Genomic DNA, 57,140 nt, shown 5'->3' with positions numbered 1-57,140 from the left:
ATGGCATTGCTCACTGGGACATTCCGGCGGATTACCTCTGCCCGCCGGTGCCGGGTCGTGCCGATTACGTGCATTTCCTGGCCGACCTGCTGGCCAGCGTCAACGACGGCGAAATTCCGCGTGGCGCGCCGGTCAAGGTGCTCGATATCGGCATGGGCGCCAACTGCGTCTACCCGTTGATCGGCTACAGCGACTACCGCTGGCACTTCCTCGGCTCGGAAATCGACCCGACGGCCGTGGCTGCCGCCAAAGCCATCGTCCAGTCCAACGGGCTGAACAAGGCCATCCAGTTACGCCAGCAGACTAACCCCAAGCACATTCTGCTGGGCTTGCTCGAACCCGGCGAACGTTTCGACCTGACCATGTGCAACCCGCCGTTCCACGCCTCGATGGACGAAGCGACCAAAGGCAGCGAGCGCAAATGGCGTGCACTGGGCCGCGCCGACCCGAAACGCAAACTGCCGGTGTTGAACTTCGGCGGGCAATCGGCGGAATTGTGGTGTGAAGGCGGCGAAGCGCGTTTTGTGACGCAACTGATCGCCGAGAGCGCGCATTTCCAGCACAAAGTGCTGTGGTTCAGCACCCTGGTCTCGAAAGCCTCGAACCTTCCGGCGATTCAGACGGCGCTTAAAAAGGCCGGCGTGCTGGAAAGCCAGGTCGTGGAAATGTCCCAGGGCCAGAAGCAAAGCCGCTTCGTTGCCTGGACCTTCCAGACCAAATCCGAACAGCAGGTGTGGCGCGAGCGCTGGGCAAAGAAAAGCTGACTGAATATTCCAGCCTTGGGATCTGCGGTGTTTGAAGAATTCAAGGTACAAAAAAGCCGTGCCCGGATCACTCCGGAGCACGGCTTTTTTTTACTGCGTCTTACTTGTTAACAGCGTCGGTCAGGCCTTTGGCCACAACCAGCTTGATAACTTTCTTGGCAGCGATTTCGATGGCAGCGCCAGTCGAAGGGTTGCGGCCGGTACGGGCAGGACGCTCAGTCACTTTCAGTTTGCCGATACCTGGCAGAGTGATTTCGCCGCCGTTTTCCAGCTGATCGGCAACGATTTGGCCCAGTTGGTCCAGAGCGTTACGCGCGGTGGTTTTTGGCGCGTCGATAGCTTCAGCGATGTCGGCGATCAGTTGGTCTTTAGTAAGAGCCATGTAGTGTTCCTTCCCTATCAAATTCATATGGATTGCAGAGTGCAGTGTCAGCCATCGAGCCCGATCTTCTGGATCTGGCACCCTCGGCCAATAACCACGGGATCGGGGTTATAGATACCGAAATCAGGGTTTGGTTCGACCTGACAAATGCTGAATGCACGCTTAACGCAGTGACTTCGCGTAAGACGGGGCAAAACTAGCACAGAGACGGGGAAATATCCGCCTCTAGCTACCCATTTGGTCAGCTTTATTGCTCTAAAACAGGAAAAAAACGCACAAGGCCCACCAGACGACTGCGAATTGTCGTTCGCACCGCGCCAAAACCAGTGGTTGCGGTACACTTGGCACTTTTTCGGGAGCCTGCCCTGCTCTCTCCAACCAGCCGCTTCAAACAGCCGAGAAGCCCATGCCGATCCGTCATTGCATCGTCCACCTGATCGACAAAAAACCCGACGGCACGCCCGCAGTTCTCCACGCTCGTGATTCGGAACTGGCCGAGTCCAGCGCCATCGAGAACATGCTTGCCGACCTCAACGAGAGCTACAACGCCAAGCAAGGCAAGGCCTGGGGTTTTTTCCATGCCGAGTCCGGGGCGCATCCGTTCAGCGGCTGGCTGAAGGAATACCTCGACGGTGGCAAGGATTTCACGGCGTTCAGCCGTGTGGCGGTGGAACACCTGCAAAAGCTGATGGAAGAATCGAACCTCTCTGTGGGCGGCCACGTGCTGTTTGCGCATTACCAGCAGGGCATGACCGATTACCTGGCGATCGCGCTGCTGCACCACAGTGAAGGCGTTGCAGTGACCGATCAGCTGGACGTGACACCGTCCCGCCACCTCGACCTGGGGCAATTGCACCTGGCGGCGCGGATCAACATCTCCGAGTGGCAGAACAACAAGCAGTCCAAGCAGTACATTTCGTTCATCAAAGGCAAGAACGGGAAAAAGGTTTCGGAGTACTTCCGCGACTTCATCGGCTGTCAGGAAGGGGTCGACGGCCCGGGCGAAACCCGCACTCTGCTCAAGGCCTTCAGCGATTTCGTCGAAAGCGAAGACCTGCCGGAAGAGTCCGCCCGCGAGAAAACCAAGACCCTGGTGGACTACGCCAGCAGCCAGGCCAAAATGGGCGAGCCCATGGGCCTCGAAGAGCTGTCGGAGCTGATCGACGAAGAACGCCCGAAGGCTTTCTACGATCACATTCGCAACAAGGACTACGGCCTGTCGCCCGAGATTCCGGCGGATAAACGCACCCTGAACCAGTTCCGCCGCTTCACTGGCCGCGCCGAAGGCTTGTCGATCAGCTTCGAAGCGCACCTGCTGGGCTCGAAGATCGAATACGACGAAGAAGCCGGCACGCTGATCATCAAAGGCCTGCCCACCCAGCTGACTGACCAGCTCAAGCGACGCAACTGATGCTCGGCAGCGTACTGAAGAAATTCCTGCTGATCCTGCTGGTGGTCGTGGTCTATCAGAACTGGGGCAAGATCGAGCGGGTGTTCACCCCCTCGCAGGTGGTATCGGAGCAAACACAGGCAAAGGCCAGTGTCGTGCTCTACGCCACCGAGTGGTGTGGTTACTGCAAACTGACCCGGCGCTTTCTTGACCAGAAAGGTATTCCATACAGGGAGTTCGACATCGAGAAAGATGCCGAGGCGCGCAAGGCTTATGAAGCGCTGGGTGGCGGTGGGATTCCGATCATCGATGTGAACGGGACGTTGATTCGCGGGTATGACCCGGATGCAATCCTGGCAGCCCTCAAATAACCCGACTGCCCTCACCAAATCCCCTGTGGCGAGGGAGCTTGCTCCCTCTCGAGTGCGCAGCGCTTACAAAATAGTTGGGCCTGCTGCGCCGTCCAGCGGGAGCAAGCGCCCTCGCCACAGGTGTGTGTGGTTTATCAGCTTTTTTCGATGCTGAACCCAAACCGCGGAAAGTGCACATGCACCACGCCGCCACGTTCGTCTTCACGACGCAGAATCAATTCTTCCCTGCCCGCAAACAACAACTCCCCGGCCACCGGATCAACGCCATAATCGGTCGCGGCGATGACCACCTGCTGACCCGCCTCAAAACCATTCGGTTCATCAAACTGCTCATCCGGCAACGCGGCCGGTGTCGCATTGCGCGCCACGTCCAGCGCCTCTTCGGACGTCATTTCGCTGGACGCGCCATGACCGAAGCCCATCACCCGTCCCAACCACGCGGAAACCGCCGGATAAGCATCGACCAACGGCGCAGTCACCGGCGTAGCCTTGAGGAACCACAGACAATGAGCCAGGGCAAAGTCGGCAATCGATGGCTCGCCTAGCAGGAAATCACCCTGCTCGCGCTGAAGCTGTTGCTCCAGGCGCCCCATGATCGTCGGCCATTGATGCCGGGCTTGCTCAGCGGACAACCGGGTAGCGCTGCCACCGCTAAACAGACCGGCGCGATCGGCGATGAACGCCTTGATCGCTTCCGGTGGCATATTGCCGAAGCGCACGGCAATCGATTCCGGTTGAAACACCAGGCTGACCGCATGCTGGAACACCACCGAATCGGCCCAGGCGGCGAAGGTCGCCGCGATCATTTCCTGACCTTCCGGGAAGAACGCCGGCAGGGCTTTTTCCTGCTCCAGACGACGGGCGATCAGCGCGGTGTCGCAATAAATATCAGCGCCAATCTGCAACACCGGGGTCTTGCGATAGCCGCCAGTCAGGGCCGTCAGATCAGGCTTCGGCATCACCGGCGAAATGTTCACCGAGCGCCAGGACAACCCCTTGAAGCCCAGCAGCAAGCGGGCCTTTTCGGCGAAAAGGGACGTCGGGTAATGATGAAGAATCAACTCTGACATGCTCGGCTCCGCCGCACGGAAAATGAAGCCGCAGCTTAACGCGCATTCAGCGAGCATCCCACCCATCCGCCTGATGGGAACTTATCACTCAGATTGATAAGCCGGCAGCAAACGTCGCCACCAGGCATTCCTTGGCGCTTTTCTTGAGTTTTTTGATCAGCCGCTCCTGGCGCAGCGCTTCGCTTTTATCGCGACAGACTTCGGTATAGACCAACGCCACGGCCGGACTGGAAAGGAAAAATCGCGCGCCTTTGCCGCTCTGGTGAGTGGCAAAGCGGCGGACGGGATCGTCGCTGATCCCGCAATAGAGCGAACCATTCTCCGCACGAACGAGGTAGACAAACCAGGGTTTGCTGACGGGCAGCGGTTCGGCGGCAAGAACGGAAGATTCGCTCGGGTTGTTCACGTGACGATCAAGGCTTGAAAGGAAACAAGCCGCGATCTTATCAGCGACTGGCCTGAAATGCCTTCAGCCCCTTCAACGCCTGAGCGCGAACGGCGTTTCTCACCAAAGGCGTCCAGCCCAGCAGCAGGCCCTTGAACCCCAGCGCCTGACGCGACCAGGTCCACAGATCGAAACTGTCGTGATGCTCGCAGATCTTGCCGTCGCGAAACACAAAGCGTGCCTGAATGTCATTGACCACGGTGTTGCCGGTCTGGCTGAACAGGTACGTCGCCACCCAATGCGCACCGCCGGTGCGTTCATCGCTGCGCACGTTGTCGAAGGTCAGGGAAAAATCCTTGGCCCGGGTGGTGAGCATGCGCCACATGTCGCCCGCGTCGCGCCCGCGCAATTGGCCGAACGCCGGGTCACTGAACACCACGTCATCGGTGTAGCAGGCGCTCATGGCTTCGGCATCGAGGCGCTGGAAGGCCTCATAGAACCGGGTGATCAAGGCGTTGTGGGCATCACTCATGGGCAAACTCCGGACGTTCAAAAGATGGCCTGCACGATAGTCTGCAAACACTGGGAAGACCATGGGCATTCGTGGCGGGAATACCGGGACTGCCCAATTGCACTGCGAACCTAATGCACCATGCCACTCTCTCGGGCATAGGCAAACAGGTCCACATCCGTAGAAATACCCAGCCGCTGCATGGCCATGCTTTTCTGTTTGCTGATGGTGGAAACGCTGCGTTTGAAGTAGCCGGCGATTTCACTGACGGTCATGCCGCTGGCGAGCATTCTGACCACTTCGTGCTCTTTTGCGGAAAGCACGGCGGAACTCGACTGAGCCAGAGCGTCCGCCTGAAGCAGCGCCGTGCGCAATGACTCGCTGATATAACGGCGCCCTTCACCCACCGATTTGATCGCCAGAGGCAACTCCTTTGCCGACGCGCCTTTGTCGATGATCGCCACCACGCCTTGTGCGAACGCCGCCCTCAGCGTGGTGACGTTGGCAAACATCGTGACCAGAATGATCGGCGTTGTCGGGTAGCCACGTCGCAAGCGGCTCAGCATCTGCAGCCCGTCGGCCTGCAGGTTGCCCGGCATGCAAAAGTCGGTGATCAACAGATCACAAGGCGTCGTGCACAGCAGACTCGACAGACTGTCGGGCCCCTCCGCCTCCCCGACCACCACACATGTTCGGTTCAGATCGACGAGCATCCGCAAGCCGATACGAACGACCGGATGGTCGTCAGCAATGATTACGCGCATTGTCGGATTTATCCTGTTTGGTGACTGGAATGCGCGAAAAATAGCGCCGTCCGGGTCCTACCACAACGCCCTTTTCCGAGCGAAAAGCCACCTCACCCAATGTAACCGGGGGCCTGTTCTTTCTCCTATGAAACAAAAAGAACCGCCCTACATTTGCAAGCTACATCGGCGACACAGAAGGACTACAGACAACGCTACGCAGCAGGGCGATTTTTAACCCGCAGCACTCTTTCATACACCGGCCCCTCCGTTTTCGTATTAGTTGCATTCCGCCTGGCAACCTCGACCGATAGATTGCGCCCTGCCCACTCAGGGCAACTCCAAACCATCGTTCATCAAGGAAGAGCCATATATGAACAAGCGTTTACCCCTTCTGACCGCTGCCTTGCTGCTGACCGTTTCCTCATCCGCCTTTGCTGCCTCCAGCACGGACCTGACCGTGAAAGGTCTGATCACTCCGAATGCATGCACGCCAGTACTGGCCGGGGGCGGCATCGCCGATCACGGCAAGTTTTCCGTACAAGACCTCAATCCCGACAAACACACTTACTTGCCTGAAATAATCATGCAAATGACAGTGAACTGCGATGCGGCTACGCCGTTTGCCATAAACCCGATTGATAACCGTGCAGGCACAAGCACTGCGGGCAATTACTTTGGCCTGGGGCTGATCAATACCCACGAAAAGCTGGGCCACTTTCGCGTTGTTCCGCGCAATGTGATGGCGGACGGCACCCACGCTCAAGCCATTCTCTCCACTGATGGTGGCGAGACCTGGCTTAAGGAAGGGTCTGCGGCATTCTGGGGGGCCAACAACATCTGGAGTGTCGGTGCTCCGGGTGCCGTCATTGCTCCCATCGCGATGAAAGAGTTGAACCTTGATCTCCATGTGCGTACCGGCATCGCCCCCGCCAACAGCCTGACCCTGACCGACGAAGTCACACTCGACGGCTCCGCAACCCTCCAGATCAAGTACCTGTAACCCTCCGTCATCAACGAGCAACGCCTGGCACACAGCGTTGCCCGCTCACTCAAAGGACGACCCATCATGGAAAGATGCTCCCTCGCTCTATTGGTGCCGCTGTTGATCGCCTGCGCCCCCGCGGCCTTCGCCGCCAGCAGCGCCGACCTGAGTGTCACCGGCCTGATCACCCCGAGCGCCTGCACACCCAGCCTGTCCGGCGGAGGCATCGTCAACCACGGCAAAGTCACGGTGAAAGACCTGAGACCGGACCAGCCCACAGCCCTGGACAACGGCACGCTGTACCTGGAGGTGAATTGCGATGGCGCCACGCCGTTTACCCTGACGACGATCGACAACCGCGAAGGCACTTCCGCCATCCACCCCAATAGTCACGGGCTGGGGGCCATCAACGACGACCAGAACCTGGGTAGCGTTGCACTGGGCCTGTTCGATACGGTGGCCGATGGGGTCGCGGTAAAACCCATCATTTCCCTCAACAACGGTGCCACCTGGCGAGTGTCCTCCTACCTGGGGCATGCCGGCCGGACCGGGTTCGCGGCGCTTAGCGACCTGAGCACCCCGATTGCCATCAAGGATTTACGCGCACGGCTTACGGCGTTCACCACCATCGTTCGCGCGAACGACCTGACGCTGACCGACGAAATCCCCATCGACGGGCACGTCACTGTGCAACTGAATTACTGATCGGCCGGTGTTTCCGGCTCCATTTTTTCGAACATTCAACGAGACACGTCATGACGATGTTTTCCAAAGTCACCCGTCATCTGTTCCATTCCGGCCTCGGCGCATTTGCGCTGCTGCTGACCGCACACGCTCAGGCCGACGGCATGGTGCCGAACACCTCGGTGGTTATCGTCAACGAGGCTGACGGCGAAGCGTCCGTGTCCGTGACCAACACCGATGCCAACCTGGCGTTGATGCACGTCACCCTCGAAGACATTGCCGAAGACAGCGAATCGCTGGTGTTCGTGACGCCACCGCTGGCGCGCGTCGAAGCGGGCAAAACTCAATTGGTGCGGTTCATTCTGCAGTCGGAAAAACCTTTGCTGACCCAGCGTTTGAAACGGGTGATCTTCGAAGGCATACCCCAGGGCAAAGCACCCGCCGAGGCGGGTCAGGCGCGGGTCGGCGTGACGGTGCGGCAGAATTTGCCGGTGATCCTGCACCCCAAAGGCCTGGCGCCCAATCGCACGCCATGGACCGACCTGCAATGGTCGCTGAAGGACGGTCAACTGACCGTGCGCAATGACACGCCGTATGTGGTCCGTCTGGGCCAGGAAGTGCAATTGTTGCCGGCGGCGAGCAACGCGATGTTGCCGAAAACCTACGTGCTTCCCGGTGAGCACATCAGCATCAAGGTGCCCGAAGGCGCCGCCACACAAGTGCGTTTTCAACCGGCGACGGTTTATGGCTTCGCGGTGCCGCATTACGAGGCGCTGATCCAGTCCTGACAGCGCCATGAAGAAACCGTAAGCGCCAATGTTTTCAAGGCGACGGCTCAATGGCCGTTGCCCCTGGCGTACCTGTAATCCCGGTACGCCGCAATAACCCAAGTGAACCCGATGACCACAGTATCCATTTACCGTGACGGCGAAGCCGTGCCCGTTATTCGGGGCCGCGCTCGCTCTCATCCATGGCGGCGGACCCCATTGGCGTTGCTGCTGAGCAATGCGCTGATGATGCTCGACGCCTACGGTGAGGTGTCGCTGCCGGCGTCGTTCGACAAAGACACGTTGCTGCAGCGCGGCATCGATCCGGCGCTGGCGACGTTGCTGATGCAGGCGCCGCAGTTCACGGCCGGCCGCCACCCGGTCACGCTCACCGTCAATGGCCAGCGCCATGGCCGGGTCGACGTCACGTTCGATCGCGAAGGTGCGCTGTGTTTCGATCGAACGCTGCTCGATGCGGCGAACCTTACGGTGCCTGCGCTTACGCTGGACGATAGCCAGTGCCACGATTTCCTGGGTAGCGCGCCGCAGACCGTCATCGAACCGGACCCTGCCAACCTTGCCCTGTCGTTGATCGTGCCCACCGACGCGATACGCCCCACTGCCCGGGATTTTTCCGGCTTTCAAACCGGCGGTGTCGCCGGTTTGATCAATTACGACATCACCGGTTTGCACAGCCGGTCTGGCGACAGCACCAACCGCTATGCCTCGGCCAACACCGAACTTGGCTTCAATGCCGGTGACTGGATCGTGCGCAGCCGTCAGGTACAGACCTGGCAGGACGACCTGTCCACAACGACTCATATTGCGGCGTACGCCCAGCGTACTTTCGCCAGCCAGGAAGCGGTGCTGCAGGCGGGTCAGATCAACCTCTACAACCCGGTGCTCGCCGGTGCGCAGATCACCGGTGTGCAAGTGCTGAATGAACAAGCACTGCAAGTCGAAGGGCAAAGCGCGGTCATTGAAGGGATCGCCGACAGTCAGGCCCAGGTCGAGGTCCGCCAGAACGGTTCGCTGATCCATTCCACGGTGGTGCCCGCCGGCCCGTTCGCGCTTACCAACGTGCGGCGGCTCAACACGCGCTCCGACGTGGAAGTCACGATCAAGGAAGACGATGGCAGCGAGCGCAGTTTTACCGTGCCTGCCGTGATGTTGGGGGGCACTTTGCCTGCGCCCGGTTATTCGCTGGGCGCCGGTCAGGTGCGCAGTGTCGGTGACGCGCAGGGTGGCGATCCCTGGGTCATCAGCGGCGGCTGGAGCGGTGCGCTCACCCCGCAAGTGTTGCTCAGCGCGGGCCTGACCGGCGCCGCCGACTATCGCGCAGCGGGTGGCAGCGTCGGCCTGTTGCCCTCGCCCGTCACCCAGGTGCAAGCCACGCTGACCGGCGCGGACGCCGGCGGCAAACAAGCCAGTCAGGGGCTTCAGGCTGACCTGAGCGTGTCGCATCGTTTGAACGATCAGTGGGCGCTGAATGCCGGCAGTTCTTACCGGACCCTGGGCTACCGAGAGCTGGAAGATGCGGTGTTCGCCAACACCTCCGACAACAGCAAATCCCGATACCGCGATCAGCAAAGCGCAGCCCTGTCGTGGTCGCATCCATGGCTCGGCGCCTTCAGCAGCGGCTTCAGCCGGTCCAGTTCGTTCGACGGCCAAAGCAACAGCCGCGCCCTCGCCTCCTGGGGCACCAGCATCGCTGGGGTATCCGTCTCTGCAACCGCCGAATGGCAGGTCAGCGGTTCGAACCGCAACGATGACAGCGTCTACTTGAACCTCAGCATTCCCCTGGGCGAGAACCGCCGGGCGCGCACCTGGGTGCGCAGTTCCGCCGGCGAATACCGCAGCGGCGTCGGCTTGAGTGAGCGGGTCAACGATCAACTGGGTTACCGGGTTGGCGTCGAACACGACACGCGCAACAAACAGGTGCAATCCACGGCCGGCGTTTCGCTGCTGCCGCGCTACACCCAGCTCGACCTCAATTACACCCGCGCCGATGCGGAACGCTCCAGCTATCAGGCCAGCGCTCGCGGCGGCGCGGTATTGCACGGCGGTGGCGTGACGCTATCGCCGTACCCGGTGAGCGACACCTTTGCGCTGCTGTCGGTGGGCGACATGGGTTCGATCAAAGTGTCGACGCCCAGCGGTCCGGTGTGGACCGACTGGCAAGGTCAGGCGGTAATCCCGCAAGTGACGGCTTACGGCAACAGCCCGGTGGAAGTCGACACCAAAACCCTGCCGCGCAACGCCGACATTCATAACGGGCTGGCGGTGATTTCGGCCGGTCGCGGCGCCGTCGACAACGTTGAATTCGGCATCACGCTGACCCGTCGTGCCTTGCTCAAGGCCACCACCGCCAACGGCGCCCCCCTGCCGCGCGGTGCCGCGGTGAACACCGAGGATGGCGAGTTCGTGACCCTGGTGCAGGACGGCGGCCTGGTGTTTTTGCCCAACGCTCTCGACCGCCGCGCACTGTGGATCAGCGCGCCGGGGCTGGAGCGTTGCGAACTGCGCTTTGAACTGCCCACCGACGCCGACGCCAATGCGTACTACGAAACCGCCCCCGCCAAGTGCCGAGCCCTCTGAGGATAATTTCATGAATCTGTCGCGCTATCTGCTGCTGACCCTCGCGCCCCTGGCACTGAGCGGATTAACGCCACTGGCCTCGGCGTCCACCGACGACTGCCAGTTCAACCTGAGCCAGCCGGTGCTTGATTACGGACTGATGAACCGGGCGATACGGCCCGATGCCGCACTGGAGCGCAACCTCGGTGAACGCCGGCTCAGCCTGACCTTGAACTGTGCGCAGCCCATCGACATGAGCCTGTTCTACCGGGCGATGGCCGCGACCGCCGAACGCTTTCACTTTGCCGAACGCGGCAGCTATCAGATGCGTATTCACGATGCCGTGCTCGATGGTCAATCGGTCGAGATCGGGTTGATTGCCGGGGTCGGTCAGCTGCCGACAGAAACGGCGTCGAGCCTGATCTGGCGACCGAAGCACGGGGTTGCCCCGGTGCAGACCGGCGTGCCGGTGCAGGGGCGCAGTTTCTCGGCGCAGCTTGAGCTGACGGCCTGGGTTCAAGAGCAAGGCATGCAAGTGCGTGACGCGGTGACCTGGGAGGCCTTCGGGGCGTTCGACGCCGTCGCCGCCGGACGCACCCGCGAGGTGACCTTGCGCGCCCGCTTCGCTCCCGCGGCCTGCGAGCCGGTGCTGTCCAACGGCGGCTTGGTCGACTTCGGCACCCTGTCGAACAAAGACCTGCACGCCGACAAAGACACACGCCTGCCGCCCAAGTCGTTGACGTTGATGGTCGGCTGCGACGCGCCGGCGTCCTTCGCCTTGATCATGCATGACAACCGCTCGGGGTCAGCGACGCTCGACAGCGAGACCGACTACGGCCTGGGCAAGGACAGCCGCGGCAACAGGATTGGCCGTTTTTCACTGCGCGTGGACCCGGCCAACGCCAATGCCGACGGCTTCGCCCGCCTCTATCGAACCGACTCCAGCACCGCCGGCATGGCCTGGAGCACCGGCAGCGCCAGCCCGGCCGCCATCGGCAAAAGCCGCTACATGGCGTTCACCGACAACACCGGCAGCGGCGCCGGCCCGGTGCTGATCCAGAACCTCAGCACCACGGTGACCGTCGACGCCGTCATCGCCCCCACCAACAGCCTCGACCTGAGCAGCGCCATCAATCTCGATGGCGCAGGAACGATCGAGATTATTTACCTGTAACACCCAACCCGATCCTGCTGGATCCGGGACGCACCTGAGCGTCTCGGGGCAGTCAGGGCACAACCTGAGAAGTGAGTAAACAATGATTAAAAAGTACTTTGCAGCACTCTCCGCCACGGCGCTGATTGGCGTTGCGCCTTATGCGCTGGCGGCTTCGAGCACTGATTTGACTGTCACAGGCCTGATCACGCCGAACGCTTGTACACCTTCGCTTTCCGACGGGGGAATGGTCGATGTCGGCAAGGTGCAGGTAAAAGATCTTAGTCCAACACGGTACACAACAGTCGGCAGTCAGCCGATGCAATTGACGGTTGCGTGTGATGCGCCAACTCCATTTGCAATAAACGCTATAGATAACAAAGCCGGGACATCAGCGTCCGACTTGTATTTCGGATTGGGCCTGACCAGCAATAATGAAAAAATAGGTTACTTCACGCCATTGATCCAAAGCGCTCTTGCGGACGGACAGCCTGCACACTCGATCAGATCAATTGATAACGGTGCGAGTTGGACGCGCATCTATCAGATTATTAAGAATAGCCTCACATCGACAAGCGTTGTCGGCACTCTCATTCCGATCGCCGTAAAGGATCTCACTGTGGAATTGATGGTTCAAACCGTCATTGCCCGCGCCGACAGCCTCACCTTAACCGACGATGTTGCTTTCGACGGTTCAGCCACATTTGAAATGAAGTACCTGTAAGCCGTGCTCCTTGCCCGAGGTCACGCTTCGGGCAAGGACTGATTCCGCTCACCACCCACAGCGAAACCTGTCCCATGAAAAAGATTCCACACGCGCTGACGATGGCGTTCATCGTCCTGACTTCGCCACTCACCTTCGCCTCGTCGACGGACCTGACAGTCACAGGTCTCATCACCCCGAGCGCATGCACACCGACACTGGCCGACGGTGGCAACATCGACATCGGCAAAATTCCCGCGAAGGACCTCCACCCCACACTGAACACGGCGGTTGGCAAACACTACATGCAATTCAACGTAGCCTGCGACGCACCGATCGAATTCGCATTGAAGACACTCGACAACAAACACGGCACGGCCATCGCCTCGCCGCTTTTCTTCGGCGTGGGCCTGACCCCGGCGGACGAAAAGCTGGGTTATTTCTGGCCGTACATTAGCAACCGTCTGGCCGACGGTCAGCCTGTCGACGCTATTCGCTCAAGAGATGGCGGCGCAAGCTGGACCCGCACCGTCACCCTCAATTCGAACGAGCTTCTTTCAGTCAGCACGATCGGCAGCACCACCCCGATTGCGGTAAAGGACCTCTCCATGCGCCTTTACGTCGAAACCTACATCGCTCGCGCCGACAGCCTGACCCTGAACGAGGAAGTGCCCATCGACGGCTCCATGACGCTTGAAATCAAGTACCTCCCCTGAGTCAACGCGCTGAGCCGCTCGAATGCCGGTTTCGGTCAAAAAGACCGGTTCAGCGCCGACGGGTGCCTGACACCGGCTGAACAAAATCAACGAAATGGATTTTCACAATGCAGCATTACTTCGGCGTACTTGCGACAACCCTGCTCATCAGCGCCACGCAACACACCTGGGCCGCGTCCACCGTTGACTTGACCGTCAAAGGCACCATCACCCCGCTCGCCTGCACCCCGATGCTGTCCAACAACGGCCTCGTCAACTACGGAAAAATCTCCCGGCAAGACCTCAGCGTCGACAAGCGCACACGACTGCGCGACCAGATGCTCGACCTCAACATTCAGTGCAATGCGCCCGCGCGTTTTGCCCTGCTGATGCGCGACAACCGCGACGGCTCGGCCCTCGTCAACAGCGAGATTTACTACGGCCTGAACCTCGACCACAGCAACAATAAAATCGGCTTGTATTCGCTGAACTTCGATCCGGCCAGCACGGTGGTGGACGACCTGACGCAGGTCTATCGAACCGACTCGACCACAGGCGGCAAAGCCTGGAGTTCGTCGAACACCCAGGCCATTCCGATTGGCGCGCGAAGCTATCTCGGATTCACCGACATTGCCGGGAGCAGCGCCGGCCCGATTGCCATTCGCAATCTGACCAGCCGGGTGACGGTTGAAACGGTCATCGCGCCCACCTCCGAACTGGACCTGAGCACCGAGGTGCAGCTCGACGGCTCGGCGACCCTGGACGTTGTTTACCTGTAGTCAGACCTTTTCGCTGACCACCTGCACGTACAACGAACGCCCGGCACCGAGGCCGGCAAGGATGGCACCAAGGCCGATTACGCCGAAGATCCAGCCTATGGCGTTCCAGCCGCCGGTCCAGTCATGCACGATGCCGACCGCGAACGGCCCCATGGACGCCAGGGTGTAACCGAAGCCCTGGGCCATGCTCGACAGGTTCGCCGCCACGTGCGAGTCCCGCGAACGCAACACGATCAGGGTCAGCGCCAGGCTGAACGTGCCGCCCTGCCCCAGACCGAGCAGAATCGCCCAGCCCCACAGGCCTTCGATCGGCGCGTAGAGGCAACCGAACAGACCGCCGAGGGTCAGCGCCATGACGATCACGATCGCCAGGCGCTGATCCTTGCCGCGCGTGGCCAGCCACGGTGCCGCCAGTGAACTGGCCAGTTGAATGATCACCGAACCCGACAGCACCAGGCCGGCCTGGGTCGGCGTCAGGCCGCGACCGATCAGGATCGATGGCAACCAGCCGAACACGATGTAGGCAAGGGACGATTGCAGGCCCATGTACAAGGTCACCTGCCAGGCCAACGGGTCACGCAACAGACCGCGCACCCGGTAGGCCACGTTGTGCGCGCCGTGTTTGTGCCCGACTTGCGGCAACCAGAACATCGCCGCGACCAGCGCCGGAATCACCCAGAAGCCGAGGCCCAGCGCCCAGCTTTTGTCGAAGTGCTCGCTCAATGGAACGGTTGCGCCGGCTGCCATTGCCGCGCCCAGGCACAACGCCATGGTGTAGACGCCGGTCATGGTTCCAGCGTGTTTGGCGAAGTCGCGCTTGACGATGCCCGGCAACAGAACGCCGATCACACCGATGCTCGCACCAGCCAGCACGCTGCCGGCAAACAGGCCGATTTCGCCGAATGAACTGCGCAGGATGATCCCACCCGCCAGCGTCAGAAGAATGCCCAACACCACGCGTTCAGCGCCGAAACGCCGCGCCAGGATCGGCGCCAGTGGCGCAAACAAGCCAAGGCAAAGGACCGGCAAGGTCGTCAGCAAACCGGCCTGCGCCGCCGACAGGCCGAGGCTTTTCGACACCTCGCTGAGCATCGGCGCCATGCTCGACAGCGCCGGGCGCAGGTTCAGCGCGACCAGAATCAGGCCCAGTAACAACAGCCACGGACGCCGCAGGATCGGATGACTCTGCTGGACCGCTTCATCATCGGCCTCGGCATCGATCAGCAGCTCTTCGAGCTCCGCCGTGCGTTTGGCTTCGTTGATGTGGCGGTTGCGGCTGGACATGGCGTTCTCGGTTTCAAGGTTCATTGATCAACTGCCTCGACAGGGCTTTGGCGCGTTCCGGGTCGCGTTGCTCGACGGCATCGAGCAGGTCGACATGCAGGTCGAACACTTCCTGACGGCGCGGCGTGATGCTCAAGGTCTGGCGCAATTGCGCGCCGACGACGCTGGAGAAGTAGCGATACAACTCGCTGAGGGTCGGGTTGTGCGCGGCGTCCACCAGGCGACGGTGGAACACCAGGTCGCAAGCGATGTAGCTGTCGAGATCGCCGTGATAATGATCGCCGCTGACGCTGAGCGCCTTGCGTAATTCGATGAGGTCTTCGTCGGTCCTGCGCAGGGCGGCAAGGCCGATGGCCTCGACTTCAAGGATGTGCCGTGTTTCCCGCGCCTGTTCGAGAGAGCAGCGTGACAACGCTTTCAGGGTGTCCAGCGGATCGATCACCGCCCGCAGATAACTGCCGTCACCCTGGCGGATTTCGATCAACCCGGAAAACGCCAACACACGCATGGCCTCGCGCACGGTGTTGCGGCTGATGCCCAGCTCTGCAGACAGCTCGGGTTCGGTGGGCAGACGCTGGCCGACGGTCCAGACACCTTCGGTGATGCGCAGACGCAATTGGTCCAAGGCCTGATCGACCAGGGATCGCTTAATTAATGGAGACATTTCTGACATTGGATTCGCCCTTTCATCCAATCATAGGATGAATTTTCTGACATGTTAGTCAGCTTGGCCCGACAGGACAACTGCGAAGTCGGGGCAAACACAAAAACTGTGGCGAGGGAGCTTGCTCCCGCTCGAGTGCGAAGCACTCAAAATAGTCAATTACTGGCCAACCCCTGGGGGTCGCTGCGCAGCCCAACGGGAGCAAGCTCCCTCGCCACAGGAATGGTGAAATTTCAGGCAAAAAAAACCCGGAACAGAGTCCGGGTTTATTTCACTGCCTGGCTTCGATCAATGCAGGATCTGGCTCAGGAACAGCTTGGTGCGATCGTTCTGCGGGTTGTCGAAGAAGTCGTTCGGCGCAGCCTGTTCGACGATCTCGCCCTTGTCCATGAAGATCACGCGGTTGGCCACGGTGCGGGCGAAGCCCATTTCGTGGGTCACGCAGAGCATGGTCATGCCGTCTTCGGCCAGGCCGATCATGGTGTCGAGAACTTCCTTCACCATCTCCGGGTCGAGCGCTGAAGTCGGTTCGTCGAACAGCATGATTTTCGGTTTCATGCACAGGGCACGGGCAATCGCCACACGCTGCTGCTGACCGCCGGACAGTTGCCCAGGGAATTTATGCGCCTGCTCCGGAATGCGTACGCGCTCCAGGTAATGCATGGCGATTTCTTCGGCCTTGCGCTTGGGCATCTTGCGCACCCACATCGGCGCCAGCGTGCAGTTCTGCAGGATGGTCAGGTGCGGGAACAGGTTGAAGTGCTGGAACACCATGCCGACTTCGCGGCGGACCGTTTCGATCTGCTTGAGGTCGTTGGTCAGTTCCACGCCATCGACCACGATCCGGCCCTGCTGGTGTTCTTCCAGACGGTTGAGGCAACGGATGGTGGTGGATTTGCCGGAACCCGACGGGCCGCACAGAACGATACGCTCGCCCTGCTTGACGTTCAGGTTGATGTCTTTCAACACGTGGAACTGGCCGTACCACTTGTTCACGCCCTGCATCTGAATAATGCCTTCAGGGCTTGCAGGCTGTTTGATCGCTTCACTCATGACAAAACTTCCTAAATTAGGTACGGCTTTTAGCGCTTGTGGCCTGTGTCCAGCTTACGTTCCAAATGCATGGAATAGCGGGACATACCAAAACAGAAAATCCAGAACACCAGGGCCGCGAATACATAGCCTTCAGTGGCCATGCCCAGCCATTTCGGGTCGGCAGCGGCTTGTTTGACGCTGTTGAGCAAGTCGAACAGGCCGATGATGATCACCAGGCTCGTGTCCTTGAACAGCGCAATGAAGGTGTTGACGATGCCCGGGATCACCATCTTCAGGGCTTGCGGCAGAATCACCAGGCCCATGCTGCGCCAGTAACCGAGGCCCATCGCCGCAGCCGCTTCGTACTGACCTTTTGGAATCGCTTGCAGACCGCCCCGCACCACTTCGGCGACGTAGGCCGACTGGAACAGGATCACGCCGATCAGCGCCCGCAGCAGTTTGTCGAAGTTCATGCCTTCAGGCAGGAACAACGGCAGCATCACCGAAGACATGAACAGCACCGTGATCAACGGCACACCGCGCCAGAATTCGATGAAGGTCACGCAGACCACTCGAATCGCCGGCATGTTCGAACGACGGCCCAGGGCCAGGACGATACCCAGCGGCAGAGCGCCGGCGATACCGACGGTGGCGATCACCAGCGTCAGCATCAGGCCGCCCCACTGGCTGGTCGCCACGGTGGTCAGGCCGAACAATCCGCCATGCAGCAGGAAGTAGGCAATGATCGGGTACAGCACCAGGAAGCTCAGCCCGTACACCGCTTTACGCGGGAAGCGCGAGATGAACAACGGTGCCACGCCGATCACCGCCAGCCACACGGTCAGGTCTACGCGCCAGCGCAGGTCCACCGGGTAGTAGCCGTACATGAACTGGCCGAATCGCTGCTGGATGAACACCCAGCAGGCGCCTTCCTTGGTGCAGTCGGCGCGGGTCGTGCCGACCCAGTTGGCGTCGATGATCGCCCATTCCAGAATCGGTGGAACCACCAGGTAAATCAGGTAGAACGCGAACAGGGTCAGCAGGGTGTTGAGCCAGCTGGAGAACATGTTCGCGCGCATCCACGCCATCGGCCCGAAGACTTTGCTTGGTGGCGGCATGTCAGGTTTGAAAATATGAGTACTCATGCGCTTTTCCTTACCGCTCGATCAGCGCAATGCGCTTGTTGTACCAGTTCATCAGCAGGGAAATGCTGATACTGATCGCCAGGTACACGCTCATGGTGATGGCAATGACTTCGATCGCCTGCCCGGTCTGGTTCAGCACCGTACCGGCAAACAACGAGACCATTTCCGGATAACCGATACCGGCCGCCAGCGAGGAGTTCTTCGCCAGGTTCAGGTACTGGCTGGTCAGCGGTGGAATGATCACGCGCAGGGCTTGCGGGATGATCACCTTGCGCAGGGTCGGACCGTTGCGCAGGCCCAGCGAGTGTGCCGCTTCGGTCTGGCCGTGGCTGACCGACTTGATGCCCGAACGCACGATCTCGGCGATGAACGCCGCGGTGTACACGGTCAGGGCCAGGGTCAGCGCCAGCAGTTCCGGGATCAGCACCCAGCCACCGACGAAGTTGAAACCTTGCAGCTTGGGCATTTCCCAGTGCAGTGGGGCACCGAAGATCAACGCGCACAACGCCGGGATCACCAGGAACAACGCCAGGCCGGTCCAGAACTTGTGGAACGGAACGCCGGTGGCTTCGAAACGCTTGTTGGCCCAGCGGCACATCAGCACGATGGCGACGATGGCCACGACGACGCTGACCGCAAACGGCCAGAAACCGTCCGCCGTCAATGCGGCCGGCATGTTCAGGCCGCGGCTGCTGACGAAGAAGGTGTCACCGAAGTTATGGCTGTTGCGTGGCCCTGGCATGGTCAGGAACACCGCGAAGTACCAGAACAGGATTTGCAGCAGCGGCGGAATGTTGCGGAAGACTTCCACATAAACAGTCGCCAGCTTGGCGATGATCCAGTTCTTCGACAGCCGTGACACGCCGACGATGAACCCGAGGATCGTCGCCAGGATCACGCCGATAAAGGTCACCAGCAGCGTGTTGAGCAGGCCGATGACAAACACCCGGGCATAGCTGTCCGATTCGGTGTAGTCGATCAGGGTTTGAGCGATGCCGAAACCGGCACTGCGCTCCAGAAAGCTGAAACCGGAGGTAATGCCCCGGTGTTGAAGGTTGGTCTGCGTGTTGTCGAACAGATACCAGCCCATCGAGACCACCGCCACAATGGTGATGATCTGAAATAGCCACGCACGCACTTTGGGATCGCTGAGGCTGAGCCTCTGCTTTGGTGCGCCGATTGAATTTTGCATGAAGTGCCCCGGATGTAATGGAACAGAACATCACCCGGCGGTTGGCCCACCGGGTGATAGAACCATCAGCGCACTGGTGGTGCGTATTGAATGCCGCCGTTGTTCCACAGAGCGTTCAGCCCGCGGTCAATTTCCAGAGGAGTGCTCTTGCCGAGGTTCTTCTCGAACACTTCGCCATAGTTACCCACTTGCTTGACGATCTGGACGACCCAGTCTTTCTTCACTTTCAGGTCTTTGCCGTATTCACCGTCGGTACCCAGCAGACGTGCAACGTCCGGGTTCTTGGTGCCCTTGGCTTCGGCTTCAACGTTTTTCGAGGTCACGCCTGCTTCTTCAGCGTTGAGCATGGCGTAGCCAACCCAGCGCACGATAGCCAGCCACTCGTCATCGCCGTTACGCACGACCGGGCCCAGCGGTTCCTTGGAAATGGTTTCCGGCAGAACCACGTAGTCCTTCGGCGAAGCCAGCTTGCTGCGCTGGGCAAACAGTTGGGACTTGTCGGAAGTCAGTACGTCGCAACGGCCCGATTCCAGCGACTTGGCGCTTTCATCGGAGGTGTCGAAAGTGATCGGGGTGTATTTCAGACCGTTGCCACGGAAGTAGTCGGAAACGTTCAGCTCGGTGGTGGTACCGGCCTGGATGCAGATGGTCGCGCCGTCCAGTTCCTTGGCGCTCTTGACGCCGAGTTTGTTGTTAACCAGGAAGCCGATGCCGTCGTAGTAAGTGATGAAGCCTGGGAATTTCAGACCCATGCCCGAGTCACGGGAGCTGGTCATGGTGGTGTTGCGCGACAGGATGTCGATTTCGCCGGACTGCAGCGCGGTGAAGCGCTCCTTGGCGTTCAACTGACTGAACTTGACCTTGGTCGCGTCGCCAAAGACGGCAGCGGCAACAGCACGGCAGTAGTCAGCATCGATACCAACGATCTTGCCAGTGGAATCCGGAACCGAAAAACCAGGCAGGCCATCACTGACGCCGCACTGTACGAAACCTTTCTTCTGCACTGCATCCAGGGTTGCACCCGCCTGAGCGAACCCGCTGACACCGAGTACTGCGGCTGCAGTCACGATGGCCAGGGTGGATTTCAACATCTTCATTCAAACCTCCAGTTTTGCTCTTGTTGTGTCGGAGCTTGAGTCCAGTCGCACCCTTATGAGGCGTAGTCGACCCGTGTTGGCTTTTTTTAGGGTCAACCGACGTAGGACCTGCGCTATGAGTCTAGTAGGAGAAAATCCAAATCATGGATCACTCACTTCTCACCAATCGGCCGAACGGGCTGTAGCCCTTTCACGTTCGCGAAGCCCGTAGCGGCCACTGGCGAACATCCATCACCGGATTTTTTGCTATCCCACCACGAACAATGGCCTGATAGTGTTACCGACAGGCGTGGGATTTTCGTACAGGCTTTCCTATAGCAAAGCCCGTACCAGACCGGGCGCTAAAGCGATTCAGCGACAGGTCAATAGCAAAACTTGCACCCTTGCGACATCTTCGTAACTGATCAACCCGATACGCACTCACATCACGCACTCAATGAGAGCGCACGCACACATTTGGAGCAGCCATGACCGAGCCCCTTATCCTTGAACCCGTCAAGCCCGCAGACGCCTGCGTTATCTGGCTGCACGGCCTGGGCGCCGACCGTTACGACTTCCTGCCGGTGGCCGAAGCGTTACAGGAAACCTTGCTGACCACTCGCTTCGTTCTCCCTCAGGCACCGACCTGCGCCGTGACTATCAACGGTGGCTACGAGATGCCGAGCTGGTACGACATATTGGCCATGAGCCCTGCACGCGCGATCAACCGCGAGCAGCTTGAAGAGTCGTCGGACAGGATCATTAAATTGATCGACGTGCAGCGAGCCGCTGGAATAGACGCCTCGCGGATATTCCTGGCAGGCTTTTCCCAGGGCGGCGCCGTGGTGTTCCATACCGCATTCCTGAAATGGCAGGGGCCGTTGGGTGGCGTACTTGCCCTCTCTACTTATGCACCGACTTTCAGTGATGAACTGGAGCTTTGCGCCAGCCAGCAGCGCATTCCGGTGCTGTCGCTGCACGGCCAGTACGATGATGTGGTGCAGAACTCGATGGGACGGACCGCCTACGAGTATTTAAAGCAGCGTGGTGTCACCGTGACATGGCAGGAATACCCAATGGGTCACGAAGTGTTACCCGAGGAGATTCGCGACATCGGCGTCTGGCTCGGCGAGCGCTTGCGTTAACGGCTCAGCTGAAAAACAGCCCATTGATCCATCCCCCTACGCCGCGCCCGATTCTTGCATTACACTGGCCGCCGTATATTCCTTAATCAATTGATGAGATGACCGTGCTCAAAGCACTCAAGAAAATGTTCGGTAAAAGCGAGACTGAGCAGCTCGCGCCAGTCTCCAGCGCTCCGTCTCACACCCCCAGCCACCGCACCGACGGTAATCAGCCTGGCCGGACCGCACCCGTATCGGCACCGAAACACGCGCCGACGCCTGCACCAGCCACCCCCGCTGTCGAAGCCATTGCCGCTGAAGCCCCGTCCGGCGAAGCCGCGAAACCTGCCAGGCCGCGTCGCGAGCCCAAGCCAAAAGCACCGGTCATCCCCTGGAAACTTGAAGATTTCGTCGTAGAACCCCAGGAAGGCAAAACCCGTTTCCACGATTTCAAGCTTGCCCCGGAACTGATGCACGCCATCCAGGATCTCGGCTTTCCGTATTGCACGCCGATTCAGGCCCAGGTGCTGGGCTTCACTCTCGCGGGCAAAGACGCCATCGGTCGCGCCCAGACCGGCACCGGTAAAACCGCTGCATTCCTGATTTCGATCATTACCCAGTTGCTGCAAACCCCACCGCCGAAAGAGCGCTACATGGGCGAGCCTCGGGCGCTGATTATCGCGCCGACCCGAGAACTGGTTGTGCAGATCGCCAAGGACGCCGCCGACCTGACCAAGTACACCGGCCTCAACGTCATGACGTTTGTCGGCGGCATGGACTTCGACAAGCAGCTCAAGCACCTCGAAGCGCGTCATTGCGACATCCTCGTCGCGACGCCGGGCCGCCTGCTCGACTTCAACCAGCGCGGCGACGTGCACCTGGACATGGTCGAAGTCATGGTCCTGGACGAAGCCGACCGCATGCTCGACATGGGTTTCATCCCGCAAGTGCGTCAGATCATTCGCCAGACGCCGCCAAAGAACGAGCGCCAGACGCTGTTGTTCTCCGCGACGTTCACCGAAGACGTGATGAACCTCGCCAAACAATGGACCACCGACCCGTCGATCGTCGAGATCGAGTCGCAGAACGTGGCCAGCGAAAACGTCGAACAGCACATCTACGCGGTGGCCGGTGCCGACAAATACAAACTGCTCTACAACCTGGTCAACGACAACGGTTGGGAGCGGGTGATGGTCTTCGCCAACCGCAAGGATGAAGTGCGGCGCATCGAAGAACGCCTGGTACGCGACGGCGTCAATGCCGCGCAATTGTCCGGCGACGTGCCGCAACACAAGCGCATCAAGACGCTTGAAGGCTTTCGCGAAGGCAAGATCCGCGTGCTGGTGGCCACCGATGTCGCCGGTCGCGGCATTCACATCGACGGCATCAGCCACGTGATCAACTTCACCCTGCCGGAAGTCCCGGACGACTACGTGCACCGTATCGGCCGTACCGGTCGTGCCGGCGCCGACGGTGTGTCCATCAGTTTTGCCGGGGAAGATGATTCCTACCAGCTACCGTCCATCGAAGCGCTGCTGGGTCGCAAGATCAGCTGTGAAACGCCACCGACGCATCTGTTGCGGGCGGTTGAGCGCAAGCGCCCGTAACGCGGGCCTTGCTGAAAGAGGCGCAGCCGGAAACGGACTGCGCTTTTTTTTTGCCCCGGATATTGCTCGCGATAACTAAAAGTCCATAATGGACAAATTAGTTTACTTCCAGCTCCCGGAGCCGACCATGTCCAGCACGCCTTTTGTGATCACCCAACCCCAGGCCCGTGAATTGTTGGCACAGGTCGACGTGCCGCAGATCCTGCGCAAACTGTTCCGCGACCTGGCCACCGGGCAAGCGGTGCAACCGGCGCAGCAACTGGTGGAATTCCCCAAGGGTGCCGGCGACTTCATCAACTACCTGGGCGTACTGGCCGAAGATGGGGTCTATGGGGTCAAGACGTCGCCCTACATCGTGCGCGAACAAGGCCCGCTGGTGACCGCATGGACCTTGCTGATGTCGATGCAGACCGGCCAGCCGCTGTTGCTCTGCGATGCGGGCGAACTGACCACTGCGCGTACCGCCGCAACCACCGCCGTCGCTGTCGACGCCCTTGCCCCGTTGAACGCCCAGCGCCTGGCGATCATCGGCAGTGGCAAGGTTGCCCTGGCGCACCTGCATTACGTCAAAGGTTTGCGCGACTGGCAAAGCATCCACCTTTTCTCGCCAAACCTGAGCGACCTCAGCCCTGAAGCCCTGTCCGAGATCAAAAGCCTCGATCCACGCCTGAAGCTCGTCGACAGTCGCGAAGCGGCCGTTGAGGACGCCGACGTCATCATGCTGTGCACCTCGTCTGCTGGTCCGGTGATCGAGCCGTCCAGCCTGAGCAAACCAGCGCTGATCACCTCCATCAGCACCAACGCTCCACGCGCCCACGAAGTGCCGCCGCAGAGCCTCAACGACATGCAGGTGTTCTGCGACTATCGTCTGACCACTCCGGGCTCGGCGGGCGAAATGCTGATTGCCGGTGAGCAACATGGCTGGGACACGAACGCGATTGTCGGCGACCTGCCGGACTTGATCAGCGAAAAAGTCCAGCGCCCCCGCTACGACCGCCACGTATTCTTCCGCTCCATCGGCCTGGGCCTGGAAGACATCGCGCTGGCCAATGCCATTTACCGCCTACATTCCTGACACCACAAACCCCTGTAGGAGCTGACGAGTGAAACGAGTCAGCTCCTACAGGGGATTTCTACAATTTTGGCATTTGCGCTCGACAGGAGACGTACATGAGCCAGGCAGATTTCATCATCATCGGCGGCGGGATCGCTGGCGCTTCCACCGGTTTCTGGCTGTCGCAGCACGACCGGGTGATTGTGCTCGAACGCGAATCCCATCCGGCCTATCACTCCACCGGACGCTCGGCTGCGCTGTTCACCGCCGCTTATGGAACACCGCAGGTCCGGGCACTGACCCAGGCCAGCCGCGATTTTTTCGACGCCCCACCCGCCGGCTTCTGCGAACACCCGCTGCTGACCCCGCGTGGCGAGATGACCGTGGACTTCACCGGCGACCCGGCCGAATTGAACAATCAATACCTCAGCGCCAAGGCCACGGTGCCCGAGATGCAACTGCTCAGCGCCGACGAAGCCTGTGCACGCCTGCCGATCCTGCGCCGGGAAAAAGTCCACGGTGCGATCTACGACCCGACCGCCAGCGACATCGACACCGATGCCCTGCACCAGGGTTACCTGCGCGGCATCCGGCGCAATAAAGGTGAAGTGCATACCGACACGGAAGTCCTGAGCCTGACCCGCGACGGCGAAGGCGTGTGGCAGGTCCGGACCAACGGCCAGACCTTCAGCGCCCCGGTCATCATCAACGCCGCCGGCGCCTGGGCCGACAAGATCGGCGAACTGGCCGGCGCCAGGCCGCTGGGTCTGCAACCGAAGCGCCGTGCGGCCTTCATCTTCGCCGGACCAGAAGGCGTGGACATCCACCATTGGCCGATGCTGGTCAGCCTCGACGAGTCGTTCTACATGAAGCCCGACGCCGGCATGTTCCTCGGCTCACCGGCCAACGCCGACCCGGTGGAACCGCACGACGTACAGCCCGAAGAACTGGACATCGCCATGGGCATCTACCAGATCGAAGAAGCCACCACCCTGACCATCCGCCGTCCGACCCGCACCTGGGCCGGCTTGCGCAGCTTCGTGGCCGACGGCGACTTGCTGTCCGGTTTCGATCTGCAGGTACCCGGCTTGTTCTGGGTGGCCGCGCAAGGCGGTTACGGCATCCAGACCTCGCCCGCCATGGGCCAGGCCAGCGCCGCACTGGTGCGCGGCGTGCCCTTGCCCGAGCAACTCACGCGCTTCGGCCTGGATGCCGGGATGCTCTCCCCCGCTCGCCTGGGCTGATCCGCGTCCTCAGGTGACGTGTCGACACGATTGCGGCAAACTTCCAGCGCCCTTTTTGCAGGGCGCTGACGCTGCCTGGAGCTCCACTGTATGAACGCACCTTTAAAAGACCCGGCCCTGGACAACTTCCGAGCGATTGCCGATGCCATCGCCACGTTGTTCTTTCCCCACGCCGAGGTGGTGCTGCACGATCTGCGCACACAGAAAGTCGATTACATCGCCAATAACCTGTCGAAGCGGGAAGTCGGTGACGACTCCGCGCTGGAAGACATGCTCAGCGATGACATCAGCGAACGGAACATCGGCCCGTACGAAAAACTCAATTGGGATGGTCAGAAGATTCGCAGCCTGAGCAGCGTGCTGCGCGACAGCAACGGTCATCCACTGGCCGTGCTGTGCATCAATCTGAATATTTCGCTGTTCGAAAATGCCAAGGCCGCGCTGGACCTGTTCCTGTCGCCGAGCAAGTTGATCCCGCAACCGGACTCACTGTTTCGCGATGACTGGCAGGAGAGGATCAACACCTTCCTCCACGGCTGGCTGCGCGAGCGTCAGCTGAGCCTGAACCTGCTGACCCGCGACCATAAACGCGAACTGGTGCTGGCCCTGCACGCCGAAGGCGCCTTCAAGGGCAAAAGCGCCTCCAACTATGTGGCAAACGTGCTGAACATGGGACGGGCGACGGTGTACAAACACCTGAAGGAATTGAAAGGCTGACAAGCAATTGTGGCGAGGGAGCTTGCTCCCGCTGGGTCGCGAAGCGGCCCCAAAAGATGGGCCTGCTACGCAGTCCAGGGGGAGCAAGCTCCCTCGCCACAGGTTCAGCCGCTTTAGCGGTTATTCCAGCGCCGAGGCCGGGCCGAAGAACTCGTAACGGCTTTGCTTCTCAGGCACGCCCAAGGCTTTCAGGTGACGTTTCACCGCCGCCATGAAGCCTTTAGGTCCCAGGAAGTAAGCGTCCAGATCGCGCTGCTGCGGCAGCCACTCGCCCAGTTGTTCCTGGCTCAACAAACCAACCTTGTCCGCCGCCGGGCTGACGCCGTCATCTTCGTCGTAGCAATAGAAGCGCTTGAGTTGCGGGTGACGCTCGGCCAATCCATCAATCCAGTCGCGGAAAGCGTGGACGCTGCCGTTGCGTGCGCAGTGGATAAAGTGCACCGGCCGCTGGGTTTCCAGCGCTGCTTCGAGCATGGCCAGGGTCGGGGTGATGCCGACGCCGCCGCTGATCAGCACCAACGGTTTGTCGCTGTCGGTCAGGGTGAATTCGCCCGATGGCGGAAACAACTGAATGCTGGCGCCTACATGCAATTGATCGTGCAGATGGTTCGAGGCGCGGCCACCGTGTTCACGCTTGACGCTGATGCGGTACTGGCCTTTGTTCGCCAGGGCTGACAGCGAATAGTTACGACGAATCTCTTCTCCATCGAGGATCAGTTTCATGCCGATGTACTGGCCGGGTTCTGCGGCGAGGATCGGACCTTTGTCCGCCGGCTCAAAGTAGAACGAGGTGATTTCCGCGCTTTCCTCGACCTTGGCCGCGACGATGAATGCCCGCGCACCGCGCCAGCCGCCCGGCGCCTGCTCTTTCTGGTCGTAGATGCTGGTTTCAGCGCCGATCAGGATTTCGGCCAGTTGACCGTAAGCGGCGCCCCAGGCACTCATCACTTCCGGCGTGGCGATCTCGTCACCCAGCACCTCGGAAATCGCACGCAACAGGCAAGTGCCGACAATCGGGTAGTGTTCCGGGAGAATTTGCAGGGCCACGTGCTTGTTGATGATCTTGGCCACCAGGTCGCCCAACTGGTCGAGCTGATCGATGTGGCGCGCATACATCAACACGCCGTTGGCCAGGGCGCGGGGCTGATCACCGCTGGCCTGGTGAGCCTGGTTGAACAGCGGGCGGACTTCCGGGTATTCGGAGAGCATCATGCGGTAGAAATGCGTGATCAATGCTTCGCCACCGCTTTCCAGCAACGGCACAGTGGATTTGACGATTGCACGGTCTTGAACGCTAAGCATAAGGTGACTCCTGAGCTACTGGGCTTTCTAATTGACTGCCCTCTCTATATCAGTTTTCGTGCCAGCTATTTAGTTGTTAAAAATCAACTACTTAAAAACATTCTAGTCATAACGACACAGCCTGACTTATAGTCATCTCGACTACATGGAGTCACTATGACTGCAAAATCCCTGCTCACTACGTTGCTTCCCCTGGTCTCGGACCTCTCCCGCGAACTCCCCGAGGGCGAGCGTTATCGGCGTCTGCTCGAAGCCATGCGCGCCCTGCTGCCCTGCGATGCCGCCGCACTGCTGCGCCTCGATGGTGAATGGCTGGTGCCGCTGGCCGTCGACGGCTTGAGCACCGACACCCTCGGCCGGCGCTTCAAAGTCAGCGAACACCCGCGCTTCGAAGCCCTGCTCAGCAGCCCCGGTCCGACCCGTTTTGCCGCCGACAGCGACATGCCCGACCCTTACGACGGCTTGGTCGATGGCCTCCACGAGCATCTGGAAGTCCACGACTGCATGGGCTGCCCGCTGTTTATCGACGAGCGCCCGTGGGGCTTGCTGACCCTCGACGCCCTCGACCCGGAACGTTTCGAACCGATCGAACTGGACGCCCTGCAAGCCTTCGCCAGTCTCGCCGCCGCCACAGTCAACGCCGCCGAGCGCATCCAACGGCTGGCCAATCGTGTCGAGGACGAACATCAGCGTGCCGAGGTTTACCGTCAGGCCAGCGGTCAGCAGAACCGTGAAATGATCGGTCAGAGCAAGGCCCACAAACGGCTGGTGGAAGAAATCAGCCTGGTGGGCGGCAGCGATCTGACCGTGCTGATCACAGGAGAAACCGGGGTCGGCAAGGAGCTGGTGGCCCAGGCGATTCATGCCGCCTCGCCCCGGGCCGACAAGCCGATCATCAGCCTCAACTGCGCCGCGCTGCCAGACACGCTGGTGGAAAGCGAACTGTTCGGCCATGTGCGTGGCGCCTTTACCGGGGCAACCAGCGACCGCCGTGGCAAGTTCGAACTGGCCAATGGTGGCACGCTGTTTCTCGATGAAGTCGGCGAGCTCTCGCTGACTGTGCAGGCCAAGTTGCTGCGGGTGCTGCAAAGCGGTCAGTTGCAGCGGCTGGGTTCAGACAAGGAACATCAGGTCGACGTGCGACTCATCGCCGCGACCAACCGCGACCTCGCCGAAGAAGTGCGCAGTGGCCGTTACCGTGCCGATTTCTATCACCGTTTGAGCGTTTACCCGCTGCTGGTGCCAGCCCTGCGGGATCGCGGGCGGGATGTGCTGCTGCTCAGCGGCTTCTTCCTGGAGCAGAACCGCTCGCGCATGGGCCTCAACAGCTTGCGCCTGAACAGCGACGCCCAGGCCGCGTTGCTCGCGTATGACTGGCCGGGTAATGTGCGGGAGCTGGAGCACTTGATTGGTCGCAGCGCGCTGAAAGCCTTGGGGCACTGCAAGGAGCGGCCGAAGATTCTTAGCTTGAGTGCGGCGGATCTGGAGTTGCCCAGCGGCAGCGTTGAGGTCGCGTCAGAGCAACCGGCTACGACTCCGGCGGCATTGGTGTCGGGGGACCTGCGTGAGGCGACTGAAAATTATCAGCGGCAATTGATCAGCGCTTGCCTGGATCGGCACCACAATAACTGGGCGAGCGCGGCGCGTGAGCTGGGCCTTGATCGGGCGAATCTTGGGCGGATGGCGAAGCGCCTGGGCATGAAGTAGCGAGTTTTTCCTGGCGAGGGAGCTTGCTCCCTCGCCACAGGGTTCACCGTTTGGCCGCCGAAATGCATTTGGCCTAAAGCCTGCCCCCAACAAGTCGATAACCCGGCATCAATAGCTTTTGGCGACTTTCCATTCGCCCATCACCTTTTTCCTCAGAAGGTTTTTATGTCCACCACCAAAGCCCGCGCAGACTCACTTTCGCTTCTGCTGTTTACCTTGCGCAGTGGCAAGCTGATGGCGATCAACCTGCTCAAAGTCAGTGAAATCATTCCCTGCCCGCCGCTGACCAAGCTGCCGGAGTCGCACCCCCACGTCAAAGGCATCGCCACCCTGCGCGGCGCGTCGTTGTCGGTGATCGACCTCAGCCGCGCCATTGGCGAGCGGCCGCTGGAAGACCCGAACGGCGGCTGCCTGATCGTCACTGACGTCAGCCGCTCCAAGCAGGGCCTGCACGTTCAGGCCGTGAGCAAGATCGTCCATTGCCTGACCACCGACATCCGTCCGCCGCCCTTCGGCTCCGGCGGTGTGCGCTCTTACATCACCGGTGTGACGTCGGTCGACGGTACGCTGGTGCAAGTGCTGGACATCGAAAAAGTCATCCACGGCATCGCCCCGGCACAGATCGAAATGGCCCCGACCGAACTGAGCATGGAAGACGCCGAGGTGTTGGGCAACGCGCGCATCCTGGTGGTCGACGACAGCCAGGTCGCCTTGCAGCAGTCGGTGCACACCCTGCGCAACCTCGGCCTGCAATGCCACACCGCGCGCAGCGCCAAGGAAGCCATCGACTGCCTGCTGGACCTGCAAGGCACGGCCCAGCAAATCAACCTGATCGTCTCGGACATCGAAATGTCGGAGATGGACGGCTACGCCTTCACCCGCACCTTGCGCGAAACCCCGGACTTCTCGCACCTGTATGTGCTGCTGCACACCTCCCTGGACAGCGCGATGAACAGTGAAAAGGCACGTCTGGCCGGCGCCAACGCGGTGTTGACCAAGTTCTCCTCGCCGGAGCTGACCAAGTGCCTGATCGAAGCGGCCAAGGCGGTCGCCGAACAGGGTCATTGAGTTTGAACGACGCCTTTTGTTTTCTGATGCGGCGCAACCTGGTGGAGGTGGTGCCCGCCATCACCTGGCCTCCGGGAATCGTCCTGCACAATTACCGCCCCGAACTGGCTGAAGCCGTTCATCGCCTGATGGAACTGGGCTACCTGGAAGGGGGCGGTCGCGTGCCGGCGCTGGATACCTGGCAACAGCGATTCGAGACCGATCCCGAGTACGATCCTTCACTGTGTTTCATCGCCCTGGATGCCGACGGTATCGTTGGCGTGTGCCAGTGCTGGACCAGCGCCTACATCAAGAATCTGGTGGTGCATCCACGCGCGCAGGGCCGGGGGCTGGGTCGGGCATTGCTGTTGAATGCTTTCAACGTGTTTCAGCAGCGTCATGAAGGGTTTGTGGATTTGAAGGTGCTGGAAGACAACGTTCGGGCTCAGCGGTTGTATGAAAGTTGCGGGATGTATGTGGTCCGCCGGGAGCCGGTTCCAGCCTGACACATCGCCATCAGGCATACTCTGCCCACACACGCCCAAGGATGCCTGATCAATGAAAGCCACCACCCTCGCCTTTCTCTGTCTCTCCGCCCTCGCCGCTCAAGCACATGCTTCCACCCCTGAAGCCTGGGCCGCCTTCGACAAAGCGATGCTCGCCAGTTGCATCAAGGCCAGCGGCCTGACAGACGCCTTCCCCGTCGGCAAAGCCGCACAGTTCGATGACCGTGTCGACTACACCGCCATGCTCCTGCAAGGCCGCTACCCGCAAAAACACATGAAAGGCCAGCAAGGCACCGAGCTGTGCCTCTACAACAAGAAAAGCAAAACCGCCTACGTGACCGAATGGGACTCCATCCGCCTGCCGGCCAAATCCAAGTGAATGGCGCATAACTTGCTTCGAAGCAGACCTTCGCGGTGGCATTCTGTCGCCGTTTCGGGCCCAGACAGGCGACTGATCCTTCGATGAATACGACGTTTTCCTGCGTAGGTTGTGGCAAGTGCTGCAATGACCACCACGTTCCCCTGACCCTGACAGAAGCCCGGATGTGGGCGGCCGACGGCGGTCAGGTGATCGTGCTGGTGGAAGGTTTCCTGGGCAATGGCCTGGGCCTGCCGGCGCAGCAACGCGAACATGCCGAACGCCGTTCGGCGGTGGTGCAAAGCGGCGCGTCCGAAGCGTTCGTGGCCATCACCTTTGCGGCTTACAACATTGGTCCCTGCCGGAATCTTGACGAAGACAACCTCTGCCGCATCTACGAACGCCGGCCGCTGGTGTGCCGTATCTATCCGATGGAAATCAATCCGCACATTCCCCTCAACACGTCGATCAAGGAATGCCCGCCCGAATCGTGGGAGCAAGGACCGGATCTGATCGTCGGCGGGGAACTCGTCGATCAGGAACTCGCAGGACTTATCCAGCGCTCGCGTCAGGCGGATCGCGATGACATCCGCACCAAGGATGCGATTTGCGCGTTGCTGGGAATTCGGACTACAGCGCTCAAGGGCGATGGATTCACCGCGTACCTGCCGGACATGAGCGCATTCGCCACGGTTATCGACCAAGTCGCGCAACAACCGCTGACGGACGCGAGCAGTGACTGGCAGTTCCACGTGTCCGGCGACGACATCGCCGGGCAAGTGTTGGCGGCCGGCGCAGAAGTGACCACCGAAACACCGCGCAACTACGCGTTCATTTCGTTGCGCGCGGCTTAACGGCGTTCTCGCCAGAACTCCTGCGCCAACTGCCGCAAATCCCCTGCCAGCCCCGCCACGTCTTCGGAGTTGGCCTGGCTTTGCCGGCCCTCGCTCACCGTGACTTCACAGGCGGAGCGAATGCGGCTGATGTTGCGGTTGATGTCTTCACTGACCGTGCTCTGCTCTTCCACCGCCGAGGCGATTTGCAGACTCATTTCGGTGATCTGATTGACCCGCCGACTGATCGCGTCCAGTGCGTCGGCGGCGCGCCGGGCCTGTTCGACGCTGCTTTCCACCTGTTCACTGCTTTGCTGCATCACCACCACCGCATCCCGCGTGCCGTTTTGCAGGGTGCTGATCATGCGCTGAATCTCGTTGGTCGATTGCTGGGTGCGCTGGGCCAGGCCCCGCACTTCATCGGCCACCACCGCAAAACCGCGCCCGGCATCCCCGGCGCGCGCGGCCTCGATGGCCGCGTTGAGGGCCAGCAGATTGGTTTGCTCGGCGATGCTACGGATCACCTCCAGCACTCCGGTGATTTCGCTGCTGTGTCCTTCCAGCTGATGAATCACATCGGTTGCGTGCGCCAGTTCCTCGGCCAGACGCAAGACGGCGTGGCGACTCTCACTCACCAGTTGATGACCTTCGCGGGTTTCGCTGCCGGCCAGATCGGCCGCCAGCGAGGCTTGCTGCGCATGGCTGGCAACCTGAGCCACGCTGGCGGACATCTGATGAATCGCCGCCGCCACCTGATCGGTTTCAGCCTGTTGATCCAGCGTGCTGCTGTGACTGCTTTGCAAGTGATCGACCAGTTCCGCCGCATGCCCGGCCAGTCGCTGCGACGCATCACCGATGCGCCCCACCACCGCGCCGATCTGCGCTTCGAGCATTTGGAAGGCAAACTCGATCTGGCCGAACTGATCCCGGCGGCCGGTGTAAATGCCCTGGCTCAACGGGTTGTCGGCAATCTGTCGGGCGCGCTCGGCAAGCGCTGTCAGCGGGCGCAACATCCGTCCGGTTCCAAACGCCGCCAACCCGCTGCCCACGACAAACGCCAGCATCCCGAACACGGCTGATGACGGGTTAAGCCACACCTCGATGCCCACTACACAGGCCAGCGTCACACTGAACAATGCCACCACTTTGAGTCCCGGTGCGAACACAGGCAGGCGTTGCAACAGCGGCACCCGACCGTCGCGAAGGTTTGCGTAGGCTTCTTCCGCTGCTTCGATCTGCCGCACCGAGGGCCGGGTCCGGACCGACTGATACTCCACGGCCTGACCGTTCTGCGTCACCGGCGTGGCGTAGGCGCTCACCCAATAGTGATCGCCATTCTTGCAGCGATTCTTCACCAGCCCCATCCACGAACGGCCACTTTTGAGGGTCTGCCACATATGCGCGAAAGCCGCCGCCGGCATGTCCGGGTGACGCAGCAGGTTGTGCGTCGAGCCCTGCAACTCCTCACGGCTGTAGCCGCTGATCCTGATGAAGTCGTCGTTGGCGTAGGTAATCGCGCTGGTCAGATCAGTGGTCGAGAGGATGTTCGCATCAGCCGCAACGTCGACATTACGGCCGGTCACCGGGAGGTTGATCTTCATGGAAAGCGCGCTCGTTGGATGGAAAGAGTCGGCAGGGCTGCTGACTCTAAGCGCACTGATTCCACAAACGTTGATCTGGCTCAGGATATGAGCACTTAGCCATCATCGCGATTGAAAACCGCGGCGGATGACCAATGGCGGAGGGTGGAAACTCAGCGCTTGCCCATCGAACGACGGGTGCCGGGAGGCGCTGCGCCGGGGGTCTTGGTGTGGCCGTTCTTGGCGCCGTTCTTGTACCACGGCTGGCTGGCGGCTTTCGCGGCGGTCAGTTCACCCGGCTTGAACGGGAACTTGAACGCCGGGATCGCGGCTTTGGTTTCGCTGTCTGCGCTGGAGTCGACGCTGTCTGGCAGGTCTGCCTGGTCGTCGCTCAAGGCGTCGGCAACCGGCGGTTGTGTCGGGGAAGTCATGAAAGCTCCGGGTGATGCAATAGAGTCGGGCCCGGTCAGCGAGCCGCGAAAGGCAGCAGTATACCTGTGTCGGGGACGGCAGGCTTTATGCCGCGAGTGAGTCTGTCGGGTTTTATGCTGGCTGGGCTGACGTCATCGCAGGTAGCGGCTGCTATCAGAGTCCGGTAAGCCGCTGTATCACACAGCTCAACAATTGCGATGCGCTATCCAACAACTGAGTCAACAACGCTTCATCCTCATCCACGTAACCTTCGGACTTCGCCAAATTGCGCCGTTCATGGCACAAGGCGAACAATCGAACCTGCACTTTGTTCACCTCGGCGATTGCTCTTCCATAGGTATGAGCCGCTCCATCACGTCACTGTAGTGCAGCCCCTTGCCGATCAAGATCAGATCAATGTCACTGGATGCGTTTGCCTGATCCTTGGCAATGGAACCGTACACAAATACCCAAATGACCTGTTCGGCAAAGGGCTGCAGTGCCTGGCGCAGAGGCTCGGCGATGCCGAAAGTCTTGCGAGTGATACCCGATAGTTCGGCATAAATCGGGCAATCGGGGTTGGCTTGATAATGGGTTTGGTTGCCCTGCCGGGTCATGGCCAATACGCCCGAGCGTTGTAACCGATCCAGCTCACGCATGAGACTGCCTTTCCCTACCTGAGCCCAGCGAGCAATTTCGTTGGCGTAGAAACTTTGGTCAGGTCTGCCAAACAACAAGCCCGGCACTTTTTGCTGCGTGCCCGTAAACAAAGCTTCGCTGAGAGAAAGGTTCTTCACAGTGACGACCAAAGAGTCCCAAAAAGGGAACGACAGGTCCCTTTTTGGGACCTATCAAGGCGAAAGAGCCACAAACCCCAAACTGACAGCGCCGTCAGTTAGCCGTCACCTTCCTGACCGGCGAACAGGTTTATAAAGGGAGGTATAACCCTGACCAGACTCCGTCCCCCCCAGCCCCGGCGCCCCACTCGCATGCGAATTCAGAAAAAACCCGCCTTGATCGCCGCTCTTCTGATTGTCCTGGCAGCGTTGGGCGTGTGGTATGCCACCAAACCTGTGACAGCCAAACTCGCTGCGCCCACGGCGATCCCGGTTAGGGTGGTGAACGTCGCCGAAAAAGACGTCCCTCGCTACGTCAGCGGCATCGGCTCGGTGTTGTCTTTGCACAGCGTGGTAGTGCGCCCGCAGATCGACGGCATCCTCACTAAAATCCTGGTCAAGGAAGGTCAGTTGGTGAAGAAGGGGGACCTGCTGGCCACCATCGACGACCGCTCGATCCGCGCCAGCCTCGACCAGGCCCGCGCACAACTCGGCGAAAGCCAGGCGCAGTTGCAAGTGGCGCTGGTGAACCTCAAACGCTACAAACTGCTTAGCGTCGACGATGGCGTCTCAAAGCAGACCTACGACCAGCAACAAGCGCTGGTCAATCAGCTCAAGGCCACCGCCCAAGGCAATCAGGCTTCGATTGATGCCGCGCAAGTGCAGCTTTCCTACACGCAGATTCGCTCCCCGGTCAGCGGTCGAGTCGGTATTCGCACGGTGGATGAAGGCAACTTCCTGCGCATGACCGACACCCAGGGCTTGTTCACGGTGACCCAGATCGACCCGATCGCCGTGGAGTTTTCCCTGCCGCAGCAAATGCTGCCGACTCTGCAAGGCCTGATCAACGATCCGGAGCACGCTCAAGTGAAGGCCTACATCGGTGCCGACACCGACGGCGAAACCGGCAACCTGCTGGGCGAGGGTCACCTGACCCTGATCGACAACCAGATCAGCGCCAACACCGGGACCATCCGCGCCAAGGCCGAATTCAACAACCCCGGGCAGAAACTCTGGCCGGGCCTGCTGGTGACGGTAAAGATTCAGACAGCATTGGATAAAGATGCCCTGGTGGTGCCGCCCACCGTCGTACAACGCGGGCTCGATCAACACTTCGTGTACCGGGTCAAGGGTGACAAGGTTGAAACCGTCCAGGTTCAGATGGTCTATCAAGGCAGCGGCCAGGACATCATCAAAGGTGTGAAACCGGGCGACGTGCTGGTCAGCGACGGCCAATCGCGGCTCAAACCCGGCTCGACCGTGCAGGTCCTGACCGAGCCACCGCAAGTGGTCCAGTCGGAGTCGAGGCCATGAAGGGCCACGGCTCGGTTTCGGCGTGGTGCATCGATCATCCGGTGGCGACGATCCTGCTGACGTTTGCCCTGGTGTTGCTGGGTGTCATCGCCTTCCCACGCCTGCCGATTGCACCGCTGCCGGAAGCCGAATTCCCGACCATCCAGGTCGCCGCGCAACTCCCCGGCGCCAGCCCGGAAACCATGGCGTCGTCGGTGGCCACGCCGCTTGAAGTGCAATTCAGCGCCATCCCCGGCGTGACCCAGATGACCTCGAGCAGCGCCCTCGGCTCGACCAACCTGACCCTGCAGTTCACCCTCGATAAAAGCATCGACACCGCCGCCCAGGAAGTTCAGGCCGCCATCAATACCGCCGCCGGCAAACTGCCCAAGGACATGCCGAACCTGCCGACGTGGCGCAAGGTCAACCCGGCCGATAGCCCGGTGCTGATTCTCAGCATCAACTCAACCTTGATGCCCGGCACCGAACTCAGCGATCTGGTGGAAACCCTGCTGTCCCGTCAGATCAGTCAGATCGACGGCGTAGGACAGATCAACATCACCGGTCAGCAACGTCCGGCGATTCGCGTGCAGGCCTCGGCGGACAAACTCGCGGCCATCGGCCTGACCCTGGCGGACATTCGCCTGGCGATCCAGAACACCAGCCTCAACCTGGCCAAAGGTGCTTTGTACGGTGAGTCGAGCATTTCCACGCTGTCCACCAACGACCAGTTGTTCCATCCCGAGGAATACAGCCAGCTCATCGTTTCCTACAAGGACGGTGCCCCGGTTCACCTCAAGGATGTTGCCACTGTCGTCAACGGTTCGGAAAATGCCTACGTGCAAGCCTGGGCCGGCGACAAGCCCGGGGTGAACCTGGTGATTTCCCGGCAGCCGGGCGCCAACATCGTTGAGACCGTGGACCGCATCCAGGCTGCCCTGCCCGGCCTCGAAGCGATGTTGCCGGCCTCGGTGCAAGTCAAGGTGCTGGTCGACCGAACCCAGACCATCCGCGCCTCGTTGCATGAAGTGGAGATCACCCTGCTGATCGCGATCATGCTGGTGGTGGCGGTGATGGCGCTGTTCCTGCGCCAATGGTCGGCGACGCTGATCGTGTCGGCGGTACTGGGTGTTTCGCTGGTCGCCAGTTTCGCCCTGATGTACATCATGGGTTTCAGCCTGAACAACCTGACGCTGGTAGCGATCGTGGTGGCCGTGGGGTTCGTGGTCGACGATGCGATTGTGGTGGTGGAAAACATTCACCGACACCTGGAGGCCGGCGATGGCATGCGCGAAGCGGCGATCAAGGGCGCCGGCGAGATTGGCTTCACCGTGGTCTCGATCAGTTTTTCGCTGGTGGCGGCGTTCATTCCGTTGCTGTTCATGGGCGGCGTGGTCGGGCGACTGTTCAAGGAATTCGCCCTGACGGCCACGTCTACGATCATGATTTCAGTGGTGGTGTCGCTGACCCTGGCGCCGACGCTTGCGGCGCTGTTCATGCGCGCCCCGGTGCATCACGCCCACAGCAAACCCACGTTCGGCGAACGGTTGCTGGCGTGGTACGAAAAAGGCCTGCGCCGCGCCCTCGCCCATCAGAAATTGATGATCGGTGTGTTCGGGTTGTCTCTCGGTCTTGCCATTGCCGGCTACATCTTCATTCCGAAAGGTTTCTTCCCGGTCCAGGACACCGGGTTTGTCCTCGGCACCACAGAAGCGGCCGCCGACATTTCCTACCCTGACATGGTGAAAAAACACCTGGCGATGGCGGAAATCGTCGCGGCCGATCCGGCGGTCGCGGCGTTTTCCCACTCGGTTGGCGTTTCGGGCAGCAACCAGACCATCGCCAACGGCCGCTTCTGGATTTCCCTGAAAAAACGCGGTGACCGCGACGTCTCGGCCAGCCAGTTCATCGACCGGATTCGCCCGCAACTGATGAAAGTGCCCGGCATCGTGCTCTATCTGCGCGCTGGCCAGGACATCAACCTGAGCTCCGGCCCGAGCCGCGCACAGTACCAATACGTGCTCAAGAGCAACGACGGCGCGACGCTCAGCACCTGGACCCAGCGCCTGACGGAAAAACTGCGCACCAACCCGGCGTTCCGCGACATTTCCAACGACCTGCAACTGGGCGGCAGCATCACGCACATCAGCATCGACCGCAGCGCCGCCTCGCGTTTCGGCCTGACCGCCAGTGATGTCGACGAAGCGCTGTACGACGCGTTCGGTCAGCGGCAGATCAACGAATTCCAGACCCAGATCAACCAGTACAACGTGATTCTGGAGCTGGACACCCAGCAACGCGGCAAGGCCGAAAGCCTCAACTATTTCTACCTGCGCTCGCCCCTGAGCGGGGAAATGGTGCCGCTGTCGGCGCTGGCGAAATTCGATGCACCGACCGTGGGTCCGTTGTCCATCGCCCATGACGGCATGTTCCCGGCCGCCAACCTGTCGTTCAACCTGGCGCCCGGGGTGGCGTTGGGCGATGCGGTGATCATGCTCAATCAGGCCAAGGCTGAAATCGGCATGCCGGCGGCCATGAGCGGCAACTTTCAGGGCGCGGCCCAGGCGTTCCAGAGTTCACTGGCCAGCCAGCCATGGCTGATTCTGGCGGCGCTGGTGGCGGTGTACATCATTCTTGGCGTGCTCTATGAGAGCTTCGTGCATCCGCTGACTATCATCTCGACGCTGCCCTCGGCGGGGCTCGGGGCGGTGATCATGCTGTGGATTTGCGGCCAGGACTTTTCGATCATGGCGCTGATCGGGTTGGTGCTGCTGATCGGCATCGTGAAGAAAAACGGCATCCTGATGATCGACTTCGCCCTCGAAGCCCAGCGTAAAGGTGGCCTGCCACCGGAAGAAGCGATCTACCAGGCCTGTATCACCCGATTCCGGCCAATCATCATGACCACCCTCGCCGCCCTGCTCGGCGCGCTGCCGCTGATGCTCGGCTATGGCACCGGCGCCGAACTGCGCCAGCCATTGGGGATCGCGGTGGTCGGCGGCTTGCTGGTGAGCCAGGCGCTGACGCTGTTTACCACTCCAGTCATATACTTGTGGCTTGAGCGGCTATTCCATCGGCCCAAACCAGCGCCAGCAACGATGCCGGCGTTGGCGACCACAGACTGAGGCGGGGTCATGCGCGTTCTGATTATCGAAGACGAGGAAAAAACCGCGGACTATCTGCACCGCGGCCTGACGGAACAAGGTTACACCGTGGACCTGGCGCGGGACGGCGTCGAAGGCCTGCACCTGGCGCTGGAAAGCGACTACGCGGTGATCGTCCTCGACGTCATGCTGCCGGGCCTCGACGGCTTCGGCGTGCTACGCGCGTTGCGTGCGCGCAAGCAAACCCCGGTGATCATGCTCACCGCCCGCGAGCGTGTCGAAGACCGGATCAAAGGCCTGCGCGATGGCGCCGACGATTACCTCGGCAAACCGTTTTCCTTCCTTGAACTGGTGGCACGCCTGCAAGCCCTGACCCGTCGCAGCGGCGGCCATGAACCGGTGCAAGTGAGCATCGCCGACCTGTGGATCGATCTGATCAGCCGCAAGGCGACCCGCGCCGGTACGCGACTGGACCTGACCGCCAAGGAGTTCTCGCTGCTCAGCGTGCTGGCCCGCCGACAAGGGGAAATCCTCTCGAAAACGGCGATTGCGGAAATGGTCTGGGACATCAATTTCGACAGCGACGCCAACGTCGTCGAAGTCGCGATCAAACGCCTGCGCGCCAAGCTCGACGGGCCGTTCGACGAAAAACTGCTGCACACGATCCGCGGCATGGGTTATGTGCTGGAGAGCCGTGGTGTCCAGTAATTCGATTGCGCTGCGTCTGAGCGGGATGTTTACGCTGGTAGCGCTTCTGGTGTTTCTGTTGATCGGCTGGGCGCTTTATCAACAGGTCGACAAGGGCCTGGGCCTGCTGCCCGAAGCCGAGCTGGACGCGCGTTACAGCGTGCTCGAATCCACCGTCGGCCGTTACGGTACGCCGGAGCATTGGGTGAAGATCAACAACAAGCTCAAGCTGTTGGGTGAAGAAGACAAACGCATCAGTTTCTGGATCATCAGCGGCGATCCGCACTACGAATACGGCAACCTGACGCCGCAGATCCGCGACTTCGCCGATGGGCCGCTGGGCATGCGGGATCTGCAGTTGCCGGATCAGCCTTATCCGCTGAAAGTGCTGGTCAGCCAGTTTCCGGCCAAGGATCAACGACCGCCATTGCGCTTCATGATCGGCATCGACACAGAGACGTTTTTCCAGACCCAGCATCATCTGCTGGTTGCCCTGATCAGCCTCGCGATTGTCGGTGTGCTGTTGGCCTCGGCACTCGGTTATTGGGTGGCACGGATCGGTCTGAAACCGTTGATCAAGCTGTCCCAGGAAGCCCAGCGACTGGCGCCGCCGTTGCGTTCCGGGCGCTTGCGCCTGTCGTCGCTGCCACCGGAACTGAATCAGTTCGTCAACTCGTTCAACTCCACGCTGGAGCGGGTCGAACAGGCCTACTCGCGGCTTGAGTCGTTCAATGCCGATGTCGCCCACGAATTGCGCTCGCCGCTGACCAACCTGATCGGCCAGACCCAAGTGGCGCTGACGCGCGGGCGCTCGGCCGAACACTACTTCGAAGTGCTGCAATCGAACCTCGAAGAGCTGGAGCGGCTGCGCTCGATCATCAACGACATGCTGTTCCTCGCCAGTGCCGATCAGGGCAGCAAGGCGACCAAACTGACATCCACCTCACTGGCCGATGAAGTGGCGACGACGCTGGAGTATCTGGATTTCATTCTTGAAGATGCGCAGGTCCAGGTGCAGGTCAGTGGCGATGCGCAGGTGCGGATCGAGATTGCGCATCTGCGGCGGGCGCTGATCAATTTGCTCAGCAACGCAGTGCAACACACCGAGCCCGGCCAGGTGATTCAGGTACGCATCGAGGTCGAGGAGCATCAGGTCAGCATCGGCGTCGCCAACCCCGGTTCGCCGATTGCCAGCGAGCATTTGCCGCGGTTGTTCGAGCGCTTTTATCGGGTCGATGCGTCGCGCAGCAACAGTGGCAACAACCACGGTCTGGGGCTGGCAATCGTCAAGGCGATTGCGCTGATGCATGGTGGCGATGTGTTTGTGCACAGTGACCACGGCATGAATACCTTCGGCATCCATTTGCCGGTCTGAATCACCTTGCTCCCTGTGGCGAGCGAGCTTGCTCGCGCGGGGCTGCGAAGCAACCCCAATCGGTCGCTTGGTTTTTCTGACAAACCGAGGCGCCTGGGTGCGACTGCTACGCAGCTGAGCGCGAGCAAGCTCCCTCGCCACAAAAGCCGTCGCCCAAGCAGGCACTGTTGCCTTAATCGCAACAGTCCTTTCATGAATCCGCTCTTTTTCCCCTCTCCAAAGCGCCTTATCTTTGCCGCACCAAACAGCACTTGCCAAGCAAGAAGGTTTTAAAGATGTCCAACACCATGGGTATTGCCAGCGCGTTCGTTTTGTCCTCTTTGTTCCTCTCCCCGTTCGCCATCGCTGAAGAGTCGCAGACCTTCGTCGCGCACAATGCAGCACGCGCTGCGGCGTTCGAAGCGTATCAGAACGAAATGACGGCCAAGGCTCCGGACGCTGCGCGAACCCCTCAATCCTCTTCTTCTCAGGCCCAGCCACAGGTCGAGAAAGATAGCTGAACGCAAACTATCGCTCTATTTTCCCTCGACACTTTCATCGGCTCTTCCCGTTGAACAGTTGTCTTCAAAGCCGCTGCTGTCAGCGGCTTTTTTTTGTTGCCGCTTCATTGATCATTACATCCATTGCAACGATGCGGATCAGTGTTCAGCCAGTCGACATCAGGACACCGATGAATACCTGCTGATCGTCGACTACCCGCTCAATGTCTTCTAAGCTTGGGTAAGTAAAGGCCAGCGCGTTTTGCTGGTCTTTTTTTTGCTCCTCAAGCAGACATCTTCCCCATGCCCGCGAGCCGCCCCAGACACGTTTCAGGCAAGACCGGTCGCCCCGAGCTCATGGTGATCCTCGGCAGCACCCTGACCGTTATCGCGATCATCAGCATCGTCACTTTCCTGTTGATCCGAGAACACGCCAACGCGCAACAGGCCGCCACTCGCAGCGCCACCACGATTGCGCAACTGATCGACGCCGACGTGCTGCGCACGGTCGAACTCTACGACCTGACCCTGCAAGGCCTGATTGCCGCTTCGCAGCGCGACGACTTGAAACAGGTTTCGGCGCAGATCCGCCATCTGGTGCTGTTCGACCGCTCTACCACGGCGCGCTTCAAGGGCGACATTCTGCTGCTGGACAAGCAGGGCGAGGTGATTGCGGACTCCTCGCTGATCGAGCCCAAGCCCGGCAACTTTGCCGATCGCGATTATTTCCTCGCACATGCTTTCAACCGCGACACCGGCATGTTCATCAGCCGACCGTTCCAATCCCGCTGCGATTGCGAGGACAGCGACGAATGGCGAATCAGCTTCAGCCGCCGCATCTCATCGGCTACGGGTGAGTTCCTCGGGGTTGCCGTCGCTTCGATGCGCCTGGGTTACTTCGATCAGTTGTTCAACAGCCTGAACATCGGCGCCGGCAGCGCGCTGTCCATCATCAACGACGACGGTATATTGCTGGCGCAGAAGCCTCATCTGGTCAATGACTCGATCGGCAAAAACTTCGCCAATCGCCCCAATGTCCAGCGCATCCTGCGCGAACGCAACGGCAGCTTTGACAGCGTGTCGAGCGTCGACCGTGAGCAACGCCTGTATACCTTTTCCAGGGTCGGCAACCTGCCATTGACGGTGATCGTCGCGCTCTCGGGGAACGACGTGTTTGCCGCCTGGAAGCGCACGGCGATTGTGATCAGCGGTGCGACCGGCGTGCTGTGCATCGGCCTGCTTTGGCTGACCTGGCTGCTGTGCCGGGAGCTGCGACTGCGCCACCACGCCGAGCAGGAACTGGCACAGCTGGCCGCCACTGATGACCTGACCGGCGTAGCCAACCGCCGAACGCTGGATCAGACACTGCGTCATGAGTGGTTTCGCGCCCAACGGTCGGGTAAACCGCTGTCGGTGTTGATGATCGACGCCGACCACTTCAAGGCCTTCAACGATCAACATGGCCATCAGGCGGGCGACGATGCGCTACGCGCACTGGCCAAAGTGATCGCCGAGAACGTACGGCGACCGGCGGATCTGGTCGCCCGGTACGGAGGGGAAGAGTTTTCGGTCATCCTGGCGGAAACGGACAGTGCGGGCGCACAACAGATTGCCGAACACATCCGCGTTGCCGTGGAGCAACTGCCGTTTGTGGCGGGTATTGAATCGCCGATTACTGTCAGTATTGGCATCAGCACCTGGACCACGACCACCGACACCAGCCTCGAGCAGTTGCTGTTTGCGGCGGACAAGGCGCTGTATCAGGCGAAGGAAAGCGGGAGGAATCGGGTGGTGGCTACGCAGTGAGATCGTCGGTGTGGCGGTCCGCGATAGGGCCAGAACGAACACCGCATCACTTTCCGGCAGACATAAAAAAAGGCCACCCGAAGGCAGCCTTTAAAAACTAGAGAGGTTTTTACTTACACCGCCGCAACCGGACGCATGTAAGAGATCGGTGCAGTGCTGGCGTCTTCGAAAGTCACGACTTCCCAAGCATCTGTCTGCTCAATCAACTTGCGCAGCAGCTGGTTGTTCAATGCATGTCCGGACTTGAAGCCCTTGAACTCACCAATCAGGCTATTGCCCAGCAGGTAGAGGTCACCAATTGCATCGAGGATCTTGTGCTTCACGAATTCGTCTTCATAGCGAAGGCCGTCTTCGTTCAGTACGCCATCCGCGTCGACCACAATAGCGTTTTCAACGCTGCCGCCGAGTGCGAGGTTGTGCTTGCGCAGGTACTCGATGTCACTCATGAAACCAAAGGTACGGGCGCGGCTGACTTCTTTTACGAACGAAGTGCTGGAAAAATCCACGCTTGCACTTTGTGTGCGGTTACGGAAAACCGGGTGATCGAAATCGATCTCGAAACTCACCTTGAAGCCTTCGAAAGGGACGAAAGTGGCGCGCTTGTCGCCATCTTCCACTGTCACTTCCCGCAGGATCCGGATGAACTTCTTCGGTGCGTCCTGTTCTTCCAGGCCGGCCGATTGAATCAGGAATACGAAAGGTCCAGCGCTGCCATCCATGATCGGGACTTCGGACGCGGAGAGCTCGACGTAGGCGTTATCGATGCCCAGGCCAGCCATGGCCGAGAGCAAGTGCTCCACCGTATCCACTTTGGTGTCACCACTGACCAGCGTGGTCGACATCGTGGTTTCACCAACGTTTTCCGCGCGGGCAGGAATCTGCACCACAGGGTCGAGATCGGCACGACAAAACACAATGCCGGTGTCGATAGGTGCGGGCTTGAGGGTCAGGTATACCTTCTCCCCGGAGTGCAGGCCTACACCTGTGGCACGGATAATATTTTTCAGTGTGCGTTGTTTAATCATGGCTTGGGCCGCTTCAGCGCAAATTGCGAACTGGTATCAACAAAGGCTGGCGATAATAGCAGACCAGACCTTTGCTGAACACCAATCACCTTCATAGCCCTGATACATTCCATTAATCGGCCTGACGACGCAGGAAAGCCGGGATGTCCAGGTAGTCCAGATCATCTTGCGGATTCATCTTCGCAGCAGTCGCAGCACCGGCCTGAGCCTGGTTGCGCATGACGGTCGGACGGTCCAGGTCACGGTAGTTTACCGCTGGCGCTTCCTGACGAGCGGGAGCCGATTGTTGCGGCTGAGACGCCATGGAGGTGTGAACGGTGTTGTCGATGACCTTCACAGGCTTCTCGATTTTCGCGCCCAGACCGGTGGCAACTACAGTCACGTGCAACTCGTCGCGCATGTCCGGATCGATAACGGTACCGACCTTGACCATGGCGTGCTCGGAAGCGAAGGCTTCGATGATGCTACCCACGTCGGAGTACTCACCCAGGGACAGGTCAGGACCGGCGGTGATGTTCACCAGGATGCCGCGTGCACCTTGCAGGTTCACGTCTTCGAGCAACGGGTTGCGAATGGCCGCTTCGGTGGCCTCGCGTGCACGGTTCGGACCGCTGGCGCAGCCAGTGCCCATCATCGCCATGCCCATTTCGCTCATCACGGTACGCACGTCGGCAAAGTCGACGTTGATCATGCCCGGACGCTTGATGATGTCGGAGATACCGCGAACGGCACCGGCCAGTACATCGTCAGCCTTGGCGAAAGCCGACAGCAGGCTGGCGTCCTTACCAAGGATGGTCAGCAGCTTCTCGTTGGGAATGGTGATCAACGAGTCGACGCTTTCGGACAGCAGACGAATACCTTCGTCGGCGATCTGCATGCGCTTGCGACCTTCGAACGGGAATGGACGGGTCACCACCGCAACGGTGAGGATCCCCATTTCCTTGGCCACTTCAGCAATGATCGGCGCAGCACCGGTACCGGTACCGCCGCCCATGCCGGTGGTGATGAACACCATGTTGGTGCCCTGCAGGACTTCGGCAATGCGCTCACGGTCTTCGAGAGCGGCCTGACGACCTACTTCAGGATTGGCGCCAGCGCCGAGACCTTTGGTCACGCCGGTGCCCAGTTGCAGGATGGTCCGCGCGCCAATGCTCTTGAGCGCCTGGGCATCAGTGTTGGCGCAGATGAATTCAACGCCTTCAATGTTGCTCTTGACCATGTGATTGACAGCGTTGCCGCCGCCTCCGCCAACACCGATAACCTTAATGACCGGGCTTGCGGGGATGTTGTCTACGAGTTCGAACATTTTCCCTCTCCTTTGATTCTCTAGTTTTTTCGCCTACTGCCTGTATCTACAACGGTGCTGCGGTAATTCTTAGAAGTTGCCTTGCACCCAGCTCTTGATGCGATCGATCAAGGCGGCTTTCGGCTCTTCATTGCTGTAGCTGTCGCGGCTGCTGATGCCCGAGAACGAAATCCCGTCGGACTGCTTTTGCAGGCCGTACATCAACAGGCCAACGCCGGTGGAATAAATCGGGTTGCGCACCACGTCATCCAGACCCTTGACGCCATGGGGCACGCCCAGGCGGACCGGCATGTGGAAGATTTCTTCGGCCAGTTCGACCGCGCCTTCCATCTTCGACGTACCACCGGTCAGCACGATGCCGGCCGGGATCAGGTCTTCGTAGCCGCTGCGACGCAGTTCGGCCTGGATCAGCGTGAACAGCTCGTCGTAACGCGGCTCGACCACTTCGGCCAGGGCCTGGCGCGACAACTCGCGCGGTGGACGGTCGCCGACGCTTGGCACCTTGATGGTTTCACCGGCGCCGGCCAGTTTGGCCAGGGCGCAGGCGTAGCGAATCTTGATTTCTTCGGCGTACTGGGTCGGAGTGCGCAACGCCATGGCGATGTCGTTCGTCACCTGATCGCCCGCAATCGGGATCACCGCGGTGTGACGGATCGCGCCTTCGGTGAAGATCGCGATGTCGGTGGTGCCGCCGCCGATGTCCACCAGGCACACGCCCAGCTCTTTCTCGTCGTCGGTCAATACCGAGTAGGCCGAGGCCAGCTGCTCGAGAATGATGTCGTCGATTTCCAGACCACAGCGACGCACGCATTTCTCGATGTTCTGTGCCGCGTTGACGGCGCAGGTGACCACGTGGACCTTGGCTTCCAGACGTACGCCGGACATGCCCAGGGGCTCACGAACGCCTTCCTGGTTATCGATCACGTAATCCTGCGGCAGGGTGTGCAGCACGCGCTGGTCAGCCGGGATCGCCACGGCCTGGGCCGCGTCGAGGACGCGTTCAAGGTCGGCGGAGCTGACTTCGCGATCACGAATCGCGACGATGCCGTGGGAGTTCAGGCTGCGGATGTGATTGCCCGCCACACCGACGAACGCCGAGTGGATCCGGCAACCGGCCATCAGCTGCGCTTCTTCGATCGCGCGCTGAATCGACTGGACGGTGGACTCGATGTTCACCACCACGCCTTTCTTCAGGCCGCGGGACGGATGAGTGCCGATCCCGACGATTTCCAGCGTGCCGTCGTCCGAGACCTCGCCTACCAGCGCCACCACCTTGGAGGTGCCGATATCGAGACCGACGATCATTTTGCCGCTTTGCACGTTTGCCATGGGTCCTGCCTCTTCTTAATTCTTCGCGACAGCGGGTTGGGCTGTCGTGGGCGCTACAGGTTCCCGCCAGCCAACAGCAAGGCCGTTGGCGTAGCGCAGATCGATGCGCGCAATGTTCGTAATCTGTTCTTTAAGCGTCTTGTCGTAGATGGCAATGAAACGGCGCATCTTTTCCACCTGGTTGCCGCGGCCCAGCAGCAGTTCGATCCCCGGGCCTGCACTGCCGGCGCCGGTGGTCAGGAACCAGCTGCCCCGCTCACGCAACTCCAGGCGTGCAATCGAGAAACCCAACGGCCTGAGCATCTGGCTCAGCACCTGGTATTGCTGCATCACTTGCTGCTGAGCCCGTTGTGGGCCGAACAGCTGTGGCAAATGTTCGTAGTTCGCCAGTTCACGCGGGGTGAACGCCTGACCCTGGTTGTTCAACAGCGATTCGTCGCCCCAGCGGGCCACCGGCAGTTGTTCTTCCAGGCGGATCACCACTTGATCCGGCCATACCCGACGCACTTCGGCGTGGGCAATCCAGGGCATCTGTTCCAGCTCGGTGCGCATGCTCGCCAGGTCGATGGTGAAGAAGCTCGACGCCACGTAAGGGGCGATCCGCTGCTGCACCGCTTGCTGGCTGATGTAGCTCAGGTCGCCCTGCACCGCGACCTTGGAGATCGGCCGGTCGGCGTACGGCAGCAACCGCTGTGCGCCTTCGTAAGTACCGAACCCCACCGCCACTAACATCACCGGCCAGAACAAGGCTTTGAGAAAACCAAAATTGGCTTTCGGCAGGCGCGCGGACATCGGCTCTTTGGCCACCATTCGGCTGGCACCCCGCGGCACCGGCTTGCGGCCGGGTACTGGTGGGGGCTGATGTCTCAACTGTGCGCCTTGCATGGTCTTACCCTCGCGCCTCGATGCTGGCTGCCAGAATCGCCAGAACCAGCTGCTGGAAATCCAGACCGGCAGCACGGGCCGCCATCGGCACCAGACTGTGATCGGTCATGCCCGGTGCGGTATTGACTTCGAGGAACCAGAACTGCCCGTCGGCGTCCTGCATCACGTCTGCCCTGCCCCAACCGGCGATACCCAGCGCCTCACAGGCTTTCGCCGTGAGGTCCATCAATTCTTTTTCCTTGGTGCTGTCCAGGCCACACGGAATCCGGTACTGGGTATCGGAAGCCACGTACTTGGCGTCGTAGTCGTAGAAGCTGTGCGTCGTGCCCAGGGCAATGGGTGGCAACACCTGGTCACGCAGGGTGGCGATGGTGAACTCCGGACCTTGAATCCATTGCTCGACCAACACTTGCGAATCGTAGGTACTGGCCGCTTTCCACGCGTCGATCAACTCGGACGCGGAGGTCACTTTGGCCATCCCGATACTTGAACCTTCATGGGCCGGTTTGACGATCAAAGGGAAGCCCAGTTCCGTCGCCGCCGAAATACAATCGGCCTCGGAACTCAATACCGCGTGGCGTGGCGTCGGAATGCCGAGGCTGTGCCAGACCTGTTTGGTGCGCAGCTTGTCCATGGCCAATGCCGAAGCCAGAATGCCGCTGCCGGTGTACGGAATGCCCAGGCACTCCAGCAGGCCTTGCATGCTGCCGTCTTCACCGCCACGACCGTGGAGAATGATGAAGGCGCGGTCGATTTTTTCGTTGAGCAAACGCTGCAACAGGTCATCGCCCACGTCGAGACCGAACGCGTCCACGCCGGCGCTTTGCAGCGCGTCGAGAACCGCGTTACCCGACTTCAGGGATACCTCACGCTCGGCACTCTTGCCGCCGAACAGCACGGCGACGCGGCCGAAATCTTTCGGCGCGATCGTGGAGACGAGGTTGGCGTAAGCAGCAGTCATTTCAACTTCCCCACGCTTGGCGCGGCAACGGCGCCAGCGAACAACGGACTGTTCAACAGTTTCGGTGCAAGACCGCCAATATCACCGGCGCCCTGGCACAGCAGGATGTCGCCGGCACGCAGCAGCGGCTTGACCACCGGCGCGAGGTCGACACCGCGCTCGATGTAGATCGGGTCGAGCTGGCCGCGCTGACGGATGCTGTTGCACAGCTTGCGGCTGTCGGCGCCCGGGATCGGCTCTTCACCGGCCGGATACACTTCCATCAGCAACAGGACGTTGGCGTCGGCCAGTACATTGACGAAATCGTCGTAGAGGTCGCGGGTGCGGCTGTAACGGTGCGGCTGGTAAACCATCACCAGGCGGCGCTCCGGCCAGCCACCGCGCACGGCCTTGATCACAGCGGCCACTTCAGTCGGGTGGTGCCCGTAGTCGTCGACCAGCATTACGCTGCCGTCTTCGACCGGCAGTTCGCCGTAGACCTGGAAGCGTCGGCCAACACCCTGGAAGCCGGACAGGCCCTGGACGATGGCTTCATCGCTGACGCCTTCGTCAGTGGCGATGCAGATGGTGGCCAGTGCGTTCAGCACGTTGTGGTTGCCCGGCATGTTCACCGAGACATCCAGCGGCTCGCGGTCAGGACGCAATACGGTGAAGAAAGTCTGCATGCCCTGCTGACGCACATTGATTGCGCGCACGTCGCAGTCATCGCCGAAGCCGTAAGTGACGGCCGGACGTTTGACCTGCGGCAGAATTTCACGCACCACCGGGTCGTCCAGGCACACCACCGCCAGACCGTAGAACGGCAGGTTGTGCAGGAACTCGACGAAGGTTTTCTTCAGTTTGTTGAAGTCACCGTCGTAGGTCGCCATGTGGTCGGCGTCGATGTTGGTGACCACGGCCACCAGCGGCTGCAAGTGCAGGAAACTGGCGTCGCTTTCATCGGCTTCGGCGATCAGGTAGCGGCTGGTGCCGAGCTGGGCGTTGGTGCCCGCGGCATTCAGGCGACCACCGATGACGAAGGTCGGGTCCAGGCCACCGGCGGCGAACACCGAAGCGATCAGGCTGGTGGTGGTGGTTTTGCCGTGCGTACCGGCAACGGCGATGCCGTGGCGATAGCGCATCAACTCGGCCAGCATCTCGGCGCGTGGCACCACCGGGATGCGGCGTTCCAGCGCGGTGGCGACTTCCGGGTTGGAGGTGTTCACGGCACTCGACACCACCAGCACATCGGCGGCGGAAGCGTTTTCAGCGCGGTGGCCAATGAAAATCTGCGCGCCAAAGGATTCCAGGCGTTCGGTCACCGGGGAAGCTTTCAGGTCCGAACCGGACACGTCATAGCCCAGGTTCAGCAACACTTCGGCGATCCCGCACATGCCCACTCCGCCGATACCGACGAAGTGGATGCGACGGATGCGGCGCATTTCCGGTTGCGGCATGGCTTTCTGATTCTCAACCATGGGCCACCTCCAGGCAGGTATCGACCACGTTACGGGTCGCATCGGGTTTGGCCAGGCGGCGTGCCGCAGTGGCCATGTCGGTGAGTCGTTGTGGTTGCATCAGGACCTCTGTCAGGCGTGCGGCAAGATCCGCAGCGCCAGTCGTTCTTTGCGGCATCAGGAAGGCAGCGCCTTCACGGGCCAAATAATCGGCGTTGCGGGTCTGGTGATCGTCGATCGCGTGGGGCAAGGGCACCAGCATCGAGGGCAGACCGGCGGCGGCCAGTTCACTGATGGTCAGCGCGCCTGCTCGGCACACCACCAGGTCGGCCCAGCCATAGGCGTGGGCCATGTCTTTGATGAAAGGCTGCACTTGCGCCTCGACGCCAGCCGCGCGATAGCGCTCTGCAGTCACTTCATCGTGGTTTTTGCCGGCCTGATGGAACACTTCCGGGCGCAGGTCGGGGGCGACGAGCGATAGGGCTTCAGGCAGCAACTTGTTCAACGGTTCTGCGCCCAGGCTTCCGCCCAGGATCAGCAAACGCGCCTTGCGACCGGCCAGGGCGGGTCGCGGTGTGTCGAGGAACAGCTCGGTGCGCACCGGATTACCGGTGGTCCGTCGGCTGTCCGACAGGGTAAAGGTGTCGGGGAACGCTTCACAGACTCGGGCGGCCAACGGCACCAGCAACCGATTGGCGGTACCTGCCACCGCGTTCTGTTCGTGAACGATCACCGGCACACCAGCCAGTTTGGCTGCAACACCGCCAGGACCGGTCACATAACCACCAAAGCCGACCACGCACACCGGGCGCAGCTGGCGAATGATCGCCCGCGCCTGCCAGACGGACTTGAGCAACATCAACGGCGCCTTGAGCAGGGACAATTTGCCCTTGCCGCGCAGACCGCTGGCATTGATCCGATGCAGCTCGATGCCGGCCATGGGCACCAGATCGTTCTCGATGCCACGCGGCGTCCCGAGCCAATGCACGGTGTAGCCGCGGGCCTGGAATTCGCGAGCGCAGGCCAGCGCCGGGAACACGTGGCCACCGGTGCCGCCCGCCATGATCAGAACGTTAGCGCCCATGGGTCGACTCCTCGGCGAAGTCGCTCTCATGAAACTCCATCTCTTCGCTGCCCAGATGGGTTCGACTTTCCCACTCGATGCGCAGCAACAAGCCGAGACAGGCACAGCAGATCACCAACGAACTGCCGCCATAACTGAGGAACGGCAAGGTCAGGCCCTTGGTCGGCAGCAGGCCGACGTTCACCCCGATGTTGATCAGGAACTGACCAATCCACAGGAACGACAGGCCATACGCGATGTAAGCGGCAAAGAATTGCTTGGCCTTCTCGGCCCAATACCCGATGTACATGCCGCGAATACAAACGAAGACGAATAGCGCGACCGTGCACAAAGAACCTACGGCACCCAGTTCTTCGGCCAGGACCGAAAACACGAAGTCGGTGTGGGCTTCCGGCAGGTAGAACTGTTTCTGCACGCTGTTGCCCAGGCCCACGCCCAGCCATTCGCCACGACCAAACGCGATCAATGCCTGCGATAACTGATAACCGGCACCGAACTGGTCAGCCCACGGATCGGCAAAGTTGGTCAGGCGCGCCATTCGATACGGCTGTACCTGAATCAGCAGCACCACCGCCGCGACCGCCAGAACCACCATCAAGGAAAAACGGAACAGCCCGACCCCGCCGAGGAACAGCATCGCCGCCGCAGCGCCCATCATCACGACGGTGGCACCGAAGTCCGGCTCCATCAGCAACAGCCCCGCCATCGGCAGCAGCACGATGAACGGCTTGAAGAAACCCATCCAGCTTTCACGCACTTCTTTCTGGCGACGCACCAGATAACCGGCGAGGTAGATCACCACGAATACCTTGGCGATCTCGGAAGGCTGAACGTTGAAGAAACTGAAACCGATCCAGCGCATCGACCCGTTCACTTCACGGCCGATACCCGGAATGATCACCATCACCAGCAAACCGAACGCACCAATCAGCATCAGCCAGCCCAGGCGCTGCCAGGTGGCGATCGGAATCATCATGGTGACGATGCAGGCACCCAGGCCCAGCACCACGTAGATCAGGTGGCGAATCATGTAGTACAAGGCACTGCCCGACTGCACGGCCGCCACTTCGGTCGAGGCCGATGCAATCATCACCAGACCGAGGCCGAGCAAGGCCAGGCAACCGGCGAGCATCGGGAAGTCGAGATCGATGCCGCGCCCGGTAATGAGCGGCGAAGGATACGGCTTGATGATGTTGAGCAGGCTCATGCCAGATCCTCCACGGCGCGGACGAACTGGTGACCACGGTCTTCGTAATTCTTGAACATGTCGAAACTGGCGCAGGCCGGCGACAACAGCACCACGTCGCCCGGTTGTGCTACGGCCCGGCATTGCTCCACCGCATCGACCAGCGAACCGACGCGGATCAGCGGCACGGCGTCGCCAATGGCCTCGCCGATCTTGTCGGAGTCGCGGCCCATCAGGATCACGGCGCGGCAGTTGGCCGCCACCGGATCACGCAGATCATTGAACTCGGCGCCCTTGCCGTCGCCACCGGCGATCAGCACGACCTTGCCATCGATGTCCGCGCCCAGGCCTTCGATGGCAGCCAGTGCGGCGCCAACGTTGGTGGCCTTGGAATCGTTGTAATAGCCCACGCCATCGAGGTCACGAACCCACTGGCAGCGATGCTCAAGCCCGGCGAACGTGCGCAGGCTCGACAGCATGGCGTCGAACGGCAGCCCGACCGCGTGGCCAAGGGCCAAGGCCGCCAGGGCATTGGACTGGTTGTGGGCACCGCGAATTTTCAACTCGCGCACCGGCATCAGGTTCTGGAATTCGAAGGCCAGGTACTTCTCGCCGTGCTCTTCCCGGATACCAAAGGCCTTGAAATCAGGCTTGCCCAAACCGAAGGTCCAGCAAGGCTGGCCTTCGCCAATCAATGGGCGGGTCAGCGCGTCCTGGCGATTGACCACAAATTGTTTGGCGCCGCGGAAGATCCGGTGCTTGGCCAGGTGATAGGCCGGCAGACCGCTGTAGCGGTCCATGTGGTCTTCGCTGATGTTGAGCACGGTCGCCACTTCGGCGTTGAGTTGGTCAGTGGTTTCGAGCTGGAAGCTCGACAACTCCATCACGTACAGCTCGACGTCATCGCGAAGCAGGTCCAGCGCCGGGGTGCCAAGATTGCCTCCGACGGCGACACGCTTACCCGCCGCAGCAGCCATCTCGCCCACCAGGGTGGTGACGGTGCTTTTCGCGTTGGAACCGCTGATGGCGACAATCGGCGCCTTCGCATTACGCGCGAACAGCTCGATGTCACCGGACAGTTTCACGCCACGGGCAGCAGCGGCCTGCAGGGCCGGGGTCGCCAGCGCCAGGCCGGGGCTCACGTAGAGTTCGTCGGCACGGCACAGGAATTCGACGTCCAGCTCGCCACAACGCACTTCCACGTGCGGATAGTCACGCTTGAGCGTGGCCAGTTCCGGTGGATTTTCCCGCGTATCGGCGACAGCAAACGACGTGCCCCGGTTCGCCAGGAAGCGAACCAGGGACATGCCGCTCTTGCCGAGGCCGACAACGATGCGGAAGTGGTCAGAAGCGATCAGAGACACTCGTTCTACCTCAGCTTCAGGGTGGCAAGGCCGACCAGTACGAGAATCACGGTGATGATCCAGAAACGGACGATCACGCGTGGCTCGGGCCAGCCCTTGAGTTCAAAGTGGTGGTGAATCGGCGCCATGCGGAACACGCGGCGACCGGTCAACTTGAAGGATGCGACCTGGATGACCACCGACAGGGTTTCCATCACGAACACACCGCCCATGATGAACAGGACGATTTCCTGGCGGACGATCACCGCGATGGTGCCCAGGGCTGCGCCCAGCGCCAGTGCGCCGACGTCGCCCATGAAGACTTGTGCCGGATAGGTGTTGAACCAGAGGAAGCCAAGGCCCGCACCGATCAGCGCACCGCAGAACACGATCAACTCACCGGCGCCCGGTACGTACGGGATCAGCAGGTATTCAGCGAATTTCACGTTACCCGACAGGTAGCAGAAAATGCCCAGGCCACCGCCGACCATCACGGTCGGCATGATCGCCAGGCCATCGAGGCCGTCGGTCAGGTTGACCGCGTTGCTCGAGCCGACGATCACGAAATAGGTCAGGACGATGAAGCCGGCGCCCAGCGGAATGCTGTAGTCCTTGAGCATCGGCAGGATCAGGGTGGTTTCGACCGGCGTCGCAGCGGTCATATAAAGGAAGATCGCCGCGCCCAGGCCGAACACCGACTGCCAGAAGTATTTCCAGCGGCTTGGCAAGCCTTTGGAGTTCTTCTCGATCACCTTGCGATAGTCATCAACCCAGCCGATGGCACCGAACAGCAACGTGACCAGCAACACGGTCCACACATAGCGGTTGCTCAGGTCAGCCCAGAGCAAGGTGCTCACCCCGATCGACGACAGGATCAGTGCGCCACCCATGGTCGGCGTGCCGGATTTAGACAGGTGCGATTGTGGACCGTCGTTACGAACGGACTGACCGATCTGGCGGTTCTGCAACGTGCGGATCATCCACGGGCCGTAGCACAGCGACAGGACCAGCGCGGTCAGCACACCGAGAATCCCGCGCAGGGTCAGGTACTGGAAGACCGCGAAGCCTTTGTAGAACTGTTGCAGGTACTCCGCTAACAGCAGCAGCATCAATGTTTCTCCAGGCTGGACCCGCACAAAGCGGCGACGATGTTTTCCATCGCAGCGCTGCGCGAGCCCTTGATCAAAATGGTGGTGTTTGTGTCTTGCTCGGCGCCGAGGGCCTTGATCAGTTCAGCTTGGGTACTGAAGTGAAAAGCCTGCTCGCCGAAAGCCTTCACGGCGTGGGTCATCATGGGCCCGACCGCGTAAAGTGCGGAAACCTTGCCACGGGCGTACTCGCCCACGTCGCGGTGCCCCTGCTCCGCCCAGTCGCCCAACTCGCCGATATCCCCGAGCACCAGAACGGTGCGACCGGAAAAGCCGGCGAGTATATCAACGGCAGCGCACATGGAGGTGGGGTTCGCGTTGTAGGTGTCATCGATCACGCGCATGCCATTGGTGGCCAGTTGCGCAACGGTGCGGCCCTTGACCGGCTGCACGGCGCCAAGGCCGGTGGCGATACCGAACAGCGACACGCCCAGGGCATGCGCAGCAGCGGCGGCGGCCATGGCATTGGCAACGTTATGGGTGCCGAGCAGGTTCAGTTGAACGCGCTCCACACCGTCAGGACTGTGCAGGTTGAACGCCGGGCAACCGCGAGCGTCGCGGTCCAGGTCGCTGGCGTAGAAGTCGGCGCTGACGTTGCTCAGGGCGAAGGTCAGGACTTTGCGACCGGCGGCGCGGGTCTTCCAGATCTCGAAGGCCTTGTCGTCAAGATTGAGCACCGCGACGCCATCGGCCGCCAGTCCTTCAATAATCTCGCCCTTGGCTTCAACGATTTTTTCCGGCCCGCCGAACTCGCCGACGTGGGCGGTTCCGGCATTGTTGAGCACGGCCACATGGGGTTTGGTCATGCCGACGGTGTAGGCGATTTCACCAAGACGCGAAGCACCCAGTTCGATCACGGCCGCAGTATGTTCCGGCGCGAGTTCGAGCAAGGTCAGCGGCACGCCGAGGTCGTTGTTCAGGTTGCCGCGGGTCGCCAGCACCGGACCGCGCGTGCGCAGTATGCTCGCGAGCATTTCCTTGACCGTGGTCTTGCCGCTGGAGCCCGTGATGGCGGCAACCGGATGGGTAAACGCCGCACGATTCATCGCGCCCAATTGACCCAGCGCCTGACGGGTGTCCTTGACCAGCAATTGCGGCAGCGCGCTGTCGGCGACTTCGCGCTCGACCAGGGCACCGACGGCGCCTTTGCTGGCAACGTCGTTCAGATAATCATGACCGTCGAAGCGCGGACCGGTCAGGGCAATGAACAGCTGACCCGGTTTGATCGCACGGCTGTCGATGCTGACACCCTCGAACGTGGCATCGGCGAGGATCAATCGGCCATTCAGTGCGCGGGTCAGTTCGCTCAGTTTCAGGGGTTTAAGCATGGGCCACCTCCCACGCGGTCAACGCGTGATCCGCTTCGACCAGATCAGAGAAGTCGTGGCGCTGACCGTTGATTTCCTGATAGTCCTCGTGACCTTTACCGGCCAAGACAATCACGTCATCCACCGAGGCGCTGGCGATCAACTGGGCAATCGCCTGACCACGACCGGCGACGAAAGTAACTTTGTCCACATCGGTGAATCCGGCGCGGATGTCATCGAAAATCACGGCCGGATCTTCGGTGCGCGGATTGTCATCGGTCACCAGCACGCCATCGGCCAGACGCTCGACCACTTCGGCCATCAGCGGACGCTTGCCGCGATCGCGATCACCGCCGCAACCGAACAGGCACAACAAGCGGCCTTTGGCGTGCGGGCGCAGGGCCATCAATACTTTTTCCAGCGCATCCGGGGTGTGGGCGTAATCGACCACCACCAACGGCTGAGTACCGCCGCCCAGACGCTGCATGCGTCCGGCAGGGCCTTCGAGTTTTGGCAGGACCTTGAGAATTTCGTCCAGCGCATAGTCCAGACCGAGCAAGGCGCCGACCGCAGCCAAGACGTTGCTCAGGTTGAAGCGACCGAGCAAGGTGCTGCGCAGATGGTGCTCGCCTTGCGGTGTAACCAAGGTCGCGCGCACGCCTTCGTCGTCGAACTGTGCTTCGCGGCAATACAGGTAAGCGCTGC

53 protein-coding genes and 2 pseudogenes (2 of these 55 only partly in view) are annotated in these 57,140 nt (G+C 60.7%); 27 read left to right on the top strand and 28 right to left on the bottom strand.

Annotated elements, in window-relative coordinates; translation table 11 throughout:
- Positions 1–764: the 3' portion of a 23S rRNA (adenine(1618)-N(6))-methyltransferase RlmF gene (gene rlmF / locus ACM6I5_RS15855; RefSeq protein ID WP_017340639.1), read on the top strand. 259 nt of this gene lie to the left of the window's left edge; only the last 764 of its 1,023 coding nucleotides appear in the window; its start codon lies off the left edge, out of view; it ends in the stop codon at positions 762–764.
- A 100-nt stretch (positions 765–864) separates the two neighbouring features.
- Here the strand turns inward: rlmF and ACM6I5_RS15850 are convergent, their stop codons facing one another.
- Positions 865–1,146 (bottom strand): HU family DNA-binding protein, encoded by a 282-nt coding sequence (locus ACM6I5_RS15850; protein ID WP_007905514.1) that lies wholly within the window; start codon positions 1,144–1,146, stop codon positions 865–867.
- 406 nt (positions 1,147–1,552) lie between these two features.
- Here ACM6I5_RS15850 and yejK point away from each other — a divergent pair, with 406 nt between their 5' ends.
- Together yejK and ACM6I5_RS15840 are read left to right on the top strand one after the other, a co-directional pair.
- A complete protein-coding gene (gene yejK, locus ACM6I5_RS15845) occupies positions 1,553–2,557 on the top strand; it encodes a nucleoid-associated protein YejK (RefSeq protein WP_017340640.1) in 1,005 nt (334 codons plus the stop codon).
- Positions 2,557–2,907, top strand: coding sequence for a glutaredoxin family protein (locus tag ACM6I5_RS15840; protein WP_414884200.1), 351 nt, complete (start codon positions 2,557–2,559; stop codon positions 2,905–2,907). Before yejK ends, ACM6I5_RS15840 begins: the two co-directional genes overlap by 1 nt.
- 134 nt (positions 2,908–3,041) lie before the next feature.
- On the opposite strand, the gene ACM6I5_RS15835 is transcribed toward ACM6I5_RS15840, so the two are convergent.
- The 4 genes from ACM6I5_RS15835 to ACM6I5_RS15820 all read right to left on the bottom strand — a co-directional run bounded on the left by ACM6I5_RS15835 (position 3,042) and on the right by ACM6I5_RS15820 (position 5,637).
- Positions 3,042–3,977 (bottom strand): glutathione S-transferase family protein, encoded by a 936-nt coding sequence (locus tag ACM6I5_RS15835; protein ID WP_031319108.1) that lies wholly within the window; start codon positions 3,975–3,977, stop codon positions 3,042–3,044.
- Between the two features lie 88 nt (positions 3,978–4,065).
- Positions 4,066–4,383 carry a GIY-YIG nuclease family protein gene (locus ACM6I5_RS15830; protein ID WP_017340643.1) on the bottom strand — a complete coding sequence of 106 codons (318 nt, stop codon included), beginning with the start codon at positions 4,381–4,383 and terminating at the stop codon, positions 4,066–4,068.
- 40 nt (positions 4,384–4,423) lie between these two features.
- Entirely contained in the window at positions 4,424–4,894 is a 471-nt protein-coding gene (locus ACM6I5_RS15825; RefSeq protein WP_017340644.1) for a nuclear transport factor 2 family protein, read from the bottom strand.
- A gap of 110 nt (positions 4,895–5,004) precedes the next feature.
- A complete protein-coding gene (locus ACM6I5_RS15820) occupies positions 5,005–5,637 on the bottom strand; it encodes a response regulator (protein WP_414880554.1) in 633 nt (210 codons plus the stop codon).
- A gap of 352 nt (positions 5,638–5,989) precedes the next feature.
- Between ACM6I5_RS15820 and ACM6I5_RS15815 the strand changes: the two genes are divergently transcribed.
- The 8 genes from ACM6I5_RS15815 (at position 5,990) to ACM6I5_RS15780 (ending at position 13,959) form a co-directional block, all read left to right on the top strand.
- Positions 5,990–6,619, top strand: coding sequence for a DUF1120 domain-containing protein (locus ACM6I5_RS15815; protein ID WP_414884199.1), 630 nt, complete (start codon positions 5,990–5,992; stop codon positions 6,617–6,619).
- A 66-nt stretch (positions 6,620–6,685) separates the two neighbouring features.
- Positions 6,686–7,306, top strand: coding sequence for a DUF1120 domain-containing protein (locus ACM6I5_RS15810; protein ID WP_414884198.1), 621 nt, complete (start codon positions 6,686–6,688; stop codon positions 7,304–7,306).
- Positions 7,307–7,356: 50 nt separating this feature from the next.
- Positions 7,357–8,073, top strand: a complete 717-nt coding sequence (locus ACM6I5_RS15805) for a fimbria/pilus chaperone family protein (RefSeq protein ID WP_414884197.1) — start codon at positions 7,357–7,359, stop codon at positions 8,071–8,073.
- Positions 8,074–8,184: 111 nt separating this feature from the next.
- On the top strand, positions 8,185–10,650 hold the full coding sequence (locus ACM6I5_RS15800) for a fimbria/pilus outer membrane usher protein (protein ID WP_414884196.1): 2,466 nt from the start codon (positions 8,185–8,187) through the stop codon (positions 10,648–10,650).
- 10 nt (positions 10,651–10,660) lie between these two features.
- Positions 10,661–11,803, top strand: coding sequence for a DUF1120 domain-containing protein (locus ACM6I5_RS15795; RefSeq protein WP_414884195.1), 1,143 nt, complete (start codon positions 10,661–10,663; stop codon positions 11,801–11,803).
- Positions 11,804–11,885: 82 nt separating this feature from the next.
- Entirely contained in the window at positions 11,886–12,506 is a 621-nt protein-coding gene (locus tag ACM6I5_RS15790; RefSeq protein ID WP_414880551.1) for a DUF1120 domain-containing protein, read from the top strand.
- Between the two features lie 74 nt (positions 12,507–12,580).
- A complete protein-coding gene (locus tag ACM6I5_RS15785; protein WP_414884194.1) occupies positions 12,581–13,201 on the top strand; it encodes a DUF1120 domain-containing protein in 621 nt (206 codons plus the stop codon).
- Between the two features lie 107 nt (positions 13,202–13,308).
- The gene (locus tag ACM6I5_RS15780) at positions 13,309–13,959 is read left to right on the top strand and encodes a DUF1120 domain-containing protein (protein WP_414884193.1); all 651 of its coding nucleotides are present in this window, start codon (positions 13,309–13,311) and stop codon (positions 13,957–13,959) included.
- Here ACM6I5_RS15780 and ACM6I5_RS15775 read toward each other — a convergent pair whose 3' ends face one another.
- From ACM6I5_RS15775 to ACM6I5_RS15750, 6 genes are all read right to left on the bottom strand, one after another.
- Positions 13,960–15,267, bottom strand: a complete 1,308-nt coding sequence (locus ACM6I5_RS15775) for a CynX/NimT family MFS transporter (RefSeq protein WP_414884192.1) — start codon at positions 15,265–15,267, stop codon at positions 13,960–13,962.
- Positions 15,257–15,916: a FadR/GntR family transcriptional regulator gene (locus ACM6I5_RS15770; RefSeq protein ID WP_017340655.1), complete on the bottom strand. Its 660-nt coding sequence runs from the start codon at positions 15,914–15,916 to the stop codon at positions 15,257–15,259. The genes ACM6I5_RS15775 and ACM6I5_RS15770 overlap by 11 nt, the downstream gene beginning before the upstream one ends.
- A 279-nt stretch (positions 15,917–16,195) precedes the next feature.
- Positions 16,196–16,960 (bottom strand): amino acid ABC transporter ATP-binding protein, encoded by a 765-nt coding sequence (locus ACM6I5_RS15765; protein WP_017340656.1) that lies wholly within the window; start codon positions 16,958–16,960, stop codon positions 16,196–16,198.
- 29 nt (positions 16,961–16,989) lie between these two features.
- The gene (locus ACM6I5_RS15760; protein ID WP_414880549.1) at positions 16,990–18,087 is read right to left on the bottom strand and encodes an amino acid ABC transporter permease; all 1,098 of its coding nucleotides are present in this window, start codon (positions 18,085–18,087) and stop codon (positions 16,990–16,992) included.
- 10 nt (positions 18,088–18,097) lie between these two features.
- Positions 18,098–19,279, bottom strand: a complete 1,182-nt coding sequence (locus tag ACM6I5_RS15755; RefSeq protein WP_017340658.1) for an amino acid ABC transporter permease — start codon at positions 19,277–19,279, stop codon at positions 18,098–18,100.
- Between the two features lie 65 nt (positions 19,280–19,344).
- Positions 19,345–20,376, bottom strand: coding sequence for an amino acid ABC transporter substrate-binding protein (locus tag ACM6I5_RS15750; RefSeq protein ID WP_017340659.1), 1,032 nt, complete (start codon positions 20,374–20,376; stop codon positions 19,345–19,347).
- Between the two features lie 467 nt (positions 20,377–20,843).
- On the opposite strand from ACM6I5_RS15750, the gene ACM6I5_RS15745 reads away from it, so the two are divergent.
- The 5 genes from ACM6I5_RS15745 (at position 20,844) to ACM6I5_RS15725 (ending at position 26,101) form a co-directional block, all read left to right on the top strand.
- Positions 20,844–21,500 (top strand): alpha/beta hydrolase, encoded by a 657-nt coding sequence (locus ACM6I5_RS15745; RefSeq protein WP_414884191.1) that lies wholly within the window; start codon positions 20,844–20,846, stop codon positions 21,498–21,500.
- A gap of 98 nt (positions 21,501–21,598) precedes the next feature.
- The gene (rhlB, locus tag ACM6I5_RS15740) at positions 21,599–23,086 is read left to right on the top strand and encodes an ATP-dependent RNA helicase RhlB (protein WP_017340661.1); all 1,488 of its coding nucleotides are present in this window, start codon (positions 21,599–21,601) and stop codon (positions 23,084–23,086) included.
- A gap of 127 nt (positions 23,087–23,213) precedes the next feature.
- Positions 23,214–24,161, top strand: coding sequence for an ornithine cyclodeaminase family protein (locus ACM6I5_RS15735; RefSeq protein ID WP_017340662.1), 948 nt, complete (start codon positions 23,214–23,216; stop codon positions 24,159–24,161).
- A gap of 95 nt (positions 24,162–24,256) precedes the next feature.
- The gene (locus ACM6I5_RS15730; protein ID WP_414884190.1) at positions 24,257–25,384 is read left to right on the top strand and encodes an NAD(P)/FAD-dependent oxidoreductase; all 1,128 of its coding nucleotides are present in this window, start codon (positions 24,257–24,259) and stop codon (positions 25,382–25,384) included.
- A 90-nt stretch (positions 25,385–25,474) separates the two neighbouring features.
- Positions 25,475–26,101 (top strand): transcriptional regulator, encoded by a 627-nt coding sequence (locus ACM6I5_RS15725; protein ID WP_017340664.1) that lies wholly within the window; start codon positions 25,475–25,477, stop codon positions 26,099–26,101.
- Positions 26,102–26,221: 120 nt separating this feature from the next.
- Here ACM6I5_RS15725 and hmpA read toward each other — a convergent pair whose 3' ends face one another.
- Positions 26,222–27,403: an NO-inducible flavohemoprotein gene (gene hmpA / locus ACM6I5_RS15720; protein ID WP_414884189.1), complete on the bottom strand. Its 1,182-nt coding sequence runs from the start codon at positions 27,401–27,403 to the stop codon at positions 26,222–26,224.
- A gap of 156 nt (positions 27,404–27,559) precedes the next feature.
- On the opposite strand from hmpA, the gene norR reads away from it, so the two are divergent.
- The 5 genes from norR to ACM6I5_RS15695 all read left to right on the top strand — a co-directional run bounded on the left by norR (position 27,560) and on the right by ACM6I5_RS15695 (position 31,875).
- Positions 27,560–29,110, top strand: a complete 1,551-nt coding sequence (gene norR, locus ACM6I5_RS15715) for a nitric oxide reductase transcriptional regulator NorR (protein ID WP_017340666.1) — start codon at positions 27,560–27,562, stop codon at positions 29,108–29,110.
- Positions 29,111–29,275: 165 nt separating this feature from the next.
- Positions 29,276–30,178 (top strand): chemotaxis protein CheV, encoded by a 903-nt coding sequence (locus ACM6I5_RS15710; RefSeq protein WP_017340667.1) that lies wholly within the window; start codon positions 29,276–29,278, stop codon positions 30,176–30,178.
- A gap of 26 nt (positions 30,179–30,204) precedes the next feature.
- A complete protein-coding gene (locus tag ACM6I5_RS15705; protein WP_414880583.1) occupies positions 30,205–30,663 on the top strand; it encodes a GNAT family N-acetyltransferase in 459 nt (152 codons plus the stop codon).
- Between the two features lie 52 nt (positions 30,664–30,715).
- Positions 30,716–31,042 (top strand): hypothetical protein, encoded by a 327-nt coding sequence (locus ACM6I5_RS15700; RefSeq protein WP_414880546.1) that lies wholly within the window; start codon positions 30,716–30,718, stop codon positions 31,040–31,042.
- Between the two features lie 83 nt (positions 31,043–31,125).
- Positions 31,126–31,875: a YkgJ family cysteine cluster protein gene (locus tag ACM6I5_RS15695; protein WP_017340670.1), complete on the top strand. Its 750-nt coding sequence runs from the start codon at positions 31,126–31,128 to the stop codon at positions 31,873–31,875.
- Here the strand turns inward: ACM6I5_RS15695 and ACM6I5_RS15690 are convergent.
- From ACM6I5_RS15690 to ACM6I5_RS15675, 4 genes and pseudogenes are all read right to left on the bottom strand, one after another.
- Positions 31,872–32,918: a methyl-accepting chemotaxis protein gene (locus ACM6I5_RS15690; RefSeq protein ID WP_414884266.1), complete on the bottom strand. Its 1,047-nt coding sequence runs from the start codon at positions 32,916–32,918 to the stop codon at positions 31,872–31,874. The two genes, ACM6I5_RS15695 and ACM6I5_RS15690, sit on opposite strands and share 4 nt — an antisense overlap.
- Before the next feature lie 255 nt (positions 32,919–33,173).
- Positions 33,174–33,455: pseudogene (locus tag ACM6I5_RS15685) on the bottom strand (PAS domain-containing protein); the annotation flags it as partial.
- A 152-nt stretch (positions 33,456–33,607) separates the two neighbouring features.
- Positions 33,608–33,865 carry a hypothetical protein gene (locus ACM6I5_RS15680; RefSeq protein WP_414880545.1) on the bottom strand — a complete coding sequence of 86 codons (258 nt, stop codon included), beginning with the start codon at positions 33,863–33,865 and terminating at the stop codon, positions 33,608–33,610.
- A gap of 315 nt (positions 33,866–34,180) precedes the next feature.
- Positions 34,181–34,642, bottom strand: a pseudogene (locus ACM6I5_RS15675) (nucleotidyltransferase domain-containing protein); the annotation flags it as partial.
- Positions 34,643–34,834: 192 nt separating this feature from the next.
- Here ACM6I5_RS15675 and ACM6I5_RS15670 point away from each other — a divergent pair.
- The 6 genes from ACM6I5_RS15670 to ACM6I5_RS15645 all read left to right on the top strand — a co-directional run bounded on the left by ACM6I5_RS15670 (position 34,835) and on the right by ACM6I5_RS15645 (position 43,425).
- A complete protein-coding gene (locus tag ACM6I5_RS15670; RefSeq protein ID WP_017340674.1) occupies positions 34,835–35,995 on the top strand; it encodes an efflux RND transporter periplasmic adaptor subunit in 1,161 nt (386 codons plus the stop codon).
- Positions 35,992–39,099 carry a multidrug efflux RND transporter permease subunit gene (locus tag ACM6I5_RS15665; RefSeq protein ID WP_017340675.1) on the top strand — a complete coding sequence of 1,036 codons (3,108 nt, stop codon included), beginning with the start codon at positions 35,992–35,994 and terminating at the stop codon, positions 39,097–39,099. Before ACM6I5_RS15670 ends, ACM6I5_RS15665 begins: the two co-directional genes overlap by 4 nt.
- 9 nt (positions 39,100–39,108) lie before the next feature.
- On the top strand, positions 39,109–39,786 hold the full coding sequence (locus ACM6I5_RS15660; RefSeq protein ID WP_007916978.1) for a heavy metal response regulator transcription factor: 678 nt from the start codon (positions 39,109–39,111) through the stop codon (positions 39,784–39,786).
- A complete protein-coding gene (locus tag ACM6I5_RS15655; protein WP_414880542.1) occupies positions 39,776–41,140 on the top strand; it encodes a heavy metal sensor histidine kinase in 1,365 nt (454 codons plus the stop codon). Before ACM6I5_RS15660 ends, ACM6I5_RS15655 begins: the two co-directional genes overlap by 11 nt.
- A 275-nt stretch (positions 41,141–41,415) precedes the next feature.
- The gene (locus ACM6I5_RS15650; protein ID WP_017340677.1) at positions 41,416–41,640 is read left to right on the top strand and encodes a hypothetical protein; all 225 of its coding nucleotides are present in this window, start codon (positions 41,416–41,418) and stop codon (positions 41,638–41,640) included.
- Positions 41,641–41,922: 282 nt separating this feature from the next.
- Positions 41,923–43,425, top strand: coding sequence for a sensor domain-containing diguanylate cyclase (locus tag ACM6I5_RS15645; RefSeq protein WP_031319111.1), 1,503 nt, complete (start codon positions 41,923–41,925; stop codon positions 43,423–43,425).
- A gap of 113 nt (positions 43,426–43,538) precedes the next feature.
- Here ACM6I5_RS15645 and lpxC read toward each other — a convergent pair whose 3' ends face one another.
- The 12 genes from lpxC to ACM6I5_RS15585 all read right to left on the bottom strand — a co-directional run.
- Complete coding sequence (gene lpxC / locus ACM6I5_RS15640) at positions 43,539–44,450, bottom strand: UDP-3-O-acyl-N-acetylglucosamine deacetylase (protein ID WP_017340679.1); 912 nt, start codon at positions 44,448–44,450, stop codon at positions 43,539–43,541.
- Positions 44,451–44,562: 112 nt separating this feature from the next.
- On the bottom strand, positions 44,563–45,756 hold the full coding sequence (ftsZ, locus tag ACM6I5_RS15635; protein ID WP_017340680.1) for a cell division protein FtsZ: 1,194 nt from the start codon (positions 45,754–45,756) through the stop codon (positions 44,563–44,565).
- Positions 45,757–45,825: 69 nt separating this feature from the next.
- Positions 45,826–47,085, bottom strand: a complete 1,260-nt coding sequence (gene ftsA / locus ACM6I5_RS15630) for a cell division protein FtsA (protein ID WP_017340681.1) — start codon at positions 47,083–47,085, stop codon at positions 45,826–45,828.
- Positions 47,086–47,100: 15 nt separating this feature from the next.
- Positions 47,101–47,970, bottom strand: a complete 870-nt coding sequence (locus ACM6I5_RS15625) for a cell division protein FtsQ/DivIB (protein ID WP_414884188.1) — start codon at positions 47,968–47,970, stop codon at positions 47,101–47,103.
- A 4-nt stretch (positions 47,971–47,974) separates the two neighbouring features.
- Positions 47,975–48,931, bottom strand: coding sequence for a D-alanine--D-alanine ligase (locus tag ACM6I5_RS15620; RefSeq protein WP_017340683.1), 957 nt, complete (start codon positions 48,929–48,931; stop codon positions 47,975–47,977).
- Positions 48,928–50,388 carry a UDP-N-acetylmuramate--L-alanine ligase gene (gene murC / locus ACM6I5_RS15615; RefSeq protein WP_017340684.1) on the bottom strand — a complete coding sequence of 487 codons (1,461 nt, stop codon included), beginning with the start codon at positions 50,386–50,388 and terminating at the stop codon, positions 48,928–48,930. Before murC ends, ACM6I5_RS15620 begins: the two co-directional genes overlap by 4 nt.
- A complete protein-coding gene (murG, locus tag ACM6I5_RS15610) occupies positions 50,381–51,451 on the bottom strand; it encodes an undecaprenyldiphospho-muramoylpentapeptide beta-N-acetylglucosaminyltransferase (protein WP_414884187.1) in 1,071 nt (356 codons plus the stop codon). Before murG ends, murC begins: the two co-directional genes overlap by 8 nt.
- Positions 51,441–52,658 carry a putative lipid II flippase FtsW gene (gene ftsW / locus ACM6I5_RS15605; RefSeq protein ID WP_017340686.1) on the bottom strand — a complete coding sequence of 406 codons (1,218 nt, stop codon included), beginning with the start codon at positions 52,656–52,658 and terminating at the stop codon, positions 51,441–51,443. Before ftsW ends, murG begins: the two co-directional genes overlap by 11 nt.
- Positions 52,655–54,001: a UDP-N-acetylmuramoyl-L-alanine--D-glutamate ligase gene (murD, locus tag ACM6I5_RS15600; RefSeq protein ID WP_017340687.1), complete on the bottom strand. Its 1,347-nt coding sequence runs from the start codon at positions 53,999–54,001 to the stop codon at positions 52,655–52,657. Before murD ends, ftsW begins: the two co-directional genes overlap by 4 nt.
- A 5-nt stretch (positions 54,002–54,006) precedes the next feature.
- Positions 54,007–55,089, bottom strand: a complete 1,083-nt coding sequence (gene mraY / locus ACM6I5_RS15595) for a phospho-N-acetylmuramoyl-pentapeptide-transferase (RefSeq protein WP_008037292.1) — start codon at positions 55,087–55,089, stop codon at positions 54,007–54,009.
- Positions 55,089–56,456: a UDP-N-acetylmuramoyl-tripeptide--D-alanyl-D-alanine ligase gene (locus ACM6I5_RS15590; protein WP_414884186.1), complete on the bottom strand. Its 1,368-nt coding sequence runs from the start codon at positions 56,454–56,456 to the stop codon at positions 55,089–55,091. Before ACM6I5_RS15590 ends, mraY begins: the two co-directional genes overlap by 1 nt.
- On the bottom strand, positions 56,449–57,140 hold the final stretch of the coding sequence (locus tag ACM6I5_RS15585) for a UDP-N-acetylmuramoyl-L-alanyl-D-glutamate--2,6-diaminopimelate ligase (protein ID WP_017340689.1). 772 nt of this gene lie beyond the right edge of the window; the window shows 692 of its 1,464 coding nt (coding positions 773–1,464); its start codon lies beyond the right edge, outside the window; its stop codon occupies positions 56,449–56,451. Before ACM6I5_RS15585 ends, ACM6I5_RS15590 begins: the two co-directional genes overlap by 8 nt.

Source organism: Pseudomonas sp. IT-P171 (assembly GCF_949767765.1).
GTDB classification, from domain to species: domain Bacteria; phylum Pseudomonadota; class Gammaproteobacteria; order Pseudomonadales; family Pseudomonadaceae; genus Aquipseudomonas; species Aquipseudomonas fluorescens_B.
The sequence above is the reverse complement of the archived record's forward strand: the minus strand, read 5'-3'. Positions and strand labels throughout refer to the sequence as shown.

Coding starts and splice junctions, on each gene's coding strand:
- ACM6I5_RS15850 (WP_007905514.1), bottom strand. CDS start 1,146: ATGGCTCTTACTAAAGACCAACTGATCGCCGACATCGCTGAAGCTATC.
- yejK (WP_017340640.1), top strand. CDS start 1,553: ATGCCGATCCGTCATTGCATCGTCCACCTGATCGACAAAAAACCCGAC.
- ACM6I5_RS15840 (WP_414884200.1), top strand. CDS start 2,557: ATGCTCGGCAGCGTACTGAAGAAATTCCTGCTGATCCTGCTGGTGGTC.
- ACM6I5_RS15835 (WP_031319108.1), bottom strand. CDS start 3,977: ATGTCAGAGTTGATTCTTCATCATTACCCGACGTCCCTTTTCGCCGAA.
- ACM6I5_RS15825 (WP_017340644.1), bottom strand. CDS start 4,894: ATGAGTGATGCCCACAACGCCTTGATCACCCGGTTCTATGAGGCCTTC.
- ACM6I5_RS15820 (WP_414880554.1), bottom strand. CDS start 5,637: ATGCGCGTAATCATTGCTGACGACCATCCGGTCGTTCGTATCGGCTTG.
- ACM6I5_RS15815 (WP_414884199.1), top strand. CDS start 5,990: ATGAACAAGCGTTTACCCCTTCTGACCGCTGCCTTGCTGCTGACCGTT.
- ACM6I5_RS15810 (WP_414884198.1), top strand. CDS start 6,686: ATGGAAAGATGCTCCCTCGCTCTATTGGTGCCGCTGTTGATCGCCTGC.
- ACM6I5_RS15805 (WP_414884197.1), top strand. CDS start 7,357: ATGACGATGTTTTCCAAAGTCACCCGTCATCTGTTCCATTCCGGCCTC.
- ACM6I5_RS15800 (WP_414884196.1), top strand. CDS start 8,185: ATGACCACAGTATCCATTTACCGTGACGGCGAAGCCGTGCCCGTTATT.
- ACM6I5_RS15795 (WP_414884195.1), top strand. CDS start 10,661: ATGAATCTGTCGCGCTATCTGCTGCTGACCCTCGCGCCCCTGGCACTG.
- ACM6I5_RS15790 (WP_414880551.1), top strand. CDS start 11,886: ATGATTAAAAAGTACTTTGCAGCACTCTCCGCCACGGCGCTGATTGGC.
- ACM6I5_RS15785 (WP_414884194.1), top strand. CDS start 12,581: ATGAAAAAGATTCCACACGCGCTGACGATGGCGTTCATCGTCCTGACT.
- ACM6I5_RS15780 (WP_414884193.1), top strand. CDS start 13,309: ATGCAGCATTACTTCGGCGTACTTGCGACAACCCTGCTCATCAGCGCC.
- ACM6I5_RS15775 (WP_414884192.1), bottom strand. CDS start 15,267: ATGAACCTTGAAACCGAGAACGCCATGTCCAGCCGCAACCGCCACATC.
- ACM6I5_RS15770 (WP_017340655.1), bottom strand. CDS start 15,916: ATGTCAGAAATGTCTCCATTAATTAAGCGATCCCTGGTCGATCAGGCC.
- ACM6I5_RS15765 (WP_017340656.1), bottom strand. CDS start 16,960: ATGAGTGAAGCGATCAAACAGCCTGCAAGCCCTGAAGGCATTATTCAG.
- ACM6I5_RS15760 (WP_414880549.1), bottom strand. CDS start 18,087: ATGAGTACTCATATTTTCAAACCTGACATGCCGCCACCAAGCAAAGTC.
- ACM6I5_RS15755 (WP_017340658.1), bottom strand. CDS start 19,279: ATGCAAAATTCAATCGGCGCACCAAAGCAGAGGCTCAGCCTCAGCGAT.
- ACM6I5_RS15750 (WP_017340659.1), bottom strand. CDS start 20,376: ATGAAGATGTTGAAATCCACCCTGGCCATCGTGACTGCAGCCGCAGTA.
- ACM6I5_RS15745 (WP_414884191.1), top strand. CDS start 20,844: ATGACCGAGCCCCTTATCCTTGAACCCGTCAAGCCCGCAGACGCCTGC.
- rhlB (WP_017340661.1), top strand. CDS start 21,599: ATGACCGTGCTCAAAGCACTCAAGAAAATGTTCGGTAAAAGCGAGACT.
- ACM6I5_RS15735 (WP_017340662.1), top strand. CDS start 23,214: ATGTCCAGCACGCCTTTTGTGATCACCCAACCCCAGGCCCGTGAATTG.
- ACM6I5_RS15730 (WP_414884190.1), top strand. CDS start 24,257: ATGAGCCAGGCAGATTTCATCATCATCGGCGGCGGGATCGCTGGCGCT.
- ACM6I5_RS15725 (WP_017340664.1), top strand. CDS start 25,475: ATGAACGCACCTTTAAAAGACCCGGCCCTGGACAACTTCCGAGCGATT.
- hmpA (WP_414884189.1), bottom strand. CDS start 27,403: ATGCTTAGCGTTCAAGACCGTGCAATCGTCAAATCCACTGTGCCGTTG.
- norR (WP_017340666.1), top strand. CDS start 27,560: ATGACTGCAAAATCCCTGCTCACTACGTTGCTTCCCCTGGTCTCGGAC.
- ACM6I5_RS15710 (WP_017340667.1), top strand. CDS start 29,276: ATGTCCACCACCAAAGCCCGCGCAGACTCACTTTCGCTTCTGCTGTTT.
- ACM6I5_RS15705 (WP_414880583.1), top strand. CDS start 30,205: ATGCGGCGCAACCTGGTGGAGGTGGTGCCCGCCATCACCTGGCCTCCG.
- ACM6I5_RS15700 (WP_414880546.1), top strand. CDS start 30,716: ATGAAAGCCACCACCCTCGCCTTTCTCTGTCTCTCCGCCCTCGCCGCT.
- ACM6I5_RS15695 (WP_017340670.1), top strand. CDS start 31,126: ATGAATACGACGTTTTCCTGCGTAGGTTGTGGCAAGTGCTGCAATGAC.
- ACM6I5_RS15690 (WP_414884266.1), bottom strand. CDS start 32,918: ATGCTGGCGTTTGTCGTGGGCAGCGGGTTGGCGGCGTTTGGAACCGGA.
- ACM6I5_RS15680 (WP_414880545.1), bottom strand. CDS start 33,865: ATGACTTCCCCGACACAACCGCCGGTTGCCGACGCCTTGAGCGACGAC.
- ACM6I5_RS15670 (WP_017340674.1), top strand. CDS start 34,835: ATGCGAATTCAGAAAAAACCCGCCTTGATCGCCGCTCTTCTGATTGTC.
- ACM6I5_RS15665 (WP_017340675.1), top strand. CDS start 35,992: ATGAAGGGCCACGGCTCGGTTTCGGCGTGGTGCATCGATCATCCGGTG.
- ACM6I5_RS15660 (WP_007916978.1), top strand. CDS start 39,109: ATGCGCGTTCTGATTATCGAAGACGAGGAAAAAACCGCGGACTATCTG.
- ACM6I5_RS15650 (WP_017340677.1), top strand. CDS start 41,416: ATGTCCAACACCATGGGTATTGCCAGCGCGTTCGTTTTGTCCTCTTTG.
- ACM6I5_RS15645 (WP_031319111.1), top strand. CDS start 41,923: ATGCCCGCGAGCCGCCCCAGACACGTTTCAGGCAAGACCGGTCGCCCC.
- lpxC (WP_017340679.1), bottom strand. CDS start 44,450: ATGATTAAACAACGCACACTGAAAAATATTATCCGTGCCACAGGTGTA.
- ftsZ (WP_017340680.1), bottom strand. CDS start 45,756: ATGTTCGAACTCGTAGACAACATCCCCGCAAGCCCGGTCATTAAGGTT.
- ftsA (WP_017340681.1), bottom strand. CDS start 47,085: ATGGCAAACGTGCAAAGCGGCAAAATGATCGTCGGTCTCGATATCGGC.
- ACM6I5_RS15625 (WP_414884188.1), bottom strand. CDS start 47,970: ATGCAAGGCGCACAGTTGAGACATCAGCCCCCACCAGTACCCGGCCGC.
- ACM6I5_RS15620 (WP_017340683.1), bottom strand. CDS start 48,931: ATGACTGCTGCTTACGCCAACCTCGTCTCCACGATCGCGCCGAAAGAT.
- murC (WP_017340684.1), bottom strand. CDS start 50,388: ATGGTTGAGAATCAGAAAGCCATGCCGCAACCGGAAATGCGCCGCATC.
- murG (WP_414884187.1), bottom strand. CDS start 51,451: ATGGGCGCTAACGTTCTGATCATGGCGGGCGGCACCGGTGGCCACGTG.
- ftsW (WP_017340686.1), bottom strand. CDS start 52,658: ATGAGCCTGCTCAACATCATCAAGCCGTATCCTTCGCCGCTCATTACC.
- mraY (WP_008037292.1), bottom strand. CDS start 55,089: ATGCTGCTGCTGTTAGCGGAGTACCTGCAACAGTTCTACAAAGGCTTC.
- ACM6I5_RS15590 (WP_414884186.1), bottom strand. CDS start 56,456: ATGCTTAAACCCCTGAAACTGAGCGAACTGACCCGCGCACTGAATGGC.